48 protein-coding genes, 4 tRNA genes and 3 pseudogenes are annotated in these 47,687 nt (G+C 59.4%); 26 read left to right on the forward strand and 29 right to left on the reverse strand.

The genetic code is table 11. From position 1 onward, the window contains the following. Window positions 1-22: 22 nt before the first annotated feature. A pseudogene (locus C451_RS08350) lies at window positions 23-508 on the forward strand (creatininase family protein); the annotation flags it as partial. On the opposite strand, the gene C451_RS08355 reads toward C451_RS08350, so the two are convergent. Beyond that, entirely contained in the window at window positions 509-985 is a 477-nt protein-coding gene (locus C451_RS08355; RefSeq protein ID WP_007739656.1) for a DUF5790 family protein, read from the reverse strand. A gap of 84 nt (window positions 986-1,069) precedes the next feature. Continuing rightward, complete coding sequence (locus C451_RS08360) at window positions 1,070-1,435, reverse strand: dihydroneopterin aldolase family protein (protein ID WP_007739658.1); 366 nt, start codon at window positions 1,433-1,435, stop codon at window positions 1,070-1,072. Window positions 1,436-1,780: 345 nt separating this feature from the next. Between C451_RS08360 and C451_RS08365 the strand changes: the two genes are divergently transcribed. Beyond that, window positions 1,781-2,389 carry a translation initiation factor IF-2 subunit beta gene (locus C451_RS08365; RefSeq protein WP_007739660.1) on the forward strand — a complete coding sequence of 203 codons (609 nt, stop codon included), beginning with the start codon at window positions 1,781-1,783 and terminating at the stop codon, window positions 2,387-2,389. Between the two features lie 50 nt (window positions 2,390-2,439). Then, window positions 2,440-3,195: an NAD-dependent glucose-6-phosphate dehydrogenase Azf gene (azf, locus tag C451_RS08370; protein WP_007739667.1), complete on the forward strand. Its 756-nt coding sequence runs from the start codon at window positions 2,440-2,442 to the stop codon at window positions 3,193-3,195. A gap of 1 nt (window position 3,196) precedes the next feature. Here the strand turns inward: azf and C451_RS08375 are convergent, their stop codons facing one another. Continuing rightward, window positions 3,197-3,808: a DUF309 domain-containing protein gene (locus C451_RS08375; protein WP_007739669.1), complete on the reverse strand. Its 612-nt coding sequence runs from the start codon at window positions 3,806-3,808 to the stop codon at window positions 3,197-3,199. A gap of 25 nt (window positions 3,809-3,833) precedes the next feature. Further along, window positions 3,834-4,217 carry a DUF4112 domain-containing protein gene (locus C451_RS08380; RefSeq protein ID WP_007739672.1) on the reverse strand — a complete coding sequence of 128 codons (384 nt, stop codon included), beginning with the start codon at window positions 4,215-4,217 and terminating at the stop codon, window positions 3,834-3,836. A 151-nt stretch (window positions 4,218-4,368) separates the two neighbouring features. On the opposite strand from C451_RS08380, the gene C451_RS08385 reads away from it, so the two are divergent. Then, complete coding sequence (locus tag C451_RS08385) at window positions 4,369-4,809, forward strand: MaoC family dehydratase (protein ID WP_007739673.1); 441 nt, start codon at window positions 4,369-4,371, stop codon at window positions 4,807-4,809. Here the strand turns inward: C451_RS08385 and C451_RS08390 are convergent. Continuing rightward, window positions 4,806-5,078: a hypothetical protein gene (locus C451_RS08390; RefSeq protein WP_007739674.1), complete on the reverse strand. Its 273-nt coding sequence runs from the start codon at window positions 5,076-5,078 to the stop codon at window positions 4,806-4,808. The genes C451_RS08385 and C451_RS08390 overlap by 4 nt on opposite strands. Before the next feature lie 98 nt (window positions 5,079-5,176). Here C451_RS08390 and C451_RS08395 point away from each other — a divergent pair, with 98 nt between their 5' ends. Then, the gene (locus C451_RS08395) at window positions 5,177-5,803 is read left to right on the forward strand and encodes a YegP family protein (protein WP_007739675.1); all 627 of its coding nucleotides are present in this window, start codon (window positions 5,177-5,179) and stop codon (window positions 5,801-5,803) included. Window positions 5,804-6,288: 485 nt separating this feature from the next. Here C451_RS08395 and C451_RS08400 read toward each other — a convergent pair whose 3' ends face one another. After that, on the reverse strand, window positions 6,289-6,645 hold the full coding sequence (locus tag C451_RS08400; RefSeq protein ID WP_152420444.1) for a hypothetical protein: 357 nt from the start codon (window positions 6,643-6,645) through the stop codon (window positions 6,289-6,291). A 95-nt stretch (window positions 6,646-6,740) separates the two neighbouring features. Further along, window positions 6,741-7,526, reverse strand: coding sequence for a hypothetical protein (locus C451_RS08405; RefSeq protein ID WP_007739677.1), 786 nt, complete (start codon window positions 7,524-7,526; stop codon window positions 6,741-6,743). Between the two features lie 205 nt (window positions 7,527-7,731). Here C451_RS08405 and C451_RS08410 point away from each other — a divergent pair, with 205 nt between their 5' ends. After that, on the forward strand, window positions 7,732-8,634 hold the full coding sequence (locus C451_RS08410) for an HFX_2341 family transcriptional regulator domain-containing protein (protein WP_007739680.1): 903 nt from the start codon (window positions 7,732-7,734) through the stop codon (window positions 8,632-8,634). A 445-nt stretch (window positions 8,635-9,079) separates the two neighbouring features. On the opposite strand, the gene C451_RS08415 is transcribed toward C451_RS08410, so the two are convergent. Then, window positions 9,080-9,152, reverse strand: a tRNA-Arg gene (locus tag C451_RS08415). Window positions 9,153-9,169: 17 nt separating this feature from the next. After that, window positions 9,170-9,242: transfer RNA gene (locus tag C451_RS08420), tRNA-Arg, on the reverse strand. 88 nt (window positions 9,243-9,330) lie between these two features. On the opposite strand from C451_RS08420, the gene C451_RS08425 reads away from it, so the two are divergent. The 4 genes from C451_RS08425 to C451_RS08440 all read left to right on the forward strand — a co-directional run bounded on the left by C451_RS08425 (window position 9,331) and on the right by C451_RS08440 (window position 13,061). Beyond that, window positions 9,331-9,975 carry a hypothetical protein gene (locus C451_RS08425; RefSeq protein WP_007739681.1) on the forward strand — a complete coding sequence of 215 codons (645 nt, stop codon included), beginning with the start codon at window positions 9,331-9,333 and terminating at the stop codon, window positions 9,973-9,975. A 112-nt stretch (window positions 9,976-10,087) separates the two neighbouring features. Continuing rightward, the gene (locus C451_RS08430) at window positions 10,088-11,524 is read left to right on the forward strand and encodes a single-stranded DNA binding protein (protein ID WP_007739683.1); all 1,437 of its coding nucleotides are present in this window, start codon (window positions 10,088-10,090) and stop codon (window positions 11,522-11,524) included. 45 nt (window positions 11,525-11,569) lie between these two features. Beyond that, complete coding sequence (locus tag C451_RS08435; RefSeq protein WP_049913052.1) at window positions 11,570-12,016, forward strand: histone family protein; 447 nt, start codon at window positions 11,570-11,572, stop codon at window positions 12,014-12,016. 34 nt (window positions 12,017-12,050) lie between these two features. Continuing rightward, a complete protein-coding gene (locus C451_RS08440) occupies window positions 12,051-13,061 on the forward strand; it encodes a histone deacetylase family protein (protein ID WP_007739686.1) in 1,011 nt (336 codons plus the stop codon). Here C451_RS08440 and cca read toward each other — a convergent pair. After that, the gene (gene cca, locus C451_RS08445; protein ID WP_049913048.1) at window positions 13,040-14,389 is read right to left on the reverse strand and encodes a CCA tRNA nucleotidyltransferase; all 1,350 of its coding nucleotides are present in this window, start codon (window positions 14,387-14,389) and stop codon (window positions 13,040-13,042) included. The two genes, C451_RS08440 and cca, sit on opposite strands and share 22 nt — an antisense overlap. A gap of 84 nt (window positions 14,390-14,473) precedes the next feature. On the opposite strand from cca, the gene C451_RS08450 reads away from it, so the two are divergent. Next, window positions 14,474-14,546, forward strand: a tRNA-Asn gene (locus tag C451_RS08450). A gap of 149 nt (window positions 14,547-14,695) precedes the next feature. Continuing rightward, window positions 14,696-14,768 (forward strand) — tRNA-Ile (locus C451_RS08455). Between the two features lie 744 nt (window positions 14,769-15,512). Here C451_RS08455 and C451_RS22020 read toward each other — a convergent pair. After that, entirely contained in the window at window positions 15,513-16,424 is a 912-nt protein-coding gene (locus C451_RS22020; RefSeq protein ID WP_152420445.1) for a DUF6414 family protein, read from the reverse strand. Between the two features lie 157 nt (window positions 16,425-16,581). After that, a complete protein-coding gene (locus C451_RS24395; RefSeq protein ID WP_080503530.1) occupies window positions 16,582-17,184 on the reverse strand; it encodes an SWIM zinc finger family protein in 603 nt (200 codons plus the stop codon). A gap of 163 nt (window positions 17,185-17,347) precedes the next feature. Between C451_RS24395 and C451_RS22025 the strand changes: the two genes are divergently transcribed. The 4 genes from C451_RS22025 to C451_RS08480 all read left to right on the forward strand — a co-directional run bounded on the left by C451_RS22025 (window position 17,348) and on the right by C451_RS08480 (window position 22,608). Beyond that, entirely contained in the window at window positions 17,348-17,575 is a 228-nt protein-coding gene (locus tag C451_RS22025) for a hypothetical protein (RefSeq protein WP_007739691.1), read from the forward strand. 1,971 nt (window positions 17,576-19,546) lie between these two features. After that, window positions 19,547-20,251, forward strand: coding sequence for a hypothetical protein (locus C451_RS08470; RefSeq protein ID WP_152420446.1), 705 nt, complete (start codon window positions 19,547-19,549; stop codon window positions 20,249-20,251). An 87-nt stretch (window positions 20,252-20,338) separates the two neighbouring features. Then, window positions 20,339-21,661, forward strand: coding sequence for a hypothetical protein (locus C451_RS08475; RefSeq protein ID WP_152420447.1), 1,323 nt, complete (start codon window positions 20,339-20,341; stop codon window positions 21,659-21,661). A 101-nt stretch (window positions 21,662-21,762) separates the two neighbouring features. After that, on the forward strand, window positions 21,763-22,608 hold the full coding sequence (locus tag C451_RS08480) for a hypothetical protein (RefSeq protein ID WP_161605858.1): 846 nt from the start codon (window positions 21,763-21,765) through the stop codon (window positions 22,606-22,608). Here C451_RS08480 and C451_RS21060 read toward each other — a convergent pair. Continuing rightward, window positions 22,605-23,669 (reverse strand): annotated as a pseudogene (locus C451_RS21060) (IS1595 family transposase). The gene C451_RS08480 and the pseudogene C451_RS21060 sit on opposite strands and share 4 nt — an antisense overlap. A gap of 128 nt (window positions 23,670-23,797) precedes the next feature. Here C451_RS21060 and C451_RS22030 point away from each other — a divergent pair. The 3 genes from C451_RS22030 (at window position 23,798) to C451_RS08500 (ending at window position 27,689) form a co-directional block, all read left to right on the forward strand. Beyond that, the gene (locus tag C451_RS22030; protein WP_152420448.1) at window positions 23,798-26,335 is read left to right on the forward strand and encodes a hypothetical protein; all 2,538 of its coding nucleotides are present in this window, start codon (window positions 23,798-23,800) and stop codon (window positions 26,333-26,335) included. A gap of 528 nt (window positions 26,336-26,863) precedes the next feature. Then, window positions 26,864-27,061, forward strand: a complete 198-nt coding sequence (locus C451_RS22035; protein WP_152420449.1) for a hypothetical protein — start codon at window positions 26,864-26,866, stop codon at window positions 27,059-27,061. A gap of 73 nt (window positions 27,062-27,134) precedes the next feature. Continuing rightward, window positions 27,135-27,689: a hypothetical protein gene (locus C451_RS08500; protein ID WP_152420450.1), complete on the forward strand. Its 555-nt coding sequence runs from the start codon at window positions 27,135-27,137 to the stop codon at window positions 27,687-27,689. A 204-nt stretch (window positions 27,690-27,893) separates the two neighbouring features. Here the strand turns inward: C451_RS08500 and C451_RS22040 are convergent, their stop codons facing one another. Then, complete coding sequence (locus tag C451_RS22040) at window positions 27,894-28,382, reverse strand: hypothetical protein (protein WP_152420451.1); 489 nt, start codon at window positions 28,380-28,382, stop codon at window positions 27,894-27,896. 15 nt (window positions 28,383-28,397) lie between these two features. Here C451_RS22040 and C451_RS08505 point away from each other — a divergent pair, with 15 nt between their 5' ends. Further along, window positions 28,398-28,754, forward strand: a complete 357-nt coding sequence (locus C451_RS08505) for a hypothetical protein (protein WP_007739702.1) — start codon at window positions 28,398-28,400, stop codon at window positions 28,752-28,754. A 333-nt stretch (window positions 28,755-29,087) separates the two neighbouring features. Here the strand turns inward: C451_RS08505 and C451_RS08510 are convergent, their stop codons facing one another. The 3 genes and pseudogenes from C451_RS08510 to C451_RS08515 form a co-directional block, all read right to left on the reverse strand. Continuing rightward, window positions 29,088-29,783: a site-specific integrase gene (locus C451_RS08510; protein WP_241431221.1), complete on the reverse strand. Its 696-nt coding sequence runs from the start codon at window positions 29,781-29,783 to the stop codon at window positions 29,088-29,090. A gap of 57 nt (window positions 29,784-29,840) precedes the next feature. After that, window positions 29,841-30,272, reverse strand: a pseudogene (locus C451_RS24180) (site-specific integrase); the annotation flags it as partial. 202 nt (window positions 30,273-30,474) lie between these two features. Continuing rightward, window positions 30,475-31,242, reverse strand: coding sequence for a DUF7282 domain-containing protein (locus C451_RS08515; RefSeq protein ID WP_007739711.1), 768 nt, complete (start codon window positions 31,240-31,242; stop codon window positions 30,475-30,477). Window positions 31,243-31,333: 91 nt separating this feature from the next. Here C451_RS08515 and ubaA point away from each other — a divergent pair, with 91 nt between their 5' ends. After that, window positions 31,334-32,146, forward strand: coding sequence for an SAMP-activating enzyme E1 (gene ubaA, locus C451_RS08520; protein ID WP_007739712.1), 813 nt, complete (start codon window positions 31,334-31,336; stop codon window positions 32,144-32,146). On the opposite strand, the gene C451_RS08525 is transcribed toward ubaA, so the two are convergent. Next, window positions 32,143-33,060, reverse strand: a complete 918-nt coding sequence (locus tag C451_RS08525; RefSeq protein WP_007739713.1) for a cobalamin-binding protein — start codon at window positions 33,058-33,060, stop codon at window positions 32,143-32,145. The two genes, ubaA and C451_RS08525, sit on opposite strands and share 4 nt — an antisense overlap. A gap of 69 nt (window positions 33,061-33,129) precedes the next feature. Here C451_RS08525 and C451_RS08530 point away from each other — a divergent pair, with 69 nt between their 5' ends. Next, window positions 33,130-33,723, forward strand: coding sequence for a DUF6663 family protein (locus C451_RS08530; RefSeq protein ID WP_007739715.1), 594 nt, complete (start codon window positions 33,130-33,132; stop codon window positions 33,721-33,723). Window positions 33,724-33,763: 40 nt separating this feature from the next. After that, on the forward strand, window positions 33,764-34,057 hold the full coding sequence (locus tag C451_RS08535) for a hypothetical protein (protein WP_007739717.1): 294 nt from the start codon (window positions 33,764-33,766) through the stop codon (window positions 34,055-34,057). On the opposite strand, the gene C451_RS08540 is transcribed toward C451_RS08535, so the two are convergent. From C451_RS08540 to ahaH, 9 genes are all read right to left on the reverse strand, one after another. After that, on the reverse strand, window positions 34,054-34,758 hold the full coding sequence (locus C451_RS08540) for a V-type ATP synthase subunit D (RefSeq protein WP_007739718.1): 705 nt from the start codon (window positions 34,756-34,758) through the stop codon (window positions 34,054-34,056). The genes C451_RS08535 and C451_RS08540 overlap by 4 nt on opposite strands. Before the next feature lie 25 nt (window positions 34,759-34,783). Continuing rightward, window positions 34,784-36,244, reverse strand: a complete 1,461-nt coding sequence (locus C451_RS08545; RefSeq protein ID WP_007739723.1) for a V-type ATP synthase subunit B — start codon at window positions 36,242-36,244, stop codon at window positions 34,784-34,786. A 9-nt stretch (window positions 36,245-36,253) separates the two neighbouring features. Then, window positions 36,254-38,011: an ATP synthase subunit A gene (locus C451_RS08550; RefSeq protein WP_007739724.1), complete on the reverse strand. Its 1,758-nt coding sequence runs from the start codon at window positions 38,009-38,011 to the stop codon at window positions 36,254-36,256. A 3-nt stretch (window positions 38,012-38,014) separates the two neighbouring features. After that, window positions 38,015-38,341 (reverse strand): V-type ATP synthase subunit F, encoded by a 327-nt coding sequence (locus C451_RS08555; protein ID WP_007739725.1) that lies wholly within the window; start codon window positions 38,339-38,341, stop codon window positions 38,015-38,017. A gap of 40 nt (window positions 38,342-38,381) precedes the next feature. Beyond that, entirely contained in the window at window positions 38,382-39,443 is a 1,062-nt protein-coding gene (locus C451_RS08560) for a V-type ATP synthase subunit C (protein WP_007739726.1), read from the reverse strand. After that, complete coding sequence (locus tag C451_RS08565; protein WP_007739727.1) at window positions 39,440-40,018, reverse strand: V-type ATP synthase subunit E; 579 nt, start codon at window positions 40,016-40,018, stop codon at window positions 39,440-39,442. The genes C451_RS08560 and C451_RS08565 overlap by 4 nt, the downstream gene beginning before the upstream one ends. 13 nt (window positions 40,019-40,031) lie before the next feature. Next, on the reverse strand, window positions 40,032-40,295 hold the full coding sequence (locus C451_RS08570; protein ID WP_004051688.1) for a hypothetical protein: 264 nt from the start codon (window positions 40,293-40,295) through the stop codon (window positions 40,032-40,034). Window positions 40,296-40,463: 168 nt separating this feature from the next. Beyond that, entirely contained in the window at window positions 40,464-42,689 is a 2,226-nt protein-coding gene (locus tag C451_RS08575; RefSeq protein ID WP_241431219.1) for a V-type ATP synthase subunit I, read from the reverse strand. Beyond that, window positions 42,682-43,008 (reverse strand): ATP synthase archaeal subunit H, encoded by a 327-nt coding sequence (gene ahaH / locus C451_RS08580; protein WP_007739730.1) that lies wholly within the window; start codon window positions 43,006-43,008, stop codon window positions 42,682-42,684. The genes C451_RS08575 and ahaH overlap by 8 nt, the downstream gene beginning before the upstream one ends. 368 nt (window positions 43,009-43,376) lie before the next feature. Here ahaH and C451_RS08585 point away from each other — a divergent pair, with 368 nt between their 5' ends. After that, window positions 43,377-43,997: a methyltransferase domain-containing protein gene (locus tag C451_RS08585; RefSeq protein WP_007739732.1), complete on the forward strand. Its 621-nt coding sequence runs from the start codon at window positions 43,377-43,379 to the stop codon at window positions 43,995-43,997. Between the two features lie 10 nt (window positions 43,998-44,007). Here the strand turns inward: C451_RS08585 and C451_RS08590 are convergent, their stop codons facing one another. Both C451_RS08590 and C451_RS08595 read right to left on the reverse strand, forming a co-directional pair. Further along, window positions 44,008-44,460: a type IV pilin gene (locus C451_RS08590; RefSeq protein ID WP_007739739.1), complete on the reverse strand. Its 453-nt coding sequence runs from the start codon at window positions 44,458-44,460 to the stop codon at window positions 44,008-44,010. A 26-nt stretch (window positions 44,461-44,486) separates the two neighbouring features. Continuing rightward, complete coding sequence (locus C451_RS08595; RefSeq protein WP_007739743.1) at window positions 44,487-45,806, reverse strand: DUF7096 domain-containing protein; 1,320 nt, start codon at window positions 45,804-45,806, stop codon at window positions 44,487-44,489. A gap of 98 nt (window positions 45,807-45,904) precedes the next feature. On the opposite strand from C451_RS08595, the gene C451_RS08600 reads away from it, so the two are divergent. Together C451_RS08600 and C451_RS08605 are read left to right on the forward strand one after the other, a co-directional pair. After that, window positions 45,905-46,978 carry a helix-turn-helix transcriptional regulator gene (locus C451_RS08600; protein ID WP_007739744.1) on the forward strand — a complete coding sequence of 358 codons (1,074 nt, stop codon included), beginning with the start codon at window positions 45,905-45,907 and terminating at the stop codon, window positions 46,976-46,978. Between the two features lie 42 nt (window positions 46,979-47,020). Beyond that, the coding region (locus C451_RS08605) for an electron transfer flavoprotein subunit beta/FixA family protein (RefSeq protein ID WP_049913053.1) at window positions 47,021-47,687 on the forward strand (667 nt) is incomplete at its 3' end.

Consider the following 47,687-nt stretch of genomic DNA (forward strand, 5'->3'; position numbering starts at 1 on the left):
GAGATGTGTATAAGAGACAGCGCTCTGGGTCTCGCCCGACAGCTTCCGGGAATACGTCCGCGACGTCCTCACGAGCCTCGCATCGCACGGCTGGCGGAAGATCGTGGTCGTCAACGGCCACGGAGGCAACGTCGGCGCACTACGGGAGGTCTGTGCGGACGTGACACGCCACGAGGAGGCCTACGCCGTCCCGTTCACGTGGTTCGACGCCATCGGCGCGACGGAGATGGGCCACGGCGGACCGGTCGAGACGGCCATGCTCAGAGCCACCGATCCGGAACTCGTCCACGACGAGCGCATCGAGGAGGCGAGCGCTGGCGCGAGCGACGGCTGGGGCGAGTGGGTGTCGGGAACGAACCTCGCCTTCGACTCGGCGGAGTTCACCGACAACGGCGCGGTCGGCGATCCCGGTGAGGGAACCATCGAACGCGGCGAAGAACTACTGGAGGAGGCGACGGCGGCGCTCGTGACGCTGCTCGATGCCGTCGACGAACGGGATCGAGCCTGACTACTCGGCGACTTCCTCGCGGTCGTCGGCCGCCTCGGTGCTCATCTCGCTGTCGTCGTCGCTCTCCCCGTCCACGTCCCCACCGTCAGCGCGGAGATCGTCGAGCGCGCCACGGAGTTCGGGGACCGTGCTCGCGAGTTCGCTCGCGTGCTCGTGGGCCGCTTCGACGTCGGCCATCGCGTCTTCGAGTGCCGCGATCCGCTCGTCGAGTTCGTCCGAATCGTCGAAGACGTCGGCACGGTCGCCCATCATGTACGACTTCTTCGCGTCGCGGAGATGGCCGGTGGCGTCGCCGATGTCGAGCGCCGAGCGCAGTGCGTTGAGCACTCCGAGCGTGTTCTCGGCTTCGGCCTCCCAGATGGCGTCGCCCTCGGGTAGCGCCGCCTCGGCCGCGTCGAGATGCTCCTCGACGTCCGCCCGGATGTCGTCGGCCGCCTCGTCGAAGAGGTCGTCCTCGTCGAACGTCGCCTGGCTCATGCCGTGGGATTCGGTCCCATGTGATTTAAAGGCGTGCCCGAAAGCGAAAGTGAAAATCGGTTCGACGAGGAGGTTCGCCGTTGCTCAGCGATCTTCGACCGAGTCGATCCCCATCAGCGGGTAGCCGTCGTCCATCGCCATCCGTGCGGTGACGGTCCGCCCATCGCGTGCGACGACGATCTCGACGGTCATGAACCGGCCGGTGAGCTCGGTGTATTCCCCGTCGGCGGCCGCCGCGATCGCCTCCTCGTCCATCTCGATCGCGACCGACTCGCAGTGGGGCTGGTTCTCGATGGCGTCCTCCATCGCGCGGGCGAGACTGTCGGCGCTCTCGGTGCTCACGGGGGTGCCAGCGAACTGGTGGTAGAGCGAACCGAACTTGATGCCGACCTCGAAACAGGCTATCTCCGCTTTCGTCGGATCCGTGTCGTCGCTCTCTGCGCTACTCATTGTCGGTCGGTTCGTGATGCCCGAACAAATGTGCTATCAATCGGTGCACGAAAGCTGATGGACGACGTGTATCAGCGATGTATCAGCGACGGCGACCACTGACGACAATGGAGGACTGCAACCGCACCGCCCCGCACAGCTCACACACCTCCCCAGCCGATTCACTCCGCTCACTTCGTTCGCGTCGCTCCTCCCTCGCGCGAGTCGCGCACCGTGGGTGCGCTCCCGCGCGCCACCGCGTTCGGTGTTTGGTGAGATTCGGGAACTGACGGGGCTGCGAGCGGACAACGGGCCTGTTGCGGTCTCTCACGGAATCCATTTAGGTCAGAAGCATCGATTTCGGGTATGGACTACGAAGCAAGCCTCGACCGCGCGATGGATTCGGTGCCGGATCTCGACACCGGTGATTCGCGTCTCGACGTCCCCGATGCGGAAGCCCAGAAGGACGGTGCGTTCACCCGTCTGACGAACCTCGGCAACGTCGCCGACGCGCTCTCGCGCGATCCCGAACATCTCCATCGAGTGATCCAGCGCGAGCTCGGCACCAACGGCCAGTTCAGCGGCGATCGTGCGCGCTACAACGGCTCCTTTTCCGGCGACGACTTCGATGCGGCCATCGACAGCTACAGCCAGGAGTTCGTCATCTGCTCGGAGTGCGGACTGCCCGACACGCGACTGGAGATGGAGGGTCGCACCCAGATGCTGCGCTGTGAGGCCTGTGGTGCGTTCCGTCCCGTCGAGAAGAACACCGGCTCGCAGGAGACCGAACAGCGCCCCGACGTCGAGGAGGGGCGCACCTACGAGGTGAAGATCACGGGGACGGGTCGCAAAGGCGACGGCGTGGCCGAACAGGGCAAGTACACCATCTTCGTTCCCGGTGCCGAGGAGGGTGACGTGGTCGATATCTACATCGAGAACATCAGCGGGACGCTCGCGTTCGCGCGACTGGCCTGAGCGGAAAAAACCGCACGGTACTTACCGATGCCTACCCGATCCACACCCGAATGTCGGGGAGGCCACGGGAGCCGACGGTGTTGCTCACCGGCGCGTCCGGGCGCGTCGGTCGTGCGATCCTCGGCCGGCTCGGCGACACCTACGACTGGCGGCTCGTCGACCGCGAGCCACCGACCGGCGAGACCGAACACATCTATCTCGTCGCCGACGTCACCGATTCGGAGGCGATGGTCGAAGCGATGGCCGACGTCGACGTCGTGATCCATCTCGCGGGCGACCCGCGCCCCGAAGCGCCCTGGGACAGCGTGCTCGCGAACAACATCGATGGCACCCAGACCGTGCTCGACGCGGCCGCGACCGCCGGCGTCGAGAAGTTCGTCTTCGCCTCCTCGAACCACGCCGTCGGCGGCTACGAGACCGACGCGCGGACGCCGGGGATGTACCGTTCGGACGACGAATTCCAGCTCGACGGCACCGAACTCCCACACCCGAGCAACTTCTACGGCGTGAGCAAGGCCACCGGCGAAACGCTCTGCTGGTATTATCACCACGAACACGACATGAGCGTCGTCTGCCTGCGCATCGGCAACCTGACGGAGAACCATCCCCCCGAGGACTACGAGCGCGGGCAGGCGATGTGGCTCTCCCATCGGGACTGCGCACAGCTCTTCGAGCGCGCCATCGAGGCCGACTACGACTACGAGATCGTCTACGGCATCTCCGACAACGATCGGAAATACTACTCGCTGGAGGGTGCTCGCGAGGTGCTCGGCTACGAGCCGGAGGACAACTCCGCGGAATACTGAATCACGCCTCGAACAGCCCATCGACGTCGTGCTCGCGGGCGCGACGGCGCTCGGTGTGTTCGGCGAGGCGCTGGTGGACGATCCCCCTGTTCTCCCCGCGCGCGAAATCGAGCACGAGCGTGACGAACGGGCTGGTCGGTCGGCCGTCGTCGAGATCCGTGCGAGCGTAGCCGACGGCGCGCTCGATCATCGTCTCGTCGTAGTCGCTGTTTGCGGCGAACACCGCCGCAGCGATCGCGCTCGCGTCGAAATCGAGATCGGAGAGTGTGAGTTCGCGACCCTCGTGAGTGAGATAGAGAGGTGGTGCGCGTTCGATGCGCTCGGGGTCCGCACGGAGAGCAGCGAGGAACGTCCGCACCGCGGCAACATCCACCCTCCGATAGGGCGAGGGGAGTGCGGCGAGATAGTCGCTAGCGCTGTCGGCGAGCCCGGTCGCCCCGGTCCAGTTGCGTTCGCGAGCGTGATGGATCGCGGCGGTGAACTGGATCAATCCGTGGAGAAACCGTTCGTCGTCACCGTCGGATTCGAGCCAGCGCTCCTCCCAGGCGTCGTGGGCGGCGTGGTGGTTGCCGGCGTTGTGGATGGCGATGCCGGCGCGGAGATACGATCGCATGGCTGTCGATCCCCGATCGACGGCTTCAGACGACGTCCTCGCGGTCGGCGAGGTGGTCTTCGAGCAGCGAGACGTTGCGCTTGTTCGCCTTCCAGGCGGCGTCGACGAGCGTGCCGAGCACCGGCACCGACCCGCCGAGGGTGTCGAGAGCCACGTTGGCGGCCATCTTGAGCAGCGTCTTCGGCGGAACACCGAGCCGAGTGGCTTCGGCGATGATGTAGAGCGACAGCGCCGCGCCGGCGACGTCGCCCGAAACGGGGGCGATGCTGAGCAGCGGGTCGAGACCGACGCGGTAGCCGATGCCGGGGATGGCGACCGCCTCGTCGAGCAGTCGTGCCATCGTTCTGGTGCGCGCGAGAGCCGCTTGCTCGCGGCCCGTGAGCGCGTTCTCGTCGAGATCGTCCGTCATGCGTCTCGATGGGATCCCCGCACGGATAGGTGCGTTGCCAGCAATCGCCGACGGCGTGGTTCTCCGTTGTCTCCTTCCGTTCTCCCCCACCCAATCTCTACGCCGGAGTCAGCACGGGAACGGCTATCACGCCGGCGGGTCGAGAGAACGTATGGGTCGCGACTATTTCGAGGACATCGAGGTCGGCGAGACGCACACGTTCGGCGAGCGCGACGTCACCCGTGCGGAGATACTCGAATTCGCCGAGTGCTACGATCCACAGCCGTTTCACACCGACGAGTCGGCCGCGAGCGACTCCCTGTTCGGTGGACTGATCGCCAGCGGCTGGCACACCGCCGCGATGACGATGGAGCTGCTCGTCACGAACGTCTTCGCCGACTCGGCGGCCACGGGTGCGCTCGGCGTCGACGAACTGCGCTGGCCGAACCCCGTCCGACCCGGCGACGTGCTCTCGGTGCGAACGAAGGTCGTCGACACCGAACCGTGGAACGAGGAGTTGGGGCTCGTGAGGCGTCGAACCACGACGCTGGCCGGCGAGACGGAGGTCATGTCGATGGTCGGGCTCGTGCTCTACGAGCGCCGGGAGCGCTAGGAGCCGAGGACGAACAGTCCGACACCGGCGAGGACGAACCCGGCCGGCACCGCGAGCACGGTCTGGGGGATCGAGCAGATGCTCGCGCCGCCGTCGCGGCTGTAGACGAGCGCCCCGTCGGCGAGTTCGACGAACTGAAACGGTCCCAGTCCGCCGATCGTCTCACCGGTCTGCGTACAGGTCGCGGTCGGTTCGAGCACGGCGACGGCGGCGATAGCGGCGACGCCGAGCGCGACGACGGCGATCCCGACGCCCGTTTTGCCCTCCATGTGGCGCTATCGTGCACCATGACAGTAATAATCATGGGTACGATGGATTGCAGTTGCCGGATGAACACTGATAAGCGCTGCCGTCGAAACGGGGCCGAATGAGTGACCACGATCACGAGTACACCTTCGCCGTCCGGCCGAACGCCACGGTTCATCTCGCCTACAGCACCGACGACGGGAAACTGGCGGACGCGTTTCTCGCCGTCGAGTACGGTCGTGAGGGGATCGATGGCGACGACACGGCCGCGGAGGGGATCGCGTGGCGTGGCTACGAGATCGCGCTCGCGCGCGACGGCGAGGCCGTTCTCGGCGAGAACGTCGAGGCGGCGCTCGATCGCGGGGTTGATCGCGTTCTCGACGGCGAGCGGGCGCTGACCGACGACGATCGCCTCCAGCGTGCCGTGAGCGTTGCGAGCGCGTACGGCCAACGGGCGAAAGCCAGCCTGGCGGGACTCCGCGGACGCGAGGAGACGACATTGGACGCCGAGCTGCCGGAAACCATCGAACTGTCGGGGCCGGGCGGGACGACGATCGACGTCTCGCTGTCGGAGACCGCGGCCGCGTTCGATCTCTACGAGGACGATGGCGGCAACTGGCGCTGGCGGCTGGTCCACGACGACGAGACGCTCGCGGTCAGTCCGTCGGGCTACGATTCGCGCGACGACGCCGAGGCGACGATCACGACGATCAAGGAGAACGTGCTCGGCGCGGACATCGAGGAGTAGCGCACCCCTTCCGTCGTCCCGTCATTCGTTTCACCGAGTCCCCCGTTCTTCCGATCGAGATCACGGAGGTGACGCCGCCGAGGACACGTGAGGCGAGCAGTCAGGGATCACGGGACCGTCTCAAACCATTCGGCATTCGTGTTTTCGATGTGTGAAATTCAAAGTAGAGATTGATGAGGCGAGCACTGCGCTGTGCTTGTCGCGTTGTGAGTCCGAAACGTCCTGGCGGAGTCCCACGCGAGCGCAGCGAGCGTGGAGCACACTAAGACACGAACGAAGCGAGTAAGGTCCTGGTAGAGATTTGAACTCCGGTCACCGGCTCCGCAGGCCAGTAGGATAGTCCACTCGGAGCGCCGGGGCGCTCCTCGTAGAAACCCGGACAGGACGTGTTCCTCGGCTCACAACACAATTCGACGAGACGACCATTGATAAAGACGCGCGTCACTGGCTGTTGGCCAAATACAGCCTGAAGATACCGCTGTTCGTTAGCTGTCTCGGAGATGGGACGGCTCAACCAGATCTAATATTCCACCAGGATAGGTGAGCGTTGTAACCCCGACGTCCTCTAACTGGTCCCGTGGAATCTCTTCCTTCCGTTCATCCCAATCCGGCATGTACTCGTTCAGTTCTGATAGCGGAACCACGATGACCACTTGATCATCCGGGCGGTATGTGGGATTTTCAGTAGACCAGGTACCACCATTAGCCTGCCAGCGATTGGCAGGAACATCGGGGAGATTTACAACTACTAGATCCTCGGGGTTCTCTTCTCTCTCCTTGTGAACGATGTCGCCGTAGACGAACTGAAATTCGCCCTCTTGGTACTCTGTAGAGCGATCCAACGAGGCGTTGATTGGCTCGTCGCCCGCTGTTTGAACGATTCTGCCTTCGTCGTCTGGTGGGCTTTGCCCACCGCCTCCTTTTCGTGGTGTCATTGTTATGATGTTGCGCTGCCGAATTCTCCGAGCTCGGCTTGAGGACTCTCGAAAGCCCTGATTCGTTTCTCGATCTCGTCAGTCAACAGATCCCGACTATATTCACATGGACCAAGTCGTACTTTCTTGATGATTTGGTTCTTACCGGAGAACGCCCTGACCTCGTTAGGTAGATACGCTAAGTGAGTCGGACCGATACGCCCGTTCACGTATATCCCTTGGATGTCTAAGGTGCTCAGCGCGATGTTGAGGTCCTTTCGCAGTCGGGACTTTGATCTGTACCCGGTTGCATCGAACCCGACGAGAGTCCCACCGAAGTCGTTCAGGAGATTGTCGAACCTCCGAAGATGCCAAGGTTTCCATCCGAGCAGCATCGGATTGTACTCGAAATCTACGCTGTATTCCTCGAAGTATTCGCCGTAGAACCTCTGCAGCTCAATGGACGTATTGATCTGCTTTCGGTTCTCACGAGGAGTCATCTTGTCCTCGTACGTCCATCTGTCGCCGAGCCACACGTAATCGATGTACGGCTCTAACTCAAGGCATCGCTGAACCACGTCGTCCGGGTCCCGATGCTTTAGCTTTGTTCCATCTTCCCAATCAACCAAGATGAGCTGCTGGTTAGGCCCAACGAGGTCATCAATAGGGTTGTCCAGTAGCCAGTGTGAATCGCCGTACTTCACCTGGAGAAACCGGACAGCCTCATGATCTCGAAAGAGGGCGACCTCGTTGGGATTGAACGGGTCGACTTTTGTGACTAGCTGGCGAGGTGAACTGGATTTCGACATGTTGCTATTTGCAGGTGCGGTTTTGTCTCGAAGGCACCTATCCCCCAGCTATACGCTCTACGAACAAAAGCTTTGTTCAAAATTGAGCCAACAAGGTCTTACTGTTGGCATCATATGTGCACAGAAATCATCCTGTAAGAAGAAGTGGAGCCCCAGGTCGTGCAAATAGCGAAGGGCTTTAACCGGAATCGAGAAAGGAGAAACTATGACCGAACAAGTTCATTTCATCCCAGTTGGGTTTGACTTTGAGCGGCTTATCTACCCAATCTCGCAGGGACAGATGGAGGCAGATCGGGTCGTGTTGATCACGAACACAGGTGATCCAGACGAAAAGGGGGTGAACAAGGCAGCGAAGCTTGCGACTAAGATGACCCAACGCCTAGAGAACTCTTTTGAACTAATCGACGTTGAAATCGAACGAGAATCCATTGAGACAGACGACATGTTCGAGTACGAGACACTATATCCGATGGCATACACATATATTCTCGATGAATTAGACAAAGAGAACGAAGTTTTTGTCAACATTTCATCTATGCCGCGTACGGTTGCTTTTGCATTTGCCACTGCAGCTAACTCGATAATTGCAGAATATCAAGAAGAGAATGATGAGATACGAGATTTACTACACACCTATTATGTCTCACCAGAAGAATATCTGGTTCATCAAATGAAGGAAGTGCTAGAGAATACTTCCGAAACGTTGGATCAACTGGAGAAGCGTGAGGATTCGATCGTAGACAAACAACATAAGGAAATTCAGCAACTTCTCAAACGGATCGACAAGAATGGCGTCACCGAGGGTGCCCGCGACCTAGATGGACAGATGTATGTTGAATTTCCATCAGCCCCTCGCAGTGATGTGGAAGGATTCGAGGAGACCATTTTGGTTTTTCTCTTTCAACAAGGCCCAGTCGCGTCAACATCAGCACTTGCCGAAAAATTAGCCGAGGAACTCAAAGACGAGTATAACGAATCATTCCGGAGCCGAGTGCAATACAACGTATCGAAACTCGATGAGAAAGGCTATGTAGACCGTGTCGAGGACGGGAACCGTTTGGAAACGGATCTATCGACGATCGGACGGATGTGGGTCAAGACACACTAACTGATAATATCTCATCGGCAAAACCATCCACACATACTCAAGAGGTTATACATTTCAAACCATTATATTGTATGTGCTTAGAGGCACGCAGCAGCGCTCGGACGGGATTTTCTCGGGACACTTCATAGTGGCAGCGTCCGCTTCAATGACTACGTCTGGAGTGACTTGTAGCCAAGAAATTATTGTTCTTTGGTTATTTCGTGCGTCGGCTCAAATCTCTTGTCGGTGTTTCCGGGCACGGCCGACTCACTGTGCTTGTTGCGTTGTGAGTCCGAAACGTCCTGGCGGAGNTTTCGTGCGTCGGCTCAAATCTCTTGTCGGTGTTTCCGGGCACGGCCGACTCACTGTGCTTGTTGCGTTGTGAGTCCGAAACGTCCTGGCGGAGTCCCACGCGAGCGCAGCGAGCGTGGGGCACGCCAAGACGCGAACGAACGAAGTGAGTGAGCGTCCTGGCGGAGATTTGAACTCCGGTCACCGGCTCCGCAGGCCAGTAGGATAGTCCACTACCCAACCAGGACTCACTCTCCAGTAGCGNCGTCCTGGCGGAGATTTGAACTCCGGTCACCGGCTCCGCAGGCCAGTAGGATAGTCCACTACCCAACCAGGACTCACTCTCCAGTAGCGGACATCCGGTTAAACCCGTTACGATTCGCGGTTCGCCGCAAGACCCATGCCGCTGGTGGTCGCCCGATCCACATGGAACGCCGCGAGCTACTCCGCGAGCTGCTTCTCGCCGGTGGGACCGTCACCGTCGCCGGCTGTATCGGTGGCGATGGCGGGGAGAACGGATCGTCACCGACCGGGACCGAGACCAGTCGGGCGGAGAACGGCGAGCCGACCGCGGCAGGTCCCGAACCGACCACCGCGGGGCCCGCACCGACGAGGGGATCGGCGACTGACGAGCCGGCGACGAGCGAGCCGACGACGGAGTCGGGCGAAAGGACACCGACCGGGGCAGGAACGCCGAATGCGACGGAAGGAGAGGAGAGCACGACCGATTCGCCGTCGGTCGACGTGCCCGGTGGCGGGGATGGCACGTCGACGGGCGGGTCGGCACGCGTGACGAGCGAGGGGGATGGCTCGCGGATCGTCGTGGAGGGAACGATCGTCGGGCGGAACGGCTGTCAGTCGGCGGTGCTCGACTCCGTTCGGCAGGAAGGCTCGGAGCTGATCGTCACGATCGCCACGGAGAACGAGGCCGGGACGGGCCGGGTCTGCTCGATGGCGCTGACCGAACTCGACTACCGGTTCGTCGTTCGGCGCGACAGCCCGCCCGACTCGGTGACGGTCGTCCACCGTGGTGCGAGCGGCGAGCGAACGGTGACGACCGCGACCCCGTGAGAGCCGTATCGGTGGCGTGTCGTTCGAAGGAGAAAAACGACAAACCGACGGCCAGCGGCGGGCTGTTCGGCGACGACAACGCTTAAGCGGCCACCGCTTATGGTTTTGTTCAATGGGTGCGATAGCGGACATCTATGCGGACCTCGATGCCGAGGTCCCCGAGACGGAGTTCCGCGAGGCCGTCGAGGAGAAAGTCGAGGAGATGGGCGGGCTCGCCGACGAGGAGACCGCGGCGATGCTGATCGCCCACGAGCTCGCCGACGGGGAGATCGAGGGCGTCGCGGACATCGAGGCGGGCATGGAGGAGGCGAAGTTCGCGGCGAAGGTCACGCACGTCGGCGAGCTACGGACCTTCGAACGCGACGGCGAGGACGAGGACGGGAAGGTCGTCAACGTCGAGGTCGCCGACGAGACGGGGCGTGTGCGGGTGGCCTTCTGGGACGAGCGCGCCGAGGGGGCCGTCGACGAGCTCGAACCCGGCGACGTGCTCAAGATCGCGGGTCGCCCGCGCGAGGGCTACAACGGGATCGAGGTGAGCGCCGACCGCGCCGAACCGGCGGACGTCGAGATCGACGTCGACCTCGACGGCGCGGAGAGCATCGAGGGGCTCACGCTCGGCGAGTCCGACGTCACGCTCACGGGCGTCGTGCTCGACACCGACTCGATCCGGACTTTCGAGCGCGACGACGGCTCCGAGGGGAAGGTGGCGAACCTCACGCTCGGCGACGAGACGGGAAAGGTTCGAGTGACGCTCTGGGACGAGCAAACCGAGCACGCCGCCGAACTCGATCCGGGAACGACGGTCGAACTCGTCGACGGCTACGTTCGCGAACGCGACGGCGAGCTCGAAGTCCATCTGAGCGCGCGGAGCACGCTCGAACCCGTCGACGCGGACGTCGAGTACGTCCCCGAGACGACGCCGATCGAGGCGCTGGAGATCGATACGATCGCCGACATCGGCGGCGTGGTTCGCTCGACCGATCCGAAACGCACCTTCGATCGCGACGACGGCTCGGAGGGCCAGGTCAGAAACGTCCGGATCCAGGACGACAGCGGCGACATCCGTGTGGCGCTCTGGGGCGAGAAGGCCGACCGCGATATCGCCGCGGGCGACGAACTCCAGTTCGCGGACGTCGAGATCCAGGACGGCTGGCGCGACGATCTCGAAGCCTCCGCCGGCTGGCGCACGAGCGTGTTCGCCATCGACGGCGGGGCAGCCACGAGCGCCGACGAAGACGACGATTCGGCGGAAGGGCTGGACGCGTTCGGCGGTGGCGACACGGGGAGTGAAGCGAGCGACGAATCGGGAAACGACCGAGCAGCATCGGACGAAGAAAGCGGGGACGGAGGAAGTGCGGACAGCGAGAGTGACGAGGACGAACCGACGGAGTTCACCGGGACGGTCGTCCAGGCGGGCGATCCGGTCGTTCTCGACAACGGTAGCGAGACGATGCGCGTCGAGACGGACGCCGACGTCGGTCTCGGTGAAGAGCTCACCGCCCGCGGGTCGGTTGCGGAGGGCCGACTCGACGCAGACGAGCTGTTCTGAGCCGGCACGGAAACCCTTAAGACCGAAACAGACTCCCGTATGGCCATGAGTGTCGAGCTCCCGTTCGCCCCGGTCGACGCGATCATCCGGCGGCACGCGGGCTCGTTGCGCGTGAGTAGCGAGGCCACCGAGGAACTCGCACGCCGGATCCAGCGGCGGGGCGCGCGACTCGCCAGCGAGGCCGCCGATCGGGCGACCGACGACGATCGGAAGACGCTGCGCGTGGCGGATTTCGACGGCGACGGCTCGACGGACTCGGAGCTCCCGATCGCGCCCGTCGATCGCATCGCCCGGCTCGACATCGACGAGCAATATCGCGTCTCGATGGACGCACGGGTCGCGCTCGCGGGCATTCTCGAACGGTACGCGGGTCGAGTCGCGTCGGCCGCGGCCGTTCTCGCGCGTCACGCCGACCGGCGGACGATCACGCTCGCCGACGTCGAGACGTATTTCGAGCTCGAACCGTACTATCCGACAGAGGAGGCGTCGTGAGCCCAGTCGATCGAGTCACCGTGGGGTGGGGAAGATGAGATATGGCTATTCGAGCGACTGTCTCAACCATGACACCGGCCCACGCCATCCCGAGAGTCCCGATCGCCTGCGCGCGATCCGGCAGGGTCTCTCCAGCCGCCACGGCGTCAAGTACGTCGAAGCCGACGCGATCGACGAGGCGCAGGCCCGGGCGGTCCACGACGACGACTATGTAGCAGAGATTCGCGAGTTCTGCGCCGACGGCGGCGGCCAGTGGGACCCCGACACGGTGGCCGTCGAGGCCACCTGGGAGGCGGCGCTCAAAAGCGCCGGCCAGGCCGTCTGGAGCGCGCACGAGGCGCTCGACGGTGCCGACGGGCGGGAGACGCCGTTCGCCATCGGCCGACCACCCGGCCACCACGCGGTCGCCGACGACGCGATGGGGTTTTGCTTCCTCAACAACGCCGCCATCGCCGCCCAGTCGGCGCTCGACGGGGCTGCCGATCGCGTCGCCATCATCGACTGGGACGTCCACCACGGCAACGGCATCCAGGACATCTTCTACGACCGCGGCGACGTGTTCTACTGCTCGATCCACGAACGAGGCCTCTATCCGGGCTCCGGAGAGATCGGCGAGACCGGCGAGGGCGACGGTGAGGGAACGACCGCGAACGTGGCGTTTCCGGCCGGCGGCGACGACGAGGCCTACCTCACTACCGTCGACGACGTGTTCGCGCCGCTGCTGGCCGAGTTCGACCCGGATCTGCTGCTCGTGAGCGCCGGCTTCGACGCCCACGAGCACGACCCGATCTCGCGGATGACGGTCTCGACGGAGGGGTACGGCGTGCTGGCCGCGCGCATCCGCGATCTCGCCGAGCGCTGCGATGCCGGCCTCGGCTTCGTGCTCGAAGGTGGCTACGGCCTGGAGACGCTCTCGGAGAGCATCAACAAGGTGAACGAGGTGTTCGAGGGCTACGAACCGGCCGCACCCGACGGCGACGTCGACGATCGGTTACAGTCAGTCATCGACGACGCGCGGACGGCTCACGGGCTGGGCGAGAAGTAGTCGGCGAGGTCGGCACCGAACTCGTCGGCGAGCGCCGGGACGTCGTCGCCGACGAGAACCGAGTAGCCGTCGTCGATCGCCCGTTCGATATCGGTTCCGAGTGCGATCCCGTCGAACCCATCGGCGAGGAGCGCGTCTGCCGTGCGGTAGTCACGTTCGCGCTCGACGACGTAGCGGTCGCCGTCGACGAACGGGCCGTCGCAGTCGGCGGCCGCGTAGGTTTCGTAGAACCGTGCGGCGTGCTCGCGCGCGCTCACCGGCGGACCCACGTGTCGCTCGACGGCTGGGCGCTCGGCGACAGCAAGTTCGTAGAGCAGCACCCCCGTGCGGTCGGCGAACGCCTGCGAGCGGAGCACGTCGAAGCCGTGGTCGTCGAGGGCGGTGCGAACGCCCGCGAGCGACTTCTCGAGCTGTGGGTAAAGCTGGTCGTCGACGAGCGCCGGCGCGTCGAACCGGACGGCGACGGGCGTCGTCCCGCGGCGATCGAGTTCGCGTCGAACGTCCGCCGACGAGAGCGCCATCGGTGAGCGGGGAGCGAAGCGGTCGTCGTCGGGATCGGCGAGCAGCCGGCGCGCGTGGTGCTGAAAGCGGGCGAGGTTGGTGGCCGAGAGCACTGCCGCGACGTTGCGCTCGGGATCGGTGGGATCGATCACCACGAGCGGGTCGTCGAAGCGCCGCGTACCGTGGTCTTCCGGGTCGAAGCGCACGGGTGGCTGCCAATCGGCGGCCGCTTCGACGAGGTTCCGAAAGCCGCCGTGTTCGAGCACGAGTAGTTCGGTGAGATAGCCGGAGAACCCGCGGGTGCGGAGGTCGCTGCCGTAGACGCCGATCGCCGAGAGGAATCGTTTGGCGACGCGGACGTCGGTCGCGAATGCGTCGTCGAGGCGGGCGGCGAGATAGCGCGTGTGGAAGGGGGTGCGATCGACGGCCGAGCGGATGGCGGTCGCGCTCTCGACGCGATAGCAGGGGACGAGATCGACGGCGAATCCCTCGAACTCGCCGGTGACGTAGGGGTGCTCGGCGTACTCCTCGTGGCCGTCGGGCAGCACGGCGTGGCCGATGGCGAGCCCGTGGCGTTCGAGCTCCGCCCGCGGGAGATCCGGTGGAAATCGGACGAACAGGTCGATGTCGCGATCGCCGGGCAGCCACGTCCCGCGGGCGGTCGAGCCGACGTGGAGGGTGTCGGCCGCGACGGGACAGTCGTCGATGGCTGCCGCGACGCGCTCGTCGAGCCGGGCGATCGCGGCGTCGAGGCGAGCGCGCTCGTCGACATCGGGCGTGACGCGCTCGCGGACCCGCGCGAGGAGTGTGTCGAGGGCGTCGGTCATGTCGTCCCTCCCGCGGCGCTGGGCGAAAGCGTGTCGGTCGAAAGCGAAACGGATATCAACGAACTCCCGCTTTGTCGAGACAGGGCCGCCGTAGCTCAGTTGGTAGAGCACCTGGTTGTTACCCAGGTTGTCCCAGGTTCGAGCCCTGGCGGCGGCGTCGAAGTTCTCGCATTTCAATCCACGAAGTCAACTTCGCGATAGCAGCGAAGGTAATCAGCGGATGCGCGGGCTGTGCCGGCCTGTACGACCCCCAGTTTCGCCAACAGACGCACTTTTATGCCACGATGGACGACTATGCCCGTAGACGGGCCCTTAGCTCAGTGGTAAGAGCGCTCGGCTCATAACCGAGTGGTCGTTGGTTCGAATCCGACAGGGCCCATCACCTTCGCTAACGCTTCGGTGATATACCGCTCCGCACTCTCAATGGCCGTTACCCCCTCAAATCGGTGTGTTCCCGTTTTTGAGACGCACCTAACGCTTCGTAGTCCATTCGGATTCTGACTGCCGTGGTTCCCGTATGGCACTCTGCCATAGCCGAACACTCCTAGCGATATGAAAGTTTTGTGGAGTGGCTAACCATTCTTGCACGACATCACGAAAATGAGACGGGCGCTATGAACTATCGTTCCATCGGTAATAGAGATTTCGTATGATACCATCTGCATTAGTTTCACTCCGACGCTCAACGTCGCCCAAGTAGACTAACAGTTCTACTTGGGATAGAATTGTTCTACCTACGGAATCTGATGTGGGACTACTAGCGGACATCAATCGAATGATTTCATCAAGACTCACTGCGTTGGGGTACTCTGATTCCAGGTGCGAAAGTAGGTGAGTGACCATTGATTGGTCCGTTTCTAACTCTTCCCACTCTTCTTCGCTGATCGCCATGGTTTCGTGTGACCCATAGATGACATAATGGTTGGGGTTTCACCACTAATTTGGGTTGGTGGAGAGTATTCTATTCACATTTAGCTGCGGATAAGAACTGTGAAAAACAATTGATATTTCCTGTCTTCATACCTCCATTAAGATAGAATTACAGATTCAGAATAAAGTGACTGACGGTTCCTGCACGTCATCTCATGAATAAGGGAATATGTTACGAACTATTTGTTAGATTTTACCAGTATATTGCTATTGGATGGACAATCTTTGCTGGTCCCTCAATTCGCATATGTTCATCGTCCATATCCATGTTATTATCGTTTGCCACGCTGAGTAGCATCTCAGAGAGTTCTTCAATTTCGTCGTCAGAGATAGAGTAATTCCTTGCAAGACGGAGAGTGTCTGTGGGTTCCCACAGAGAATTCATTTTTATAACATAGTCTATTCGTCCGAATAAACGGTATTCTCGTGGTTGAGAAAATGCACGAGCCTCTGGGATTAATATTTGTTCCCTATCAAGAAGAGCACCGAATGTCCCCCCACCAGATTTGAGTTTGATAGGAACTCTATCGTTGTTTAATATTTCAGAAACATCAGCGAATGCTTCATTTATTCGTGTGTCAGATGTGGTATCTTCATGCTGTCCTATATCGATTTCAATATCATTTGAATCATCATTAGTCACCTCATCGGCTGCGCTTACCAGTCTTTGATAGGCTCTATTGATTGTGATTGGTACCGATTGAGCAAGTTCAAAGCGGAAAAAAGACATAGGTTCCACTACTCCCCTTACTTCAACAATGTCACCACCAGACAGGCTCACGCCGGGATTCGCTGGGTTCTTAATTTCCCTACCACTTTTCCGAATTACTTCACGGAGCGTTTGGAGACGGTAGGGCATAGTAATCTCAACCTGTTTTTCCAGGCTTTCAGTGCTCATTTCGCTTCCTTCCACTTCCCCTCCCCCGAAAATCCCCGGAAAAGTAAATCCTCCAAATGTTCGAGCACGTACTTGATCTGTTGTGTCTTCCATTTCGCCCCGCTCTACTTCTAATCCTTCTCCTAACGAAGACAAGTATCCATTGACGCTATTATTGTCTAAATAGACAAGTTCCCTTAGGTCACCAGTCACCTCTTCCTCTGACATATATGACAATTAGAGCTGAGAAGTATAAAATTTCTCTCTAAATGCTTAAATTCACCCGTCAAATCATCCTGTCCATCACACACATCTAATAAAATAGGTTGTGTCGGCATGTCTGTTTAGCTATTCTGGTTAGCCAGTAGAAATCATCTGTTTATCTTCACAGTGAAGCCGTATCGATCTCACCCCTCTCTCGACATCGTTCAGAGCAGTATTCATCGTCGCCAGTGACGGTATTGCCACAGCGACAGCGACCTACGTCAACGACACCATGACTGTCATCACCGTTTGACGATCTATCAGGTCCACCCACTTCGATGACGCATTCCGAACAGAGCTTATCGTACTCATTCCAGTCGTTGTCCGAAACGTCGGTTAGTTCAGTGAATACTGGTTCAGTGTCGCCACACTCCTCACAGCTTGATTCTGGATCGTTCTGACCTTCAGTGGCGACACTACCACCGTCAGTGAACATTCGACTATTATGAGTGGACTGAGCCGCTTGTGCGCTACTGAGAGTTAGTGGCCTGTCGGTGACGGCAACCATATGTTTGCACGTCTGACCCCACTGTTGGTAGTGGGGACAAGAGCATGACACTGCTCCATCGTCCGTGACTTCAACCGAATAGGTATGATTACTGTCGTCGTTATGGCTCTGGTTGACGATGTTGACGTAGCCATTCCGACAGACGACCATTCGGAACTGTTCGTACGTTGCTCGACGTTCGATACGTTCTTGACTGCTCAGACTGTTGGCGTTCATGCTGGATTCCCTTCCAGCACCGAGGTCGGTGTCTCCAACACCGGCCTTTCCTCTCAGAAAGACGTTCCTCAGTGCCTACTAACACCTATATTCCGTAGGCACTTAGTTGTTTTGTTACCCACCAAAGCAAAGTTCTATGAGACTGGAACAGAGAGACGTAGGTATGCCAGAAGATCGACTGAGTGAGGATGAAGATGGTCGCCGGACGTATCCAGAACAATCGTTCATTGACGCTCTGAAACAGAGTGACACCCCAACCACTACTGACGTATCTGAATACGTTGGATGCACCTCACAGGCTGCGCTCTACCGTCTCAATCAGATGGAAGACGAAAATACTGTGAGTTCAAAGAAGGTTGGAAACGTATTGGTTTGGTCATTGAATGATTGAAGCTTTGTGTTGTTACTGAAGGAGGCTAAACAGGCAGTAGAGGGCCTTAAACCCCTACTGTCGAAAGATACTATCATTGTTTAGGTTCACGAAATTATTAGGTATGGGGTGAGTTGATCCGGGTGGGAGACGGTCGTTTCGTTTCAGACAATAATAATATGAGTAACCCCCTCCCACCAAAGAAATAGTATATGGAAGATCGACCCGAACAACCATATTCTAATTTTAGGAAAATCTGAATTTTGAACTGGAATTTTGCCGGCGACGTTCGCAACAGTTGTTATTACGTTCTATTATACTTGCTATCCACATATCTATCAGAAACGTCTCAGTTACCTCTGAATGGATTTCAGCATCAATAGGTATCAGACCATTCATTATCTATCTAACAGCCATGAGCGTCTTATGAGCGCCGTCAGACGAAAGTGAAAGATCACCCCCACCACTATTCTCCATCACTCAATATTCTTTATAAGTATACTGTGGATATTACAATAGTATAGAGGGAAGTGTAACAGAGAATAATAGACACTATTGGATTACTTTATAAGTGACCATTTTATGTCAAACCTATATGAGGGGAATGCTGAGCGAACCACTATCGAATGACCGACTGGTATAGCCCACAAGAGAAAAAGTGGGATTCTTTATAAGTCTAATGTGCATAAGGGCTTCTTATGTGGGGAGTAGAGTATAGAAGCTAAAACTGAATAGGTAAGTTGGTATATTTAAGTAGAGTGTTGATTAATATTCATATGGGGGGAATGTTGAGCAAACGACTATTGATTGTCCAACTGGGATATTTCATTGGAGAAAGAGTAAGTTCATTTAAGTGCTTCTGGCGACAAGGTAAAGATATGGAGGGAGTGAAGTATAGGATCTGAAACTGAATGGGTAAGTTGGTGTATTTAAGTAGACTGATCATTCGTTTATTATATGTGGGGAATGGTGGCTGACTGATTTTCGGATCGACGGTAACGGCGTATCGATTGCTAAACACTAACGGTTTTGACTACTACTAATGCCACGAACGACGACGGTTGCAGTTAATGAGGAGGAATTAGCGCTCTTGAACGAAGCTCGGATGGAGATGTTCCAGACTCATCAGGTTCCGTATGGGATCGTTCTCCAACGACTGGTTGACTCCGGTACGGACATCGATGTTGATGAGTTTATGAATGAGGGTGATACGCCAGAATAGGGAATCAGTAGGCTCTGACTGACGGTTCTGGTTTATTTTTGGTGCATGGAATTTTGACTGACGATGCTGATTGGCGGTTTACTGCTTTTCGACTTCTGTTATGACTGAAACTAATTCGACTGCTGATACTGAGAACGTTTGGATTGATTTTCTTGAAAACGACTACGAGCGGATTACTGATGGAACTGAAATCGTATATATGCACCAGTTGGAAGCTCTGAAGGACAATTCGGGATATGAAGTTTTCGATGATTCTAACCAATGCCATCATCGGAACAAACAGCGATGGGACAATAGGGAGGAAAATATTGATTTGATGTCAAACAATCACCATGACCTTCTTCACAATAGAGGCGAATGGACAGAGGCGGACGGCGAACCAATATGGGATATTGCCTCTACGAATGTAACATCCTACGGAAATTCTGACTAACGTCTTCGTTTGTGGAACGAAGCTGAGTGATATATTTCCCCTTTTATATTCAATTCGGGGGTAACAGAATATGGGTTAGTGCTTCGTCTTCCGGTGCGTCCGACGAAGCACAACACCGTTTGACGAACAACCGCTGTTCGTCTAAGGATGGGCGAACTGGAATCGACTTTCAAATACGACGATATTTCAACAACAGAATACTATGAATGACGATCCGTTTTCGGAACAATACGCAGAATCGTGCTACGAACAACTTCAGACTGTCGAGCAGGAGGTTATTGACGATATTCACCGACCACAGTTGGTCGTCTTTCGTCTCACTGGTCGTCCACGTACGATGAATGATGACGACGTTAGTGCTTCCAGCGGTCGGAAGCACAACACCGTATCGCCTTCCCAAAACAACGCAGAGGGAAGGCGAGAGGATAGTGAGTTCCTTGACCAGCTCATGATGTCGGCCCCTGCGATCAATGACGCTCTCAATCACGTCTTAATAGGCTGGAAAGAGCTTAGATGGAGCGTGATTGGGCAAGAAGATGGGATTCCCGTCTGGTATCTATGTGCCTATATGGATAGCTCACTGGGACGGTACGACCTAATGAGAGTGATCCACCGCCATGTGAGCCACAGTCCTGTTGCGTTCAGACAGGATCATGATTTAGAAGACTCCATTACCATTCGGAATGTCGGAGGTGAAAGCCCGCTTATTGAGAGTGAAACGTTGCTCCCACTACGGAATCTCCATCAGGGGCTTGACAATCCGTCTGAGGCCCCAATAGGATCATACGTTGCTTCCCACCTACTTGGGTTCAGAGAGGACACAGACGATTGTGAGCGCCTTCAGAGGACGATCAATGATGCTACTGTCGTGGATACTCAGTTCCTCCCATCACCAGCATTTGAAGAGACGTATAAAGAGGCTGGAGCCGACTGGAATCCTGAAGATGATCTCCCTGACGGTGTTGAGGTGATTTCCTATGGAGTCGGGAAGTATATCTCGGGTAATGAATGTCTCAGCGACGGGCTGAACGTCGAAGCGTAGAGCGGTAGCAACAGTTTCGGTAGCGATACTTAATTTTTTAACTATACTATTATGGATACGTGCCCAGCGATGCGAGTACGGGTGTTCGTGAATGGTGAAGAGATTCCGACCACAGAGGTTGAAAGTCGATTTGAGCCAGCAAAATCAATCCTCGTCAATCGTATTTCTGAGGTGAAGCACCCTTTGGAATGGCAAGGGGAGGACATTCAGGGGAAAGTCAATGCCTATCAAGGCGATCAACAAGGTCAATGGGACACCGCTTCAGTATTCTGGCAAAACGTTCGGAATAGTGAATACGTCAGTCGTCATTATGGGTTCATCCGTGGTGCAGGACCGGCAGGAGACGAACAAGGCGTTGGAAAACTGATGATTGAAGATCCTGTGACTTTATTTAGCACAGTACCATTCTCAAAAAGATATGACGAACCGTCCACTGGAACAGTCCTGAACGACGTGGTGGACGAATTTAATGCGAATACTCCATTCGACCTCTCACTTGGCTCGGTCGATATTGAGAAGATAGAGGGGGCTGATCTATGGGGTGACATCGTTGCTGGTGCCGTAGAGGACGTTGGTGATGATGTCGTAGGTGGACTATTAGGCGAGACGAACACGGACGGTCAAATATTCGGTAACACCCGTAGTGCCATCGGACGGGAGATGAAGACTTCTAAATCTTTCAAGTCGAATGAACACACAATTAAGTCAGCAATGGACTGGCTTTCCCGCATCTCCCGAGGGAATTATCGACTCTCAGGGGCTAAACCCTTAAAATTGATATTTGACACTGATGACTCACAAACCACTCATTATACGTCCACTGCGATAAATGGGAAAAATAAAGTTGCTGATAGAAATATGAAATTTGGAGGTTCATATCGGGCGAACGATTCACCTGCTATCGATGTCATCAACAGTAATGTTTTGAGTGAAACTGGAGTGATAAATACCATTACTGTGAACGGTAAATCAGGTTCGTCACTCTACGGGATGGATGTTAGTCCACTGAATAGTGAAAAATACCCATCAGTTACCGTTGAAGAACCAGCATTAGTCAAAAGGGCCGGTGGGCAGGCTGTGAAGGGTCCTATCCAAACGACTGATGACAAGACGTTAGAAGCGGCAGAAGGCAGTGCCAAAAAGAAATTACAGGAGAAGATAGTAAATTCCGGTGAAGGTACTATTGAATCCTTCTGTGCACCATTGCTCATACCCGGAGATTTCATCACCACGATCCCTGAGTGCAGTGACATGGTTCCGAACGCCAATCTCACCCCCATTACCGTTCAGGTGAATCACGTCAGACATCACAAAAAACACGACGATGAAGCACGGACGTATGCCGGTGTTTCTCCCGTGGCAAAGAAAAATGAGATGAGAATTGTCGAGAGTGAGATGAAGAAGATATGATGGAATCTGTTTGCAGAACGAATCTCAGTGATATGTTATCGTCTTTAAGGGCTTGCCGAATGATATTGACATAGAAATGAATGAATTATATTTGACGACAAATGAGTGTCGCTAACATAGATTTATCCGGTATTGGTGTTGGATCGTCTTCAGATAATTACTGTGAATCTCTCGGTTGTGAGAATACCGTATTAGGAGATGGACGATGTGACGACTGTAAAAAGGTCACACCAATTCCAATAGCGACCAGTTACACGGAAATCGACTGGTCGAAAACAAAGGGTGGACGTATCCCACGATCAATCCATGAACGACAACAGTGGATGGGTGCGACCGTCAATGACGATAATCAGAAGCGACCATTTGCTCCATGGGGGGAGAACGATCATCCTGAAGCCGACGACGATACCGATGCTCGATGGAAATGGAGTCTGGAAGCGAACTACGTCACTGGTGGAAAACTTGAATCCGAATTAGAACAGTCGTCTTCCATCGAACACCGAGCGTTCATTCAGCAGGTGGATGATCCTATTGCTCATGTTGACTTTGATGATGTCATTGACCCCGACTCTGGTGATGTTCACCCAACAGTCGTATCTATTCTAAACCAGATTGGTCGGACGTTCACTGAAATCTCTCAGAGTGAAACTGGTATTCACGCTATCTACTATGGTGAATTGCCTGACAATGTTCCTCAAGCCGGATGGGACTTAGATGACAAACCATTTGGAACGAATGAAGACGTTCCGTCTGTCGAGATATACGACCGTCGTAGGGCATTAGTCGTCACGGGCAACCATGTTCGTGGGACGCCAGCAGGAATCCATGAGTGGGGTTCTGATGGGCTTCGTGAACTGTTGAAGGAGAATGACCAACTGATTGAGACTGACGTTTCAAAGCCCTCAGACGACTATGAGGACTTCGACGTTCGCTCTTGTGTAGATTAGCGGAATACGTTGACGGCGACGCAATCGACAAGGCTGTGGATGGGTGCTTGAACAAGATTCAGGGAGCGAAGAAGCCCGAAGGTGCGAGCGGCCTGCTCCAAGCCCTGCTTGGACAGGCCGCGGAATTTCGCCAGCCACGGTTGCACTAACGACCAGAGGCATTCGACCTGATTCGTGTGGATACCTTCCTCTGAGACGTACTCATCATCATGGACAACGGTTCGATGCTCGTGTTCCATTTGCTGATATGCGGGAAGCTCGTCGGTCCAGATCTCTCCCAGCGGCTGGGAGAGATCGCCTGCTTCCTCAATCACTGGCCCGAGGNTTCTCGTCGTATTTCGACCCCTCTTCGGCTGAGATCACCTGGAGCACGTCGCGGCAGGCCGCGACGAGCGTCATCTCATCGCCCTGCTCCCCTGTCCATCGCGCCCGTCCGGGTCCAGGGGACCCGCCGCGGGACAGTCCGTCCCGCGGTGGGTTCTGGCCTTTGAACCCCGAGCACACCCGCTGAGTTTCGTCCACCTGTGTCGGCCCAGCAATCGTGTGCTCGATGCGTTCCCAAACAGTCGGGAAACCGCGAGCGAACGCGGTTTCCACGTCGCTAANGTTTCGTCCACCTGTGTCGGCCCAGCAATCGTGTGCTCGATGCGTTCCCAAACAGTCGGGAAACCGCGAGCGAACGCGGTTTCCACGTCGCTAATTGCCTCGAAGACGGTTTTGTAGGCGCGGTCAAGCAGCGGTGCGATTTGGTTGATGCTGAGGAGGGAATCAGCGTAAAGGACGAAGGCGACGAGGAACTCGCCGGGGGCGAGTTCCGAGTCATAGAAGGGNGTGCCGCGGGTGTAGGTGGTTTTCCAGTCACAGCGGCCACACCAGATACGGGCCGAACCATCGAGAGCGTGGAGGGCGTCGGCGTCACAGTTCGGGCAGGTACGGGTGGTCCAGATGGCTTTGAGTCGCCGCTCGACGATGGCGTCGAGCGGCTCCGGCCGAAACTCTATTGCTCCGAGGTCAACGAGTTGCTCAAGCATTCCGCCGAGAGCAGCGCGTTCATTGGTCATGTACGACTGCTGTCGGCGGGATGCCGTAATCTCCGTGACTCGGTTCCGCTACGCTACACAAGAGCGTCGACGTTAGTGAATACGAACCAGAGGTCACTGATCGTGGAGAGACGACTGACATTCACGACGTGTTCGCTGCGCTCAATCGGTTAGATGCTCAGGATGTTGCCGAGAACACCATCGTTCACCAGTGGAACGACAGTGCTTCGACCACCGATGGTAAGCGAGCGTTCAAACCAACATGGGGTCCGAATAGCAATGGGACTGCCAACTACGCCGATCAAAATATCTGGAATGACACTGGTGGAAGTGGGTACGGTGGTCCGGTCGTTATGGCGCTCATTGAGATGGGTGAGATGGATCATGAAACTGCCTCACCGAGACGAGCGAATGGGTCACTCTGGTGGAATGGAGTCGAACGTCTCAGAGAATTAGGCTTCAACATCCCTCAGTATGTGGATTTTGCTGACGGCGGTAACGACAGTGAAAATAATACGAATCCAATTCCACAACCACGTTCATCAGAACCGCCAGAGCTGAAAGAACGTGTCCCCTTTGACGGTGATACGGAGCGAGGGAAGTTAGAAGACGAAGAATATGAGACGTTCATAGAGTCGTCACGACCTGTTGTTTGGTCCCATCCTTGTGGATGGGGAAAGACAGTTAGTGGGGTTCGTGGCGGTGACAAGCGTGATAGGCAGATGGCAATGGCCTTCCCGACTCACAAGAAGGCTCATGAGTCAATTGTCGATCCGAACACTCCCAATGACATTCTCCATCTGAAAGGAAAGGGTTGGCCAAAGGATTCCACTTGCCTCAACGCAGCGGCCAATGATCGTCAGTGTCCCGAGCATAGTGATGGGCAATGCCCACTGATGTGTTCGCTCTTTGAACGTGGTCAGAATGATCCCCTTCGACAACAGTTTGAGCAACTGAAAGAGGTGGTGGGACCGATCTCAGCACATTACCACATTGACCCTCATGATGGTGAGAAATGTGAGTGGTTAGAACAGTATGACCAACTGGACTCACATGACATGGTTGCTTGTGTTCACGAACATCAAACGCTGAATAAGGTACGTGATGAGAGGGACATTCTTATCGATGAATCAACACGCCTGTTGAAAACCAAACATCATGCCTGTGGTGAAGAACTTCGGAACGCAGCGGATGTCCTTGAGGGTATCAGCTCGGTAGATCGCAACTACGATGAATTGGCGACCTTCGCACGTCGGTTAGCAGAGGGAATACGTACTGGTGATGGAAAGAACGTCGATCCACCATCAATAGAGTGGGCGAGCAGAACGGACATAGCGAAAGCAGAAACGTTGGCGTCAATCCGTATCCAATGTAATGAATATCTCCGTGACCGGGTGGAGAAAGGTGGTGATCCGCCCGTCAAACCCGGGGTAATTGATGTTATCATTGGGTTCGCCGCTTCATGTGGATTGGATTCTAAGGTCTGTGGGAAGGCTTTGGGTGGTGCGAGCAATCTAAGTGGGTGTCCATGGTGTTCGTCACGACTTGCTACTGAGAACGATAGACGAGTCTGTGAGAATGATGACTGTGGATGGACTGAAGGAACTGATACGTACCTTTCACCGGATGTCACCTCCGAACGGTTCGTGACTCACAAACAAACGTCACCAAGTGGACGATCCGAAGCGGTCGTCACCACGATCCCGAACGTCAGTGAGCTTCCCGATAGGCCACTACTATTGGATGCGACGGCGACCCCAAAGAAAGTGGAAGGCCTCTACGGTCGTGAACCGACGGTAATTGGCGACGATCACAACGTCGAGATGAACATGGAGGTGACACAGATTACCAATGGGGCCTATCATGGGAGTTCCTTCACTCACTCTAATACGCTGGTCGATCGATTCCAAACCATCATCGACTGGGCGTGCCATGAGTATGACCGACCTTTGTTCGCTGCAAAAGAGGATGTGCTACCTCAGTTTGAGTTTGCTGATAACGCCGTCACAGAACATTACGGTGCGCTCCGGGGACTGAACTACGATGAGTGTGATGCCGTGTTTGCCCTCGGCGCACCTCACTGGGACATTCCATCACTGAAACGTGATGCTGAACTACTGTCGGGTGGCGTAGCCATTGACAACGATATTGAGGTCGGTGGGATCGAATACTCACCCCGGAGAGACAATGGTGAATTGGTTGCGAACCCACCGAACTACCGCCGACTCCAGTATGTCGATGAAGAAACTGACGATGGACTGGAAATGCCAGTCAAGGAATTTAGTGGACTGGTGGGTGAGTTGTTCTATGAGAAACGAGAAAACGAAATCGAGCAGTTCGTTCACCGAACCCGTCCTATCACCTCAGATACCACCATCGACGTTTACCTACTGACGAATGTTGTGACGGACCTTCCAGTGGATGAAGTGACTGAGTTAGATACGTTGGTCGAACAGGCGAAAGGGCGTAGCAGAGATATTGCCCAACTTGATGTTCCAGATGGAGCGAAGAACCTGATCGAATCACTGGATGGTGATGAGACGTTCACCCGGAATGATTTGGTAGATCATGCTAATGTGACAAAACAAACAATATCGAATTGGGTATCCTCATTAATGGATGAAAAGGTAATTGAACCTACTGGAGAAACCAAACGCCGCTCAGAAGTGTTGACTGTCGTCAATTAAATCTCATGTCAATTACTAACTTTCGGGTGGGTAGAAAGTATCAATTGTTAGTAACCAGAGTCAAAGGGACGTAATAGAGTACCCTATTACGTGGGCTTTACTCTGAAGTAACTTTTCTTATACTTCTTACACCCACCGATAACTAACATTGGCCATAGGAGATTTTGGAAGGAGTATGGGGACGCATAACCTAATTATGGTTTGTGAACTAAGCAACTAACTGGTTAGTCAGGACATGGCCTTGATGGTAATTATATTTAATTGCCGAGAGTCGCCGTCAGTTATGGTTTCACTGAAGTGAGAGTGTGAGCCATTTCGAGGATTGAGAAAAACCATATTCGCGGCACGGACATAGACGGTTATCCACAGATCTTCAGAGTGGTGAATTTTAAATATATGCTATAGATTTAGATTGGACAGTAAAGATGGGCTTAGGAAATATATACGGCAATTGGCGGTAACAAATATGATTAGAAAAACAAAAATGGCTAAGACTTATAAGACACCGACTCATATGCGGTATCAACTGTGAGTTCACAACTGACTGATGTCCCCAACACAAAATCGGGTGTTTACGACGCTTGGCGAAATGGGACTATCAGCGACGAACAAGCTCGGCGATTCTTTGGGCCAAAATGGGAAGATGTTCTCCAGCTGGCCGACGTTGAAGATATTCTTGCTTCACAGCCAGAAGTAGACGCCGATGAATCTGACCTTTTTTATTAACGTTTTCTTGAGGTAGTTGTTGGACAAGAGGGCGACACATATTTGTGACATAGATCCATCTCTCTAATGAACAGTGACAGTAAGACCGATTCTGGTGGATACCTCTGCGCTCCTCGCCTTTTGTAAAACTAATTATGATAAACAGGTCTTTGGAAATTTGAAAATGACAACTACTAATATTTGCGAAGAAGAAATTAAAAGGTCGAACGGAGGCGAATATGAAACTCAGGAACAACCCTGCAACCGGTATATGAAGTTACTCCGGGAGAATAATAATCCCCATACTAAAAATGCTGGTAAATATAAACCATACGTCGATGACCAAGGCGAGGAATCCTTAGAGTGGCTTTTTGAGAACAATGCCAGTATAGTGAAGTATGTTTTGCTGTTTGATACTGATGCCATTCAAAGTTTTGAAGACCTCAAACATGATTTGGGTGGTGATGCACTCAACACCCGAATTTCACTCCCGAATTTTGCCTTTGAGCAGTTACGTCAGAACGGACACCTAACTGACGATGAATACTGCAAAGCCACTTATCAAATGGCGGTGGAAGAAGGGTGGATGGCGTACCACGCAAAAGAATTTGCGAAGATCAGCCCAGTAGAGTGTGATCGGTTCCCCTAATCCGATTCTCTTCAATTACCAAATTTCCCTCCAACAATAAACAGTCTACTGGAGATTACCCCGTATAACCTTTTTCACATCTATGAAGTAAGCAACTAAATGGTTAGTTAGCATATGGATATAATGGATAATTATATCTAATTAGTAATCAATAACAATCGAAAAGAGTGAACGGAACGGTACTGTTCTACTGACAGTTCGATACTATCGTGGCATTTCAGGTGGTGTGAGGCGCTGATCCGAATATTCCTCCATGAGGTCTTCGACAATGGTATTGAAGTCACCACTAATTGTGGCTTCACTCACCCAGTGCCTTTGGGAGAGTTCGGTGAAGGGTCCGTTTTCCACCCGATCGTGTTCGGATGCCCTCACAAGCCACGATCCGTTGTTCTCTTCAGGGTCCTGTTCAGGTGGTGTTAGCAGTTCAATGAGATACCCACTTGTGACGTTTTTGAGTCGGTAGGCAAAGGAGTAACTATCCAGATCCGCCGAGGAGTTTGATGAAGTGTGCTTCCAGTGATCGTCTGTCCCATCGGCTTCAGGCCCCTTCGGTAGGTTCCATTGGTTCGTTTCACCATCTACTGTGGATGGTCCGATAGGGATGTGTGGGTCGTCATACTGACTGTTGTTCCCCTCACCAGAGGAAAAGCGTAGTTGAAGCTCTTTGACTACCCCATCGATGTCGTCAGTCACTCCACTTTTTGTCCCATGCCACAGTATTCGTGGCAGCTCAATCTGGTGGCGGAATTTGTCATCATCAACGTGTTTGTCACGTTGTCGAAGCGTGATACGATATTCCACACACTGTCCAAATTGGACATCCCGTGGAACCACCCACACTTTCATCCGATAGTTGTCTGCTCCGTTATGAAACTCGACAAAGGTAGTCTGATCCGTGTCACCACCTTTGGGGACTTTTCGACCTATCTCGTCCCAATCACCCAACGTTCCATCACCATCTTCACCGTCATGAAGCGTGTCAACGGATGGGAAATCGTCGTCAGTGCTATTGAGTTGACCATACGTCCCGTCGGTGGGTTTTTCACCCGTATCGCTGTTAGATGACATTGCTGTCTGTCCTTGACAGCATTGGGCGGGTGTCTTCACCACCCGTCTTCTTCCAGCACTTCCCTCACTCCGAAGACCAATAGCCCAATTACTGTCTAAGTACCCTGAATAGTCGGGAGATAATAAATCTATGGGTCGTAGATTAGACCAATAACCTTAAAAGTGAAATGGAAGTGGAAGTGGACTATCTATTTTCCATCCTCTTCACCGATGACTTTCAATATCGACTGAGCCAATTCTTGACAGGGACACTCAGTGTTTGCTGATTCTTTGATCAATTCTATCTGTTCGTCGGTGATGTCGTACTCTCTGTCTTGCTCACCCATTGTGTTAATCCAAATATCCCAAGTATTCTCGACGTTGTTCCGTCTGTTCTTCTTCCGAACGACGATCGTAGTGTTTAGAGAGTGTCTTTTGATCGACGTTCATCCGGTCAGAGACGACCTTTTCCGGTACGTCTTCAGACAGGAAATTCGTAATGCTCCCCCGACGAATACTGTGTGGTGAAATGCTTTCAGGACATTTCAGAGAGTCAGCACCGTCGTATTCACAGGTATCCCGTTCCTTGTCAAGAGGACAGTCACCGACGACACATGGTTGCGTGAGCGCATAGACGAACTTTCTCAGTGTCGTCTTCACCGGACGACCGTAAGGAGTGGTAATCAATGGCCGTCGCCCAGCATCGTCTTCTACGGATGGTCGAACTTCTTGGAGATAATCGGCAACCACCGTAACAACCTGTTCGGAGAGGGCAACGTAGCGTTCACCGTCGGATTTGTTTTTCAGTCGTGTGCCACTCTCAGGACGATGGACGAGAGACAGTCGTTGGTGTTGCTCCTCAAAGTCTTTCACATCCAGTGAGTGAACGGTTCCGATACGGATTCCAGTGTGCCACAACAGTAAGAATAGGACGTGTTCACGACTGGCGTATTCGAATTTTCGTAGATGTTCCAGTAGCTTCTCGGCATGGGCCACTTCCATAAGGCTATCCCGACTCCCTTCACCACCCTCAATGGTCGGGATCAATATCTTCTCTGAGAGGCCGTCCCTAACGGCGTCAATAGACGCACAGAACTTGATGAATACCCGAAGGGTACTCAACTGTGTCTTCAACGAAACAACGTTCAGATCGCCGTCTGCTTTCCTCCACACACGATACTCATGGAGGTCCCGACCACTGAGGTTGTTGAGGTCGTCTATATCTCCTTTGCCGTCGCACCATCGGATGAAGTGTTGAAGTCGATATTTGTGTGAGCGTATCGTGTTGTCTGATGCGTCTGACCGACTATCTAAGTATAGTTCAAGGGCCGTTTCTGGTTCGATCGGTGTGAGATTCCGTTGGGACATTGGTTTGCTCTGCTGTTTTAGGAGTGCCCCGTGAAACCTCTGGATGGCAGTGAGAATCAAGTGACTACGACACTCATGAGTAACGCCAGTAGACGTTTCTGAGTGCTGTTGCGGTGTCGGGAGAGGCCGTGACCTTCGGGAGCGGCCTTCGAATCCGACAGGGCCCATCGATTCTACGCCGAGCGGTAGCGAGCCGTAGATCGAGACGGCCGAGGATTCGAAGCAGGGAGTGGAGCGGGCGAAACGACCGTAGTTCGAATCCGACAGGGCCCATCCCTTTCGATTCCGCTGCGATAAACGACTCGCGTGCTGTGAGTGGTTCGCGAAGAAGTCCTCCGGCCTCGCTACGAGTGAAAAGAGGGTCGTGTGTTTAGTTCCGGCGCGTTGCGAGTAGTGCGACCGCGAGCAGTGCGACGACCGCGACGGCGAGGCCGAAGCCGGGACCGGACGAGCTGCTGCCGTCACCGCTGCCGTTCCCGCCGCTTTCGTTGCCGCTGGCGTTAGCGTTGGCGTCGGTACTGTCGGCACCGCCAGCCTCGGCCGCGTCGCCGCCGGTGTCGGTAGCGGCGCTGTCGTTGCCCGCGCTGTCGGTCGCTGCGCCGGCGTTCCCGGCATCCTCGACGGTGACCTGAGCGATGTCGACGACGCGGCGGTCACCCTGCGTGAGCGGGGGGTCCTGCTGGCCGTCCGAGGAGACGAAATCGAACTGGTCGTTGCCGTTGCTGTCGGTGTGGACGACCGCCGTTAGCGACGTCGAGCCGTTGACCGGCTCGTCGAGCTGGATGCGGACGTTGTCCGACGTGCCGGCGCTGAGCGGGTAGGAGGCACCGACGACCTGGTTCGTCTCGTTGCCCGAGCGGGTGCTGTCGTAGATGGCGACGAACCCCTTCTCGGGCAGCGTTGCCGACGAGATGAGCACGCTCTCGCCGCTGCTGTTCTGGTCGTCGAACGTGACGGACGGCCCGCTCGTTCCGCTTGCCGAGTCGCCCGTGCTTCCCGTTGCCGTGCCCGCGTCGGTCGTGCCGGCCGGCGACTGCTGTGCGTGGAGGGAATCGGTGACGGCGAGCGCGCCGCCCGTGCCGGCGCTCACGGCGAGGAGGGCCGCGACGAGAGCGACGGCGATCGAACGTGGTTGCATGCTGGATCGGCCTACAAATGCATCCGACATAAATGTAGAGATATCGGTCGGACGACCCGCGCGTTTATTCCGCCGGCGACGTAGGGGTTGTATGAGCGATCTCAGCCTCGACGCGACCCAGCTCGACCGGTATTCCCGTCACATCATCATGGACGGGGTCGGTCCCGCCGGCCAGGGGTCGCTGCTCGACGCGCGCGTGCTCGTCGTCGGGGCGGGCGGACTCGGCGCGCCGACGATCCAGTATCTCGCCGCGGCGGGCGTCGGTCGGCTGGGGATCGTCGACGACGACGTGGTCGAGCGCAGCAACCTCCAGCGCCAGGTCGTCCACGGTGACGACGACGTCGGCGAGAAGAAAGTCGACAGCGCCGCCCGGTTCGTCGCACAACTGAATCCCGACGTGACCGTCGAGCGCCACGACGAACGGCTGGGCCCCGAGAACGTCCGCTCGCTCGTCAAGGGCTACGATTTCGTCGTCGACGGCTCCGATAACTTCCGGACGCGCTATCTCGTCAACGACGCCTGCACGCTCGCCGGGATCCCCTTCTCGCACGGCGCGATCTACCGCTTCGAGGGCCAGGTGACGACTTTCGAGGGCGAGTCACCGTGCTATCGCTGTCTGTTCCCCGAGGCACCGCCGGCAGGAACGGTCCCCGACTGTGCGACGACGGGCGTGCTCGGCATGCTCCCCGGCGTGATCGGGACGATACAGGCGACCGAGACGGTGAAATCGTTGATGGATATCGGCGAGCGCCTCGACGGCCGACTGCTCTCCTACGACGCGCTGGCGATGAGTTTCGAGGAACTCCCGCTCAGGGTGGACCCCGACTGTCCGGTCTGCGGGGAGAGCGGTATCGACTCGATTCAGGAGATCGAGTACGCCGGTTCCTGTGCGGTCGCCGACTAGGACGAGATCGGCAGCGCCGACAGCGGGCGCGCAGCCTCCTCCGGCGGGCGCTCGAAGGCCTCGGGATGGATCACGCCAGCGAGATGTTCGAGCGAGTCGACCAGCCGGGTTCCGGGGCGATTGACGTACTGGTGGCCGTCGATGGCGTACGTCCGGCCGTCCTGCACGGCGGTCAGTTCGTCCCAGCCCGGGCGATCGGTCAGGTCGGTAAGGTTCTCCGTGGTCTGGTCGAGATCGAACCCACAGGGCGCGACGACCAGCACCTCGGGATCGTACTCACGGATCGTCTCCCATTCGACTGGGCGCGAGGCTGCCCCGTGGTCCGTCAGTCCGTAGGAACCGCCGGCCATTTCTACCATCTCGGGGATCCAATGACCAGCGACCATCGCGGGATCGGTCCAGTCGAGCACCGCCACGCGCGGGCGTTCGTCGGTCATTGTGGTCGTTCGCTCGACGGCCTGCACGCGTGCCTCGAGGTCGGCGACGAGTGCCGTCGCCCGTTCCTCGGTCCCCGTCGCCGCGCCGATACGACGGATATCGTCGAAGACGTCGCCGATGCTGTGTGGATCGGTCGTGAGCACCTCGCAGTCGAGTTGGAGCTCGTCGACCGCCTCGCGGACGGCCACCGCGTCGACCGCACAGACTTCGCAGATCCCCTGCGAGACGACGAGATCGGGATCGAGGCGCGCGAGCGTGTCGAGTTCGATGTCGTAGACGCCACCCGACCGCTCGGCTTCGAGCACCTGCTCGTCGATCTCCGCGCTCGATGCCGTGGGATCGACCCGCGAGCGGTTGACCGCGGGTTTGTCGCTCATTCGCGGTGGATGGTCGCACTCGTGGGAGACGCCGACCGGCTCAATGCCGAGCGCCGCGACGATCTCGGTCGCCGAGGGGAGTAGCGAAACGACGCGCATGGCCGAACGCGGGGCGCGACGACCATAGCCCTTCGTGAACGGTTTCACCGTACGGAGCCAGCAGCACGTATGCAATCGACGACGAGCGGCACCTTCCGCGTGCTCGCCAGTCCGCGCGACACGGCCGAACTTCTCCTGCTGGATACGAGCTCACAGGACCCGACCTACGTCACGACCGAGGGCTACGACGGTGCTCTCGGACGGACGGTCGACGACATCGAACCGGGCAACCGCATCGCCGCCACGCTCTCCTGGACCGATGGAACGCCCCGCTTTGCCGACGTCGACATCGAGACGCGCACGACGATCGAGTTCGCCGACGGCGCGACCGGCATCTTCGAGGTCGCCCGCGAGACGTGGGAGGAAGCCGAGCGCGAGGGCCGAGCGATGAACGCACGGACGACGCGCAACACCGACGGCGAGGCAAACGGCGTCGTCTACACGTTCGCCAAACAGGCCGGCCAGCGACGCCTCTACGACGAGTTCGCCGACGGGATCACGCCGCTCGAACCGCTCATCGGTCGACTGGCCGCGAGCGCCGATCCCCCCTTCGCGGTGTACGTCCTCGAACCGGCCGACGAACCGTTCGTCCTCGTCGTCATCGCGGCCGACCGCGACGGTCGGTTCGCCGAGACGATGGTCGAGAGCTACGACGGCCTCTGACGCGTCGTTTATACGCCACGCTACCCAAACGCGACCATCCATGCTCGACGAGACGGACCGCGAAGACCTGGAGAACGTGCGATTGCGACTGCGCGTGCTGAGCGGGATGCATAAACTCGACGCGATCGAGAACGGCGACGAGATGGCCGAACACGACGCCGGCGACGCCGAGGGCAAAAGTGTCGCCTACGGGAAAGCCGCCGATCACATCGCGGCGCTGCTCGACGGCGACTACGGCCAGGAAAGCGTCACCGAACTCGTCGACGATCTCCCCGAAGAATGGAGCATGAACCTGCTGCGATATGCGGCCTACAGCGAACGCACCGACGATTAATCGGAGGTGACGGCGACTTCGCCCTCGGGGCGCTCGGCCTCTTCGGCGCTGACTGCCTCGCGTTCCTCGCGCTCCTCTTCCTCTTTCTTGTTTTTGATCTTCTTCATCCGGAAGATTTCCTCGCGCTCCTGCTCTTCGAGCTTCTGCTCGATGTACTCCTGTGACTCGTGGAGCTCGGGCAGCAGCTTGAATTCGAGGGCGTTGACCCGCCGTTTGGTGGTCTCGATCTCGTTGAGCATCTTCTTCATCGCGGTCTCGACCTCGGCGGCGAGAACGATCGAGTCGATCAGCTCCTCGTAGGCGTCGGCGGCCTCGTCGATCTGGGCGCTCGTGCCGAGGATGCCGTAGCCGCGCTCGTCGAGCCCCTTCTGCACCTTCGAGGACTCGATCTGGGGGACGACGACGCCCATGATGTTCTTCGACTGGATGGTGATCTCGGGATGTTCTTTGAGCGCCGCGGCCGCCCCGCGCACCGCGAGATCGCCCTCGATCGCCCGCGCCATGTCGATCGTCTCCTGGGCCTCCTCGTAGTCGTCGCCGAGACCCGAGCGCACGTCCTGGGCCTGATCGAGGATGTCCATGAACTCCATGATGAGCCCGTCGCGTTTCTGTTCGAGCGTGTCGTGACCGCGCTCGGAGAGATCGATGCGATCCTCGATCGCCATCAGCTCCTTGCGCGTGGGTTTGACGTCGTTTGCCATTGCCTGAAATAGTCGATCGAGACCCTTAAGCTTCGGCCTCGGACTCGGCCGCACCGTCGCTCTCGTCGCCCGCCGATTCCTCGCCCGGTTCGTCGACGTCCTCGCGGTAGTGCTCCTCGATGAGCTCCTCGTCGATACGGTTGAGCGACGATTTCGGGAGCATCGAGAGCAGATCCCAGCCGATGTCGAGGGTCTCCTCGATGTCGCGATCGTTGTCGAACCCCTGATCGACGAACTCGGTCTCGAAGCGGTCGGCGAGATCGAGATAGCGGTTGTCCTGCTCGGAGAGCGCCTCGCGACCGACGATGTTCACCAGATCGCGCAGGTCCTCACCCTCCGCGTAGGCGGCGTAGAGCTGATCGGAGACGTCGCCGTGGTCCTCGCGCGTGAGGCCCTCGCCGATCCCGTCGTCCATCAGCCGCGAGAGGCTCGGCAGCACGTTGACCGGCGGCTGCGCGCCCTGTGAGTTGAGGTCGCGATCCATCATGATCTGGCCCTCGGTGATATACCCTGTGAGATCGGGGATCGGGTGCGTATCGTCGTCGCCGGGCATCGTCAGGATCGGGATCTGTGTCACCGAGCCCTCGCGTCCCTTGATCCGACCCGCACGCTCGTAGAGCTGGGCGAGGTCGGTGTACATGTAGCCCGGATAGCCACGCCGACCGGGCACCTCCTCGCGGGCGGCCCCGATCTCGCGCAGCGCCTCACAGTAGTTCGTCATGTCCGTCAGGATGACGAGCACGTGGTAGTCTTTCTCGAAGGCGAGATACTCCGCGGTGGTGAGCGCGAGTCGCGGCGTGATCTGACGCTCGACGGCGGGGTCGTCCGCGAGATTCGAGAAGACGACCGACCGTTCGAGCGCGCCGGTGCGCTCGAAGTCCGCGAGGAACTCGTTCGACTCCTCGGCGGTGATACCCATCGCACAGAACACCACTGCGAACTCCGAACCGTCCTCGTCGTCGCCCTCCTCGATCTCCTCGGGCACCGTCGCCTGTCGGGCGATCTGGAGCGCGAGATCGTTGTGCGGGAGGCCGGACGCCGAGAAGATCGGCAGCTTCTGGCCCCGTACCAGGGTGTTCATCCCGTCGATCGCCGAGACACCCGTCTGGATGAACTCCTCGGGATACTCTCTGGCGGTGGGGTTGATCGCCGCGCCGATGATGTCCTCGCGCTCCTCGGGGACGATCTCGGGGCCGTCGTCGATCGGACGGCCCGAGCCGTCGAGCACTCTGCCGAGGAGGTCCTCGGTGACGGGCATCTTCATCGTCTCGCCGAGGAACCGAACCGAGGCATCACGGTTGATGCTGTCGGTGCCCTCGAAGACCTGGATCGAGGCGAACTCCTCGTTCGATTCGAGCACCTGGCCGCGCTTCTGTTCGCCGTTCGGTAGCTCGATCTCGACGATCTCGTCGTAGCCCACCGGTTCGTCGATCTCGACGAACACGAGCGGCCCACTGATCTCCTCGATGGTTTGGTATTCTTTCATTTTCGGTAGTCAGTATTTCTCCCGGAGCTGGCTCTCGATGTTCGACTCGACGTCGTCGATGAACTCCTCGTAGTCGGCGGTCGTGCCGATGCGGTTGAGTCGCGGTGCGGCGTCGATACCCGTGATCTCCGCGACCGGAACGCCGGCGTCGAGCGCCGCGAACGCCTCGTCGTTGTAGGTCTTGATCGCCTGCATGATGAGGTAGGTCTTCTCCGGCGCGGAGTAGGCGTCGACGTCGTCGAGCGCGTTCTGCTGGAGGAACGCCTCGCGCAGATAGCGCGCGATGTCGAGGGTGAGCCGCTGGTCGTCCGGCAGCGCGTCCTCGCCGACCAGCTGAACGATCTCCTGGAGCTCGCTCTCCTCGTCGAGCGTGTCGATGGCCCACTGGCGGACCTCCGGCCAGTCGCTCGCGACGTTCTCCTCGAACCACGGGTCGAGCTGGTCGCGATAGAGCGAGTACGACTCGTCCCAGTCGATCGCCGGGAAGTGCCGGCGCTCGGCGAGATCCGCGTCGAGCGCCCAGAACGTCTTCACGATGCGCAGCGTGTTCTGGGTGACGGGTTCGGAGAAGTCACCGCCCGGCGGGGAGACTGCGCCGACCGCCGAGATCGATCCTTCGGTGCCGTTGATGTTCTGGAAGTAGCCCGCGCGCTCGTAGAACTCCGAGAGGCGCGCCGCGAGATAGGCCGGATAGCCCTCTTCGCCGGGCATCTCCTCCAAACGTGAACTGATCTCGCGCATCGCCTCCGCCCATCGCGAGGTGGAGTCGGCCATCAGCGCCACGTCGTAGCCCATGTCGCGGTAGTACTCGGCGATCGTGATGCCCGTGTAGACACACGACTCGCGCGCCGCGACCGGCATGTTGGAGGTGTTGGCGATGAGACACGTACGAGACATCAACGGCTTGCCCGTGTTCGGGTCTTCGAGTTCGGGGAAGTCGTCAATCACTTCCGTCATCTCGTTGCCGCGCTCGCCACAGCCGATGTAGATGACGATATCGGCGTCGGCGTACTTCGCGAGGCTCTGCTGGGTGACGGTCTTCCCGGAGCCGAAGGGTCCCGGGATCGCCGCCGTCCCACCCTTCGCGAGCGGGAACAGCCCGTCCTGGACGCGCTGCCCAGTCACGAGCGGCGTCTTCGGCGTCTCTTTGTCGACCGTCGGGCGGGCCTCGCGCACCGGCCACTCCTGGTGCATCGTGACCTCCTCGCCCGAGTCGAGTTCGACGACCGTCTCGGTGACGGTGAACTCGCCCTCCTCGACGTTCGTGACCGCGCCACCCTCGTAGTCTGGCGGCACGAGCACCTTGTGTTCGATGCTCTCGGTCTCCGGGACCGTGCCGACGATGTCGCCGGCCTCGATCTCGTCGCCCGCCTCGACGGTGGGCGTGAACTCCCACGTCTCGTCCATCTCGATGCCCGGCGCGTCGACACCGCGGTCGAGAAACGCGCCGAGCTGGTCTTCGAGCTCGTCGAGCGGGCGCTGAACGCCGTCGTAGATCGAGTAGAGCATGCCGGGCCCCAGATCGACCGAGAGGGGTTCGCCGGTGTTCGTGACGGGCTCACCGGGAGCGACGTTCGAGGTCTCCTCGTAGACCTGGATCGTCGTCCGGTTGCCCTCGATCTCGATCACCTCGCCCATCAGCCCTTCGTCGCCGACGTAGACCACGTCGTTCATCCGTGCGCCGAGGTCCGCCGCCACGACGACCGGGCCGCTCACGCTCGCGATCGTGCCGTCCTCATCGCCCTGTGTATCGGTTGCCTGACTCATAAATTAGTTCTCGTCCATCAAGTCGATGCCGATGGCGCGTTTGATCTGCTCGCGCAGTCCGCCGCTGCCGGCTCCCTCACCGCCGAGGGTCACCAACGTGGGTTCGATACTCGTCTCGGCGTCCTGTCTGACGCCACGCGAGAGATGGTCCATATCGTCCTCTCGCATCACGACGATACCGATCTCCTCGTCGTCGAACGCCCGCTCGACGGCTGCATCGAGCTCCGCGTCTTTCTCGTCGTCGGGTACGTTCTCGAAGGCTCTGACGCCCGCGAGCCGAAAGCCCGTCGTGAACTCCGGGCTGCCGACGACGGCGATCTCCTGGCTCATGCGTCCCCCATCGGGACTGCGCCGGTTTCGGCCTGTCGGTTCATACCATCACCAGCTCCTCCTCGATCGTCTCGGGGTCGAGCCCCGCCTCCTTGCCGCGCGCGATCGCGCGGACGTTGTCCACCTCGCGCATCTTCGCCAGCACGTAGGCGAACACCGGACAGACCGAGAGCGGATACCGGTTCGAGAGCGTCCGGGAGTATTCGAGCAGCGCCCTGTTGAGGGCGCGCTCGACACCCGAGAGACCCTCGGCCGATTCGAGTTCTGAAAGCGCCGCGTCGAGATCGTCGCCGTACGTGCTCTCGCGCAGCCGCGAGACGAGCTCGTCGGTGTTGGCCACCAGCGCGCCGAGCTCCTCCTCGTCGAACAGCCGCCCGCCGCCGATGTAGTATTCGGCGGGGTCGACGTCCGCACCGCTGCGCGAGAGCCGCAACGCGTTCTCGATGTTGCGGAAGTCGATCTCGGCTTCGAGGAAGTCGATATACAGCTGTGTCGCCCGACTCGGTTCGTCGGGCAGCCCCGTGATCAACGTTTCGTAGAACGCCCGATCGACGGCGTTTTCGAGGGGGACGAGCACCGCTCGTTCCTCGTATTCGCCGTAGGCGTCGGCGAGCGCGTCGCCGAACATCGTATCGGCGAGCACGTCGATCACCGCCTCGATCGACTCCGCGCCGAGCAGGCGCTCGATGCGCCGCTCGGAGAACTCGCCGGCGCGGATGAGGTCAGTCTCGACCGCCTCGCGCTCGGCGTCCGAGTAGATCCCGCGCATCACCGTTTTGATGTTCCAGGCGTCGAACTGGCGGAGATAGCGCGCGATGTAGTCGTACAGTCGTCCCTCTGCGAACCGAAGCAGGTCGTCGAAGTGGTTCGCGAGGTTGCGGTGGAGAGCGTGCTCGATGAGATCGACGCCCGAATAGCGCGCGCCGAGGGCGTTCATCGCCTCCTCGTACTCCGATTCCTCCATGAACCGGGCGATCTCGCCCGGCCCCATCCGGATCAGTTTCCGATAATCGTCCTCGTCGAACAGTTTTGCCCGGCGCGAACGCACGCGCGCGGTGACGTACTCGTAGTTCGACCCCGATCCGTTCGTTCGCGTGCTCATTGCTGGAACAGTCGCTCGCTGACCGCCTTCAACTCCTCGTCCCAGACCGCGTCGAACACCGAGTCGAAGGTGTTGTTCACCCGTAGGCGCGAGGCGTCGCTCTCGGCGACGATGCCGCCGAGACAGTCGACCGAGCCGGCGTGTTCGAAGCCGTCGTAGTCGGCGACGATCGATTCGATGAGTGCAGCGTCGTCGTCGCGACCGTACACCGTGACGGGGCCGTCGTCGAACTCCCCTGCGGCGTCGTCGAGCAGCTCGCGCGTCAGCTCCTCGCGCCGGTCACCGGAGATGTCCGCAACCGCCGCCTCGGCCCGATCGCGGACGTCGGCGAGGCTGTCGCGGCGGGCTTCGAGGCGTTTCTGTTTGGCCTCCAGCTTCGCACTGGAGAGTTTCTGCTCGCGTTCCTGCTCGATCCGCGAATCGAGATCGTCCTCGCGCTCGGCGATGATATCGTCGGCATCGCTCTCGGCATCGGCGAGGATCTCGTCGACGCGTTCGTCGGTTTCGCGTTCGATGCGCTCGGCGCGCTCCCTGGCGTCGTCTTTGATGTCTTCGGCGACCGTATCGAGACTCATTGATGGGAGGGCGCTACTGCAGGAACAGTGTGACCAGCGTCAGGAGCACGATCGTCTCCGGCAGCACGGTCAACACCAGCGCGATACCGAACGAGATCGAGTCCTCGGCGAGCGCACCGATCGCCGCCGCACCGATCCCGCGCTCGGCGTAGCCCGCGCCGAAGCCGGCCAGCCCGACCGCCAGCGCCGCCACACCGGTCCCGGTGATCGCCGGGCCACCTTGCTGAAGCAGTACCATCGCGTCGATAAACGCAGCCGTGAGTTCGAGTCCTATCATGGATTAGTTCCGTTGCGTGTTCGCTCGTATCCGAACAGTGTCTACTCCCGCGACCGGATTCATAAAGCTTCCCAAAAAATCCCGTCAACCACGGATGAACAGGCTCATAACCCCACATAGCGGAGAGAAAAGCTTGGAGTGACACCCCCTCGTTCGGGGGACGATCCGTCAGTTTTCGGCCGTGTGTTCGCGCTCGTGGCCGAAGGGGTTGTACCGATCGCCGCCGCCCTCGTAGAACTTGTTCAGGAACTCGACGTACTCGAGGCGGATCGCCTGCAGACCCGCGCTGGTGATCCCGAGCGCGAGCACGACCACGTGCCCGAAGAGGAAGACCACGATCCCGCCGATCACGCCGCCGATACCCATGTGGATCAGCCCGGGGAACATCAGCTCGGCCCCGGAGCCGAGCCCGCCGACGTAGTCGGGTCCGTGATCGAGCAGGAAGTGGAACTCCTGTGCGCCCGCGGGGCCCTCACGGTAGGCACCGAAGAAGAGCAGGTTGACGACGAACGCCATCCCGGCCTTCGCCAGCAACACCGCCGCGAGACGGGTGTACGAGAGCACGTTCACGAGCACCTGCAGGCTTTCGAGCGCGCCCGAGACGATCCCCGGCAGCACGCCGAAGTGACCCACTTCGCTGATGATGAACAGCACGACGCCGAGCAGGAAGCCGCCGACCAGCCCGACGATACCGACGGTCGCCGAGAAGCCCGAGAAGCCGAGCGCGAACGGCTCACCGTTGAAGACGGTGAAGAGGAAGTCGGGCTTGGAGCCGGCGGCCGACTCGCTGAAGATCCAGATCCAGATGCCGAGCATCCGGATGAGCCACGAGCCGGATTCGAGCACGGCCGTGCGTAGGCCGTCCTCCATGAACTCCTCGACGAAGCCGAGGAGATAGCCGACGGTCATGTGCAGCAGACCCACCAGCAGGCTCACGACGAGCCAGAGCTGGGCCCACTCGACGCCGGCCGGCGACAGCCCCTTCTCAATCGGTGGGTGGCCGCCCCAGACGTAGTCAGTGATGAGATGCAGTCCGAAGATCTCGCCGTAGAGGATCCCGAACAGCATCGTGAACCCGCCCGCCCACAGTCCGATCGCGCCGAGACTGCGGATCCCGTCGCTCTCGAAGCGCGTGTAGACCAGCCCGCCGATCGCCGTGTAGAGCAGCCCGTAGCCGAGGTCGCCGATCATGAACCCGAAGAAGGCCGGGAACGTCAGGAAGAGCACGACCGACGGGTCGAGTTCGGAGTATTTCGGCCGGTCGATGAGGTTGACCAGCATCTCGAACGGTCGTACCGGATCGGGGTTCTCCTGGACGACCGGCGGCTCGCTGCCGGACATCGGCCGGTCGGCCTCGGTGCTGCCGCCGTCGGTTTCGACCTTGACACCGCCGTCGGCGGCCGTCTCCGGCTCGCCACGGCCACCCTCGTCGGCGTCGGTCTGCTCGCGGTTGACGAGGCGGCCATCGCTGTCGTAGTCGGCGCGTTCGAGCTCCTCGACCTCACAGTGCTCGCCGACGCTGTCGCCCAGCGCCTCGGCAAGATCGACGAATCGCTCGGTGGGGATCCAGCCCTCGGCGATGAAGGCGTTCTCGGTCGTCGCAAACGAGAGCGGTGCCTCGCGCTTTTCGACCTCGATGGCGAGCTGCTCCTCGGCCGCGAGCAGGAAGTCGGCGTGTTCCTCGCGGAGCGCGTCGAGTTCGCCCTCGACGTCCGCGATCTCGCGATCGAGTTCGTCGCGGCGCGCTTCGAGCTCCGAGACGTACTCCGCGGGCGCGGCGTCACCCTCCGGTACGTCGATCGCCGCGAACTCCGCGCCGACGAGCACGTCTTCGAGCACTCCTTCCTCGCCAGCAGCGGGTTCGGCGAACACCGCGATGGCGTCGCCCTCGACGAACAGTTCGTGGCGGGCGACGTCGTCGGCCGCGTCGAGCGCCGCGCGGACGGAGTCGGGCTCGCCCTCGCCGACGCGCGTTTCGAGGTTTTCGTAGCCCGAGAGCAGGTCGAGATCGATGCCGAGCGCTCGGAGCGGGCCCATCGCACCGATGCGTTCGTCGACCGAGCGGCGTTCCTCGCGATACTCCTCGCGACGGTCGTCGAGCGCGTTGGCCTCCTCACGGACCGATTCGAGGCGATCGCCGACGTCGACCGATCCCATACGGCCCTCGCGTTCGGGATCGACGTCGAGCAGCGACTGGAGCGAGCGGACGGTGACGAGGCGTTCGGCGGCCTCGTCGGCACCGGCGATCGGGTTGCCGGGGTCGAACCCCTCCCACGCGCCGTCGTAGTCGGTCACGTCGACCAGCCGGAGCTCGTGGATCGTCTCGATGACGTCCTCCAGCACGCGGTCCGCGCCGGTGACCGACACCCGGCTCATCCGCTCTGGCCTAAGCATGTACCTTCTCGACGAAGCGCTCGACGACGTACTCGACGGTTTCGTCGCTGCGCTCTCGTGCCTCCGCTTCGAGCTGTTCGCGCTCGGACTCGCCGTCGGCGAGGATCTCCTCGCGCTCGGCCTCGATCTCCGCGCGGGCCTCCTCGAAGCGCTGTTGTTCGAGTTCATCGGCCTCCTCGCGGGCCTCCTCGCGGATCTCCTCGGCCTCCTCGCGGGCCTCGGCGATGCGTTCCTCGCGCTCGCGTTTGGCCTCGTCGAGTATCTCGTCGGCCTCCCGCTCGGCGTCCTGGATTCGGTCGAGAACCTCTGGTCTCGCCATTCTTCTGCGACGGTTGTGTGAGCGGCTATTTGGTAGTTGCGAATGTCCGTCAGCCATCGTGAACACTCCCGAGACTGCTGTGGCGCGCGATGAATCCGGCCGCAGGCCGGAGAACGCGCGAGGGATGAGCGAAGTGAGGGCGAAGCCCGAACGGAGCGAATCGGTTGGGGAGGTATGTGGCTGTCGCGGTGCAGTAAGCGATAGTATCCGCGCGAACGGAGTGAGCGCGGTTCGCCGCGAGTGAGCGGAGCGAACGAGCGGGAGTTTTTGGTCCAGATTTTTCAAGGAGTGGTGCGCGAGCCGCAGGCGAGCGCACCCGACGCAGAAAAAGGTGGGAGTTTATCCCGGCGGCGGCCGGAGAGCCGCCAATGGGCATCCTCGAGAACAAGGCGCGCGCGCAGGTGTTCTACAAGTACCTCTCGAACGTCTACGACGAGATCAACCCGTTCGTCTGGAACGCCGAGATGCGTGCGGAGGCGCTCGACCTGTTCGACGTCGACGAGGACGATCGCGTGCTCGACGTCGGCTGCGGGACCGGGTTCGGCACCGAGGGGTTGCTCGAACATACCGAACGTGTGCACGGACTCGATCAGAGCGCTCACCAACTGAAGCGTGCCTACGGGAAGTTCGGGCGGGATGGCCCGGTCAAGTTCTACCGTGGCGACGCCGAGCGGCTGCCGTTCGAGGACGATACGTTCGACGCGCTCTGGTCGTCCGGTTCGATCGAATACTGGCCCGACCCCGTGGCGGCCCTGCGCGAGTGCCGGCGCGTCACGGAGCCGGGCGGCAACGTCCTGGTCGTCGGTCCCGACGCGCCGAAGACCTCGGTGATCGGCCGGCTCGCCGACGCGATCATGCTGTTTTACGACGAGGAGGAAGCCGATCGGATGTTCGCCGCGGCCGATCTCGACGTGGTCGAACACCGCATCCAGCAGGCCAAACCGGGAAGCCCGCGAGCGATCACGACGCTCGCGCGCGTGCCCGAGTAGTTAGGTTCAGTCAGGTTCGCGCCGTCGCCACCGGTTCGTTCTCGGAATAGATCTTGACCGTGACCTGCGAGCCAGCGGTCGGCTGCGGGGCGTTCGTCGTGCTGGCGATGGTCAGCGATGCCGTCTCGCCAGCCGTCCATTGAGGATCGCTTTCAGGATTGAATGGGCCACTGGGTGTTCCGTTGAACCCATCTGTTCCCACAAACGGGACATCAGGCTGTTTTTCGAGCGGTTCGCCATCGACGGAGATGCGGACAGTGAGTTCGGTCACGTCGAGCGCGTCGCCGCTGTGGTGGGTGAGGGTGAGTTCGTTTCCGTCGCGATCGGCGGTGATGGCGGCCTCCGGCGCGGTTCCCGAGTCGCCGATGCCGATGGCGAACGCCCCGACGATGGTCGCGAGCACGACGGTGACGCCGACGAGGAGGACGACGCCGACAACCGGGGCGACGGCACGGCGTGACACACCACGGCTGGCTCCGGCTTGCTATTTCAACGTTCGGTCGTGAGTGGGGTGCCAGCCGCGGTCGTCGTCCGGTTGCCAGCCGGGGAGAACCCCGTCTCGATTCGAACGGTGTCGCCGTTCGCCCGGGCGACGACGGTGGCGCTGTTCCGTGGCGCGACCGCCCAGAGGGAGCCGTCGGTACCGGTGCGACCGACCGAGTGGTTGGCGATCGTGATGCGCCCGTCGACCGGGTCGCCCGCGCGGTCCGCGAGCGAGAGTTCGACCGGGCCCGTGGGGTAGGTACGGTTGATCGTCAGTCGGAGATCGCCGCTGGTCCGGCGGAGCGGATCGGTCGTAGGCATGGCCGAGAGGCGGTTTCGCTGCTGTTCGGAGAACACCGCGCCCGAGCGGCTGTCGAGGTTGGTCGTCAGGCGGCCGTGATCGTAAAACAGCGTAAAGCGATAGACGCCTGCCAGACGGTCGCCGCTCGCGTCCCGTGACACGGAGTTGTTCCACGCCCACGGGTAGCGATCGGCCACGCGATCGAGCGCGGCGGTGATGTCGGTCAGACTGCCCGCCGACTCGTTGGCCCGTTCGCTCGGGAGATACGCCTCGCGGGAGTGGCGACCGTCGTCGACCGTCGCCAGCACGACGCCCTCGTTTGAGGTTGCGACGTACAGATCGAGCGCTTCGAGGCGCTCGTCGGGTGCCGTTTGCGCAGCTTCGAGATCGGGGGCGGTCGACGCATCGAGCGGAGCCGTGTTCTGCCCGCGCAGCGTCGTGGCGATGCTCTCGCGGACCGGACCGCGCAGCGGACCGAGCTCGACGCCGCGGTTGCGTGCCCAGCTGACCGCCGGCTGGCCGTCGATGGTCGAACCGGGGATCGAGCGTGCGCGATCGGCCACACGGCCGGCGGCCACGCCGATCCGTCCGGCCGCCGTGTGGATGTGCGCGAGTTCGATGACGAACTCGCGGGCCGTGCTCGTCCCGTTGTTGTACTCGCGCACGGCCGTCGACTGTTGGCGCTGCAGCCCGTCGATACGCGATTCGATGCGGTCGGCGTTCGTTTGAAGCATTTCTCGACGTTTGGCCGTCGAGTCGGTCGCGGCGAAGCGCTCGTCGAGGACGAGCTGTCGATAGCGGCCGTCGAGACCGCGCGTATCGAGCGCGAGCGTCCCGGAAACATCGAGCGTCGCCCGCTGATAGCCGGACGATTCGGCCGCATCCGGGCCGATCGTCAGATACTCGCTCGTGTTCGTTGCCGGCGTCGCCGGCCGGGCGTGCTGCCGATCGCCGGCGCTCGGCACCGCGACCGCAGCCCCGGCGAGCAGACAGCAACACACCACAACGGCGAGCGCACGACGCATTGGGAGAGGGAACGAACGGCTGCTATTAAAACCATGTCGCCGACGACGGACAGGTCAGGGATGGAAACCGTTTTCGCGTCGGCCCGAGGACGGCCCGTATGCGCGTCCGGGCGGTACTCGTCGTGCTCGCCCTCGTGGCCGTCGTCACCACTCCGGTGACCGGAGGGGTCACGCCCGATACGGCGGAGCTCGCGCCGTCGACGCAGGCGGATGCCGGCCAGCCCAGCGGTGCGACCAACACGACCATCGCCATTCATCCACGGCCGAACGGTGACGCACGGTTCAGGGTGTCGACGGGGTTCGTCCTCAACGATACGAACGACTCGTCGGCGTTTCGCGCACTCGGGCGGCGGTTCGAGGAGGGGAGTACCGGATTCTCGGTCGGAACGTTCCGGCGGGCCGCCAACGAATCGAGCATCGTCACCGGCCGGTCGATGAACGTGACGAACGTCACGCGAAACGCGACCATCGTCGGCGAAAACGCGAGCGGACCCGACACTGGACGGCTCGTTCTGGGATTCACGTGGACGGGATTCGCCCGGACGAGCGGCGATCGGCTGATCGTCGGCGATGCGTTCAACACCACCCGCGGGACGTGGCTGCCCGGCCTCGCCGCGAACCAGAGCCTGATCGTCGAGTCGCCACCGCGATACGTCGTCACCCGTTCGCCGGTCGGCTTCACCAACGGCACGCTCGTCTGGAACGGGCCGGAAAGCTTCCAGCCGGGATCGCCGAGAGCCGTGTTCACGAGCCGTGAGAGTGCGAATCAGACACCCGAATCGGGTGGCCCGCTGGCGTCGCTGCCCGCGCTGGCGGTCGGCGTCGGGATCGTCGCGCTCACCGTCGTCGGTGTCTACGCGTTCGCACGGCACAACGGCGGCGATGCGTCGACAGCCGATGCACCATCCCCGGACGAATCGACGGCGGGCGAACCCACCGCGCCACCGCCGACGGAGACAGAGACCGAACTGCTCTCCGACGAGGAGCGCGTCGAACACCTGCTCGAACGCAACGACGGACGGATGAAACAGGCCGCAATCGTCACCGAGACCGGCTGGTCGAACGCGAAGGTCTCACAACTGCTCTCGGCGATGGCCGAGGAGGGCCGCGTCGAGAAACTCCGCATCGGGCGCGAGAACCTCATCAGCCTCCCGGATGATGGGGAAGGGTGACACTCCGGAACCGTTAACAGCCGCGCGATGGGTGAATCGTTCATGAAGGTTCTGGTGGCAGTGGCGGAGGTGGCCGACGTCGAGGACGAGTTCGAAATCGACGGGCTGGCCATCGACGAGCAGTACCTGAANTACGCCGTCGAGGCGGGCGTCCAGCTCCAGGAAGCGGGCGACGACGTCGAGGTGGTCTCGGTGACGATCGGGCCCGAGCGCGCCGACGAAACCATTCGGATGGCGCTCGCCAAGGGTGTCGATCGTGCCGTCCGTGTCTGGGACGACGAACTCGAAGAAACGGAGTATCTCGACAGCGAGACCAAAGCCGACGTCCTGGCGGCCGTCGTCGAGGACGAACAGCCCGATCTCGTGCTCACTGGCGTCCAATCCGACGACACCGCCTTCGGCGCGACGGGCGTTGCCCTCGCCGAGGAAGTCGGCTTCGAGTGGGCCGCCGTCGTCAACGATCTGGAGTACGAACCAGGAAGCGACACCGCATCGGTCCACCGCGAACTCGAAGGCGGTGTCGAGGAGTTCACGGATGTGGAACTGCCCGCCGTGCTCACGATCCAGACGGGGATCAACGAACCGCGCTACGCCAGCCTGCGCGGGATCCGACAGGCCCAGTCCAAGGAGATCGCCCCCAAAACCCTCGACGAGTTAGGCCTCGACGCCAGCGTCACCAACAGTTCAGTATCGCTCACACAGCTCTACG

This window comes from Halococcus thailandensis JCM 13552 (genome assembly GCF_000336715.1).
GTDB lineage: Archaea > Halobacteriota > Halobacteria > Halobacteriales > Halococcaceae > Halococcus > Halococcus thailandensis.

Coding starts and splice junctions, on each gene's coding strand:
- C451_RS08530 (WP_007739715.1), top strand. CDS start 33,130: ATGCAATCGACGACGAGCGGCACCTTCCGCGTGCTCGCCAGTCCGCGC.
- C451_RS08385 (WP_007739673.1), top strand. CDS start 4,369: ATGGGTCGCGACTATTTCGAGGACATCGAGGTCGGCGAGACGCACACG.
- C451_RS08425 (WP_007739681.1), top strand. CDS start 9,331: ATGGAACGCCGCGAGCTACTCCGCGAGCTGCTTCTCGCCGGTGGGACC.
- C451_RS08395 (WP_007739675.1), top strand. CDS start 5,177: ATGAGTGACCACGATCACGAGTACACCTTCGCCGTCCGGCCGAACGCC.
- C451_RS08380 (WP_007739672.1), bottom strand. CDS start 4,217: ATGACGGACGATCTCGACGAGAACGCGCTCACGGGCCGCGAGCAAGCG.
- C451_RS08435 (WP_049913052.1), top strand. CDS start 11,570: ATGAGTGTCGAGCTCCCGTTCGCCCCGGTCGACGCGATCATCCGGCGG.
- ahaH (WP_007739730.1), bottom strand. CDS start 43,008: ATGGCGAGACCAGAGGTTCTCGACCGAATCCAGGACGCCGAGCGGGAG.
- C451_RS08355 (WP_007739656.1), bottom strand. CDS start 985: ATGAGCCAGGCGACGTTCGACGAGGACGACCTCTTCGACGAGGCGGCC.
- C451_RS08365 (WP_007739660.1), top strand. CDS start 1,781: ATGGACTACGAAGCAAGCCTCGACCGCGCGATGGATTCGGTGCCGGAT.
- C451_RS08545 (WP_007739723.1), bottom strand. CDS start 36,244: ATGAAAGAATACCAAACCATCGAGGAGATCAGTGGGCCGCTCGTGTTC.
- C451_RS08375 (WP_007739669.1), bottom strand. CDS start 3,808: ATGCGATCGTATCTCCGCGCCGGCATCGCCATCCACAACGCCGGCAAC.
- C451_RS08470 (WP_152420446.1), top strand. CDS start 19,547: ATGAATGATGACGACGTTAGTGCTTCCAGCGGTCGGAAGCACAACACC.
- cca (WP_049913048.1), bottom strand. CDS start 14,389: ATGACCGACGCCCTCGACACACTCCTCGCGCGGGTCCGCGAGCGCGTC.
- azf (WP_007739667.1), top strand. CDS start 2,440: ATGTCGGGGAGGCCACGGGAGCCGACGGTGTTGCTCACCGGCGCGTCC.
- C451_RS08555 (WP_007739725.1), bottom strand. CDS start 38,341: ATGAGCCAGGAGATCGCCGTCGTCGGCAGCCCGGAGTTCACGACGGGC.
- C451_RS08515 (WP_007739711.1), bottom strand. CDS start 31,242: ATGCAACCACGTTCGATCGCCGTCGCTCTCGTCGCGGCCCTCCTCGCC.
- C451_RS08560 (WP_007739726.1), bottom strand. CDS start 39,443: ATGAGCACGCGAACGAACGGATCGGGGTCGAACTACGAGTACGTCACC.
- C451_RS22025 (WP_007739691.1), top strand. CDS start 17,348: ATGCCAGAAGATCGACTGAGTGAGGATGAAGATGGTCGCCGGACGTAT.
- C451_RS08525 (WP_007739713.1), bottom strand. CDS start 33,060: ATGCGCGTCGTTTCGCTACTCCCCTCGGCGACCGAGATCGTCGCGGCG.
- C451_RS08360 (WP_007739658.1), bottom strand. CDS start 1,435: ATGAGTAGCGCAGAGAGCGACGACACGGATCCGACGAAAGCGGAGATA.
- C451_RS08405 (WP_007739677.1), bottom strand. CDS start 7,526: ATGTCGAAATCCAGTTCACCTCGCCAGCTAGTCACAAAAGTCGACCCG.
- C451_RS08440 (WP_007739686.1), top strand. CDS start 12,051: ATGAGATATGGCTATTCGAGCGACTGTCTCAACCATGACACCGGCCCA.
- C451_RS08595 (WP_007739743.1), bottom strand. CDS start 45,806: ATGCGTCGTGCGCTCGCCGTTGTGGTGTGTTGCTGTCTGCTCGCCGGG.
- C451_RS08575 (WP_241431219.1), bottom strand. CDS start 42,689: ATGCTTAGGCCAGAGCGGATGAGCCGGGTGTCGGTCACCGGCGCGGAC.
- C451_RS08480 (WP_161605858.1), top strand. CDS start 21,763: ATGAGTGTCGCTAACATAGATTTATCCGGTATTGGTGTTGGATCGTCT.
- C451_RS08410 (WP_007739680.1), top strand. CDS start 7,732: ATGACCGAACAAGTTCATTTCATCCCAGTTGGGTTTGACTTTGAGCGG.
- C451_RS08600 (WP_007739744.1), top strand. CDS start 45,905: ATGCGCGTCCGGGCGGTACTCGTCGTGCTCGCCCTCGTGGCCGTCGTC.
- C451_RS08505 (WP_007739702.1), top strand. CDS start 28,398: ATGCCACAGTATTCGTGGCAGCTCAATCTGGTGGCGGAATTTGTCATC.
- C451_RS08585 (WP_007739732.1), top strand. CDS start 43,377: ATGGGCATCCTCGAGAACAAGGCGCGCGCGCAGGTGTTCTACAAGTAC.
- C451_RS08570 (WP_004051688.1), bottom strand. CDS start 40,295: ATGATAGGACTCGAACTCACGGCTGCGTTTATCGACGCGATGGTACTG.
- C451_RS22020 (WP_152420445.1), bottom strand. CDS start 16,424: ATGTCAGAGGAAGAGGTGACTGGTGACCTAAGGGAACTTGTCTATTTA.
- C451_RS08550 (WP_007739724.1), bottom strand. CDS start 38,011: ATGAGTCAGGCAACCGATACACAGGGCGATGAGGACGGCACGATCGCG.
- ubaA (WP_007739712.1), top strand. CDS start 31,334: ATGAGCGATCTCAGCCTCGACGCGACCCAGCTCGACCGGTATTCCCGT.
- C451_RS08430 (WP_007739683.1), top strand. CDS start 10,088: ATGGGTGCGATAGCGGACATCTATGCGGACCTCGATGCCGAGGTCCCC.
- C451_RS24395 (WP_080503530.1), bottom strand. CDS start 17,184: ATGAACGCCAACAGTCTGAGCAGTCAAGAACGTATCGAACGTCGAGCA.
- C451_RS08540 (WP_007739718.1), bottom strand. CDS start 34,758: ATGGCAAACGACGTCAAACCCACGCGCAAGGAGCTGATGGCGATCGAG.
- C451_RS08535 (WP_007739717.1), top strand. CDS start 33,764: ATGCTCGACGAGACGGACCGCGAAGACCTGGAGAACGTGCGATTGCGA.
- C451_RS08565 (WP_007739727.1), bottom strand. CDS start 40,018: ATGAGTCTCGATACGGTCGCCGAAGACATCAAAGACGACGCCAGGGAG.
- C451_RS08390 (WP_007739674.1), bottom strand. CDS start 5,078: ATGGAGGGCAAAACGGGCGTCGGGATCGCCGTCGTCGCGCTCGGCGTC.